This window comes from Blautia ammoniilytica, from assembly GCF_025566965.1.
Taxonomy (GTDB): Bacteria; Bacillota; Clostridia; order Lachnospirales; family Lachnospiraceae; genus Blautia_A; species Blautia_A ammoniilytica.
Window position 1 is genome coordinate 1 of record NZ_JAOQJL010000006.1, and the last position, 57,671, is coordinate 57,671.

Consider the following 57,671-nt stretch of genomic DNA (forward strand, 5'->3'; position numbering starts at 1 on the left):
GAATGATATCATCTAGCGGTACTTCGTACCGTTAAAAATGGAATAGCCGTTCCGCAGTAGCGGAACTGGCATTCCGTTTGAGCGTAATTTGCATGCCAAAACAGTAAATATACATACCAATATAAACTTTTTAAATGCTGTAAATAGGTTTTTAATTACTGTCTGATCTTTAGAATACGAAAAATACAATGTATAAGGAACCAGAAACAAAAACAGATCCATAAACATCTCCGGATATCCGCCCATAAGAAGTTGGGCAGCACAAAAACCAGCTGCCAGAGCAAATACGACCTGCTTTTTTTCAAGATAAGAACGTACAAACAGAAATACATATGGGATCCATGCAGCAGAAATAATAATCATAATATGCTGGGCATTTCCTATAAACACACCGCTGCAGCAATACAACAGCCCGACCAGGAATCCTGCCCACTGCTTTCCTGACGATTTCTGACCATTTTCACTTAATTCCTGCCCTGCAAGAAGAAACATTCCAAAACCGCCAATAGCGATATGGATTGCATATGAAAAAGCTACTGTTGTTGGCGTATAACCAAACCATGCCAAAATGAGGGTAATAAAATACCATACCGGTGTTCCCAATACAGCATAAGCCGGAGTCCCATAACGCATTAGGGGATTCCATAACGGCAACGTATGGTTAGCTATTGCCTCTGACATTAACACCTGAGAAGGATATTCTGCATCCCAAATATCATATTTCATCAGGTTTTCCCCTATCAGCAGAGACCAGTTCAGCAAAAAACTAACTGCCAGGAACAGTAAAAAGATTCCCGCATAGTTCCATGCCTTTCCTTTAAAAGCTATCCCCTTATTTTTTTCCATATCTCTTTTCCTCATTTCCCATTTATCCTACTATTCTTACTTTTTGAATGCCCAGAATTTATTCATAATAAAATTCAACGGTACACTGATCAGCAAATTGACGATTGGAGCGATCATCTTTGAAATTCCCAGGATCTGAACCCATAAAACAGACAAAACCGTATTCAGGAACAGTCCGGTAAATGCATATGAAATATATGTCTTTATCAGTGCCTTATACCAGGACACTGCCTCGCCATCCTCGCTGTTAAACACATATTTACGATTCCAGTAAAACGACCAAAGCACACTAAGCACAAATGCAATGACCTGTGCGATCAAATAGTCTGTCTTCACAAACCATCCGTTTTTTTGGAAAAGAAGCAGCGAAATCACATATATCACATAAGATACAAACGTATTGCTGAGTCCCACAATTCCAAATTTAATAAATTGCAGAAATCCCTGCCATTTTTCTTCACTTATATGAAGGTGGAGTATCTTAAACACAACAAACCCTGCTGCTTTCTCAATAAATTTCCATACACTGCCTGCGATTTTCTCCATAACCAAACTCTCTTTTTCCTTCACTCTCTTGTATCTAACTGAATGCTTCTACTGCACATTCCCTTACATCTTTATTTCTTCTGTATATCCATTAACCTCTGTCAGTCTTTTTTCATCGATCCAGATTTCATCTTCGATTCCACCTACCGATGCCGGGTGACTCCCACATACCTGGAAGCCAATCTTCAGATAGCTTTTATATGCAGCCTGATTCTCCTGATGAACAGATGCAATGATCTTCTTTAATCCCATTTTTCTAAATGCTACCATCATGGCCAATACAAAGCTTTTGCCACCGATGCCATGACCTCTGGCTTCCATATCTCCCACCTGTAGCCGTCCGATCTCAGCCTGTTCTTCCCGAAAATCATATAAAGACAGACTTCCCACCATACGGTGTAGATGTTCTGTCTCTTCAATAGCAAATGCAATGGTATCATTATCTTTTAAATAAGATTCATACCACTTTTCCTGCATTTCTGGCGTAATATGATCAATCTTTCTAAGGAAGCGGGTCTGTGTGGCGTCATTGCGCCACACCCGCAGATTCTCGATATCTTTCCGCTCCAAAGGACGGAGCATAATGTTTTCATAAGAAGCATGATACTGATGATTCACAGTCCTTCACCCTTTCCAAATTCATTCAAACATTTGATTACAAAATCCTGCTCTTCTTCTGTCATTCCATTATAAAGCGGAATAGACAGCACTTCTTTTGCATACTGTTCTGTAATAGGCAAAGCCCCTTCTTTCATTCCCAGATACTGATACGCCTCTGATAAATGCGGAGGAATCGGATAGTGGATAATTGTCCCGATCTCTCTTTCATTCAGATATTGGATCAATTCGTCTCTTCTCTCACAATGAATCACAAACTGATGCCATACAGTAGTTGCACCTTCACGAATCTTGGGAAGATGGATCAAAGGATTCGTAATTTCTTTCAGATACCTTTCACAAAGGCTGGTCTTTTCTTTCGTCAATTCTTCCAGGTGGCCAAGTCTTACCCTGAGAAGTCCGGCCTGAAGCTCATCTAATCTGGAATTGGCACCTACCACCTTGTTATGGTAACGCTTTTCACTTCCATAATTACGGAAGATCCTTACATCCTGCGCAATCTTATCATCATTTGTTACAATGGCTCCTGCATCTCCAAATGCTCCTAGATTCTTGGACGGATAAAAAGAAAAACAACCAATATCCCCAAAGGTTCCTGTCATTTTCCCGTCAAAGCAGGCGCCATGAGACTGTGCACAGTCTTCTACCAGCCGCAGATCATACTTCTTTGCAAGCTCCACAACTGGTTTCATATTGGATGCCTGTCCGTATAAATGAACAACCAGAATGGCTTTTGTCCTATCTGTAATCTTCTCTTCTATTTTGGACGCATCAATATTGTTGTATTCATCCGGCTCAACAAATATGGGGGTTGCACCGTTAATGGTGATGCCCATAACACTGGCAATATAGGTATTCCCCTGCACGATCACTTCATCCCCTTTTCCTATTCCCAGAACACGGAATGCGATCCACAAAGCATCCAGTCCACTTGCCAGACCTACACAATGTTTTGCCCCTTCATATTGAGCAAATTCATTTTCAAAAGATTTCACTTCATTTCCAAGTACATACCAGCCGGATCTTAACACCTGTAGAGCTTTATCCTCAAATTCCTGCTGATACATTTCAAATCCACGATCCATTCTATTGGGCATGATCTTCATTATTGTTCATTCCTCCCATCTTTATCCACAACCTTATTTTCTTCTTCCACAATATAAGTGGGTCTGTTCCTGGAAGCATCAAAAGTCCTCCACAAATATCCACCCAGAATCCCCAATGTGACCATAATAATTCCAAAGCTGAGAAGATTAAAAATAAACAGTGTAGTCCAACCACTAACCTGTATCAATCCCATCAGCTTACAGATCAATACGAGAATCCCCCAGACCACAGCACCTATAAAAGATACCGTTCCAATACCTGTAACTAGCGTAATCGGCAGAGTGGAGAAGCTGAATAAGGTATCTGCCACCAGACGCACCTTTTTCTTAAATGTCCATTTGCTTGTTCCAATCTCTCTTTCCAGACGTACATACGGAATTTCTTCTGTTTTAAACCCACTCCACAGGATCTGCCCGGTAAGAGCGCTGTTTCTCTCATCCAGAGCCAGAAGCACCTGTATCACCTTCCGATCCAGCAGATACACATCAAAGCCGCCTTTTGGCATGTTGGACAGAGCTGCCTTTCGTACCATCCAATAATATGTATTGGCAAAAAGCTTAGTTCCAAAGCTTTCATTCCTGTCTTTTCGTACAGCCAGGACTACGTTATTGCCCTTCTTCCAGCTTTCCACCATTTTCAGGATCAGTTCTGTAGGCTCCTGAAGATCTGCTGCCTTTACAACTGCACAATCTCCGGTACTTTTCTCAAGCCCGCACAAAATCGCCGCATGAGAGCCGAAATTACGAGAAAGGCTTACAATCTTTATATTTGGGTCCTGATCAGCCAGCTTCTGCATCACTCCATAGCTATTGTCTTTGGAACCGTCATTCACCATAACGATCTCATATTCATAATCAATGGCATCAATAAACTTTTCTTTTATATCCTTATAAAGAGGTATCAGATTATCCTCATTATAATAAACCGGTATTACTATCGAAACCTTCATGCTTTTTCTCCACCATTACCTTCTGTACGTTTCACGATTTTGACAAACTCATCATAATCACGGATATATTCATCCGGATCGTAATGCTCACTTGCAAGTACCAGAAGAACAGAATCTTCTGAAAAATCATACATATCTTTCCATACCATCTGTGGAAGATAAATTCCTGTATGCGGGCGGTTCAAGCTGAAAACAGCTTCATTCCCAAGTCCGTCCTTAACCTTCACTTTACTTTTCCCTGCAACATTAATCAGTACAAATTGACTTTTTAAATTAGCATGCTGTCCTCTGACTACATCTGTATCTGAACCATAGATATAAAAAATACGTTTAATATCGAAAGGTATATCTTTATGCCCTTCAACAATTACAAGATGTCCCCTCTCGTCTCCTTTTTGCGGAAACTCCAGCATTTTAACACCATTTTCACTCATATTGGATCCTCCTTTGTTTCATTTATCCATTATACTTCACTTTTGTGTATATCTTTTTTATCGTATATGCCTCGATAAATGTAATAATCTCCATCCTTCTGTGGGCTCTCTACAGGATCTAAATAAATGTATTGCTTCCAGCCCACTTTCATTGCACATGTATCACTGATCTGTGTACGTGAAAATGCAACATAATTCCCATTTTCCTTGTCTACAACCGTAAATAGTTCAGCTGAAGTCGCATACAATTGAAGAGGACCGGCATGATCAGCCCGAAGCACTGAAATATTTTTCCCCTGCAGCTGTGCATAATCAGTCCAGTAAGAATCATGAACTGCAAGGGTATTATACGCCTGATATATTTCTTTTGAGCAAATCTCTTTTCCATTGTATTCATTTATCGTATCTGTTCTGAAAAGGGCTTCAATATTTTCAAGTCTGGTAAAATCATAATCCATTTCTCTTGAAAAAATATCATTTTCAAGCTGGATTGCGCAGCCAAGACTAAGAATGCCTACCAGCATCACAACACTAATCACCTTTTTGAAACGAATAAACCGTGTAAGTCCCCAAACAATATAAGAAAACGCCAAGGTCATAACAAAATAAGAGAAATAAGAAACCGGAAGTGAAATAAATCCCTGCTCCCCTACATTTCCCTGATACATCTTAGATACTGAAATAGGTAAAAAAGGCAAAACGGCACAACCGAGCAACATTACAAGAATCAGCAAGCTTTTCCCTAATTCCTTTTTCTCTTTTTCAACTTCTTTTCTGAAGATTTTCCATAATGCATATCCAGCAATCATCAAGATTGCAATCACTCTTATAACACCTTCTGTAGACAACCAGTGTTTATAATAGTTAAACAGATATAAATATTTATCTGAAAGGAACAACCCCCCTGGTACAGCGCTGCGCAGCAGATTCTTGATGATCACGAGAGAAGCCTTCAGATTAAATCCTATCTGTGTACCATCATATTGAGAAGGAAAGATCTTTCCGGTGACTACATAACATGCCAGAAAAACACATCCCACAATAATCGGCACCAGACACGGCTTTATATTCTCTTTTATTTTTTTCCAGCTGTACATATGCCTTTCGGTAATTCCCAAAAGAAGAAATACCGGTGTGTATGTAATAAAAGCCTCATAACTACAGCACACGATCCAAAACAGGATCATAGCTATAATCATATATTTTTTCTTTTCTGTACGGAGATAATAAATATAAAGTAATAAAGATACATATAATAATGTAAGCGGTATCCCATATAAAGTCACATAGGCATTCGGAAGTGTGGGTTCGAAAGAAAGTGGCATAAACAATGCCAGTAATACTGTCACTATACCTGTCAGAGTCTTTTTATGAAAAATCTCTTCTGTCAGTTTTGCAAATAATCCAATATTGGATATAACTGTAAGAACCTGCAAGATTCGAAAGCAATATCTTGATTTTCCGATATACCCCAGAATCTGTGTCACAGGCACTACCAGGCAAGACATAGCCCGTCCTTTTCCCTGAAGAAGTTCTGTATATGAATGAGTCAAAAATTCCTTTACCCCTCGCATACTCCAATATCTTGCAAGAAGCTCATCATTATGCATTATTCCTAATGTAAGCAATGGGAAAAAAAGTAAAACGGTACCAACTACCATCAAAAAAATGAAGCACTGATTTCTTTTCTTTTCTTCCATATTATTCTCCTTTCATACTATAATAATATCTATCGTAACGAACCTTATTTTACCCATTTAATTTAGCAGAATAACCTTAAATATTGTTAATACTATATAAAATCAGTCATACATCTTATACGCTTTCTTATAAAATACTATTATAATCTTAAAATTCACTTTGGGCAAAACTCGCAAAATATAAAAAAACATATTAAGTTAAACTTAATCCACGCCAAATCCATTAAGATTTTCTCAAAGTTCAATTCTACTAATCTGCAATTTATTTTAAATATAGACAAACCTACAAATGGTATTGTTCCAACAATTTGTTCAAATTATTTTTCAGCGTCATTGCAACTCCTGCTATTTAAATATAATTTCATTCACAAGACTACTTTTTTCTCTTTGATCCGCCTCATTTTCATCAGGCATGTAAATACCATTAAATACTATTTTTATATTAAGTATTTCTCCAACTCTGTATCCATGGGAAGATGATATGTTTCCTTCATACAACCAATTTCTATCATCTTTTAATTCTTTTTCAAACACTTCCTCATCATTTATTTCTATTTTAATATCAGTAACCATATCAAATTCTTTAGGAACATAACCGGACATGTATATCTGATTCCAATTACCTTTTTTTACTTCAATACTTCCCTCTTTTGCTATCCAGCGATAAGTTTCCTCTCCTTGTGGTAGCCATCCTTCATCAAAAATCACATTTTTATTACCTGCATATGGGAATGTTATCTCTAATGATTTCCAATAACCAATATATGAAATCGCTATATAGCTCCATATTCCACATAAAAAAAATATGCACATCATCTTGAAAGTATATTGTATTGTTTTGTTACTATTTTCTTCGATTTCTACAACAGATTTTTCTGCTCTCTTAAATACTCTATTCCATAGTTTTTCCCATCCATTTTTCTTTCCAAGCAAGAAAGAAAAAAAATTATTTTTATTTACTATTTTCCATAATTCCATACTAAAAGCCACAGAAAAAACAGTAATAAAAAGCCAATATTTTTTTATTGAATCGGCTGGAGTTGTCAACTGGACTTCTTGCATTGTAATTATTCCCAATTTAGCCAATATCAAGAATAATATTTTAAACGCCATAAAGTGAAATACTAAAATTCCGAATGTACTTTTTCCAATTTCGATCAACGGTTTTTTCATTCTGTCATTAAGAAGTTTAACCAAACAACACGAAATCACTATTAACAATAAACTTCCCAATACTCCTGAACAATAATTTAAAACAATATTCCCAAATTTTTTGCTCGGATAATCCACTGTTGCGTCAAAATATTTTTGTGCAAAATATAAATATCCGCAAACAGCCACTCCTATTCCCACCAATTTGCCAGTTGAAATATCATCAATTTTTTTCCCTGATCTCATAATCTGACCAGTAGCAAAAAAGCCTTGTCCTATGAATGCCAAATTAATAGCATTAAACAGACTATTTTCTACACAAAAATATCCAAACACAAATAAAGAAAGAGAAAATACAGCATATAAAATTCCGTTTTTATTACCACAAATCATGTAAATAATTCGTTGACATATTTCAACTTGCATCAGAACCACTATAAACCATGTAGCCCCAAGCCACCAAACATAGTTCGTTCCTTCACAAACAAAGTTTTTTATTGTATCTATAAAACCTATATATCCACCATCATAAAAAACACTATAAACAGACGTTGCATTAAGTATTGCCATCAAGGCAGCTCCCATTATAGTCAAAAATAAAAGCGGGATATACAACGAGTATATTTTTTTGTATACATAATGAACCGCACTGTCTCTGTCAAAATTGGTCGTATAGCCTGAAATGAAGAAAAAAGCGGCCATATGGAATTGGTAAATATAATTATTAAATGCACCTGTTGCATGACCTACAACAACTAATATGATTCCCAGTGCTTTATATATATCTACCCATTCAATTCGCTTTTTCTCCATCCTAAAACTCTCTCCTTAAAAAAATCTCTCTTCCAACATCAAACACAATGCATGATAAACCGGTAAATGAAGTTCCTGAATCTTAAATGTCTCCATTTCATTCACAACAATAGCAACATCCACTTTATCTTTCAGTTTTCCGCCGTCTTTGCCTGTCAGTGCAATAGTCTTCATCCCTTTTGCACGTGCAACAATAGCTGCATAATTTACGTTTACTGAATTTCCGGATGTGGAAATTCCAAGAAAAACATCTCCCGGGTTTCCGTATCCCTGTACCTCCTGTGCCAGAATCAAAAGACCATCTACATCATTAAGAAATGCAGTGTTCAAGCCAATATTCATATTCAAGGACAAAGCAGGTAAAGTACCTTCAAGCTTCTCGGCCAATACACTTCCCATTTCCGGATCCAGCTGGATCATCTTGTTTTTTAAATCTTCTTCCAACGGCCGTCTTTTAATAAAGCTTTTCATAAGCTCGCCAACAATATGCTCCGCATCTGCTGCGCTTCCACCGTTTCCAGCCACTAGCAGTTTGTTCCCATTTAGATAGCACTCTTCCAGCACTTTATAAGCCTGGTAAATATCGTCCTTACTGGATTCCAACACTGGATATCTTTCAATTAAATTGTTGAAAATTTCTTCAATTTTGCTCATAATTATCTCAGTCCTTTACATACAATATTATTTACTGCATCATATAGATCATCTGCTATATATTGAAACAAATGGAATCCTTCCTTTTCCAATTGGCTTCCATATCCAGTTCTTACCAAAATCGTTTTCAAATGGAAATTGTTCCCAGCCTTAATGTCTCCTATATTGTCACCAATCATCCATGAATCCTCGATATCAACATCAAAGTCCTCACAGGCTTTTTCAAACAGTCCTGTTTCCGGTTTTCGACAATGACATTTCATTTTATATTTTCCTATGCCTGCATCCGGATGATGTGGACAATAATAAAATCCGTCTATATGTGCTTTATATTTACTCAGTTGTTCATTAACATATTGATGCAATTTTATTACATCATCTTCTGAATAATAGCCTCTCGCAACACCAGCCTGATTGGACACCACGATTACCTGATATCCGGCATTATTCAATCTTGCAATAGCTTCCGGAACTTTTGGAATAAATTCAAATTCTTCTGGACGATATAAGTAATTCTTCTCTACATTAATAGTTCCGTCCCTGTCCAGAAACACAGTTTTTCTGCCACTCATAATTTGAAATCAAACCGTCCTTCCGGAATCTGAACTTTAATATCCTGGTAATCCCACCGATTACTATCCATCGTCCATGCCTGAGCTCCGCGAAGTTCAAAATTCCAGTCTGCCAACTGACCTCCTGCTTTTTCCATTCTTTCAGCAACTTTATGCTTTACATTATACGGGCAATACATTAAAAGATAACCGCCACCACCAGCACCAAGCAGCTTTCCTCCAAGTGCACCAGCTTTGACCGCTTCCTCGTATAATTCATCGATTTTGGGATTGGTAATCTTATTGCTCATACGTTTCTTGCTATTCCAGCCATAGTCCAGTAATTTTCCAAAACTGTTAAGGTTTCCTTTTAATAATTCATCTTTCATAGCATAAGCTAACGCCTTTACCTCTGTCATGGCAGCCACTGCATCTGTCTCTTTTTTCTTATAATTATTCACCTGATCTGAAATAATATTGGCAGATACATGAATGTTCCCAGTATAGCAAAGCAGCAGATTATATTGAAGTTCATGTATAATATCTTTTTTGATTCGAAGTGGATTTACTACCACATCATTTTTCCCATGAAATTCAATAAAATTAAAACCACCAAAGGTAGCAGCATATTGATCCTGATAACCGCCTGAAATCCCAAGTACTTCTCGTTCCACATGGTATGCCAGATCTGCCATTTCATAAGCATCCATTGTAACGCCTTTCCACTTTGCCATTGCCATCAGCAAAGAGACCATGACCGTAGAGGAAGTTCCAAGACCAGAGCCTGGAGGCGCATCACACTGCAAGTAAACCTCGCACCCCTGATTAATATCCAGTGCATTTAAAGCAGCTTTTACTAAATCAAGTTTACCATCATATACATAATTTTCTTTCGCATTGTATTTAACAGTCATATCAAAATCCAGGGAATGAACTGTGATCTGATCATTTTCTTTGGGCAAGATTGAACAATATGCATATTTGTTAATCGTACTGCCTATTATGGCTCCACCATGTTCCACACAATATGGTTCCACATCTGTACCGCCACCGCCAAAACTAACTCTGAGTGGTGCTCTTCCTCTTATAATCATTGTTTACTCTCCGTTAAAATTCTATGTTTTTTTGTTCTACATCTTTAATAAACTTAAAATAATCGTCCGGCACACCAATGTCAATAAAATATCCTTCATTTACAACTGCACCAAGTTTTTTCTTTTCAGCCAACATTTGAGGAATAATTTCATTCTCCAGCGAACATTTTTTTCCTTCAGGAATTAAATCCAACACAGTTTTCCGCATTAAATAAATTCCTCCATTTATAACCCCGGAAATATGATCACTGACCTTTTCATTAAAACCAATAATCATATGGTTATCCAGTTTTACACTGCCGTATCTGGATACATCCGGAACCTTTCTCAAAACCAGTGCCATGTCCATATTTTCACTTTTATACAGATCAATTGCGTCACTGTAAGCAGCCTGATAAAATGTATCTGCATTCAAAACAAAAAACTCTGATTCTTTAATATACTGACCAGCATTTTTTATTGCGCCCGCAGTCCCTAACTGCTCTTTTTCGTAGGAATATTCAATATGCACGTCCAATTGCTCGCCGTTTCCAAAATACTCCTCCACCATTTCACCTTTGTAGCCAACAGCCAGAACAATATCGGTTATTCCATGTTTCTTTAACTCCAAAATCAAATATTCCATGAAAGGTTTCCCACATACGTCTGCCATAGGCTTGGGTCTGTCATTAACCACACTTTTCAGTCTCGTTCCAAGACCTCCTGCAAGAAGTACTGCCTGCATTTTTATGCTCCTTTATTCAAAATCCTCTTTTACTATGTTCCAAACTGCTTCAAGACTAAAATTCTGCTTTACAAGCTTCTGGTAGTCCTTAACGGTCTGTGCAAGGACAGTCTCATCCTGATATAACCGGATAACTGCATTTGCAAAATCTTCCGCATCATCAGCCACCTTAACAACTCTTTCAGGATCTGGAATACCCTCAATACCAACAGAAGTAGTTACCATAGGAGTACCATAGTATAAAGCTTCTACAACTTTGCCCTTTACCCCTGCTCCATATCGAAGCGGAACAACTACCAACCGACATGTATCATACAATCTGGCCAGTTCTTCTTCAGATACAAACCCTTTTACAATTATGCCATTTCCCTCTAGTTTTTCAATCTCTGGTGTTACAGAGGAGCCTACAATGTAAAATGGCATCTGAATCTTCTGGCGAATAAGCGGATATATTTCTTTTGCAAACCAAAGTACAGCATCTGCATTTGGTGGATGTCCAAACCCGCCTACAAATACAATTCCCTCTCTTTTCGCAAAGTCCATTGGAATGTTATTTCTAAATTGCTCATATACATATGCTGTGATGGCTTTCACAGGAATGGTTGCATCAATTTTATGAATTGCTTCTTCCTCAACATAAGAAGGATAATAACTGATATCAGCTTTGCGCATAATATACAATTCCTTTTCCAGCCATTCATCAGATTCATTCTTTTTCTCAATGTCACCAGTCAGTTCATATTCCCGCTGAAGTCTTAAAAAATGCAGATCATGTCCATAGTATATACACTTAATATCCGTATTTTCTCTGATGAAATCAATATATTTGATTGTAATATGTGGTCTGTTTAAATAAGCAAAATCAATGCACTTCTTGTTCTCCAAAAGCCATTCCTGCCAATGTTGTGCATACCACGGACCATAAAGTACTTCGATTCCCATTTGCTGAAGAATAGTTGTATAAGGTTCTTGCTGGTAGAAGTTGTCACCAATAAATTTTACCATATATCCTTTTTCAACAAACATTCTTAAGTACTGGATAGTTGTTTTAGATCCGGCATCTTTGTCAAACTGTGGCACATAATGGTCAACCACCAGAATGGTCTTTTTATTTTGACTTCTTTCTCTGGCTTTAAATACAAATTGACCACATTCATATTGTTTGTCCAGTTCATCTTTCCAGCGCTTCTTCATTTTAATGCTGTTTTCCACCTGATATTGTTTAATCCCCGTATTCAAATCCGTTCCATTTGATTTCCCCTCAAAATGAACTACCACGGATAATGGCTGATATACTACCCGATATCCGGCTTTTCTGACTCTAAATGCAAGATCCGAATCCTCACAATACGCAGGTGCAAAATACTCATCAAAGCCCCCTAATTCTTCCCACAGACTTCTTCTTATCAGGATTGAAGCACCAGAAATGTAATCCACATCTCTGACATAGTTATATTCTGGTTTCGTGGCATCATCGTTTCTGCCGTAATTCCACCCACTTCCATCACGCCAGATAATCCCACCGGCTTCCTGGAGCGTTCCGTCAGCATATACAAGTTTGGAGCCTGCCATTCCGATCGTTTGATCTTTTTCGCAAAGATCAACAAGCGGCTTTAACCAATTATCCTGTACCTGGGTATCATTATTTAAGAATAAAACATATTTCCCCTTGGCTTTTTGGGCAGCATTATTGCAATTGCGAAGGAACAACATATTACTTGGAGTTCTGGCAATTATAAGATTCTCAACAACAGAAGCTATCTTTGTTGTCAAGTCATTCGAGCAATCGTCTGCTAAAATAACCTCATAAGATACGTTTTCACTGTTTTCTAAAATTGATTTTATACAATAATATGTATAAGTAAACTGGTTGTATGCTGGGATGACAATAGATACTGTTGGATGATCATACTGTGGAAGTTTCAATACTTCACATTCGTGAATATCTGTGATTTCATCATATATTTTTTCATCTACATCAACTTTTATCTGTTTCAGTTCTCCCTGGTGATAATCGCGCATTAAGTGTTCATAAGCGCCCTTAATCCCTTCATTCTTTACATAACCATACGCAATTTTTAATTCTTGCATATTCACATGTGTCATCATGCGACCAAAAGCATAAAGATTTCTTCCGATGAATCTTGGGAATATCATAATACAATCATAAGTATGGCAGATGAAGCGCATGATTTTGTACATCTTTGAATGTACGATTGCATCTCGTTCTCTTTCAGCTGGAAGGAGCATCTCAATGTGTCCTTTTTTATTAAGAATCTCCTGCCTAAGTTCAATCTCCATCTCTTTAAATTGATTTAACTCATGCTCGCTTTTATTCAGTTCATCTTGCAAATCAGTTATTTCACTTAAAAGTTTCTGATTTTCCATTTTTAATATATGCTCTGTTGTTTCAAGTTCACGTTCCGTTTTTTCTTTTGCACTCTGTAAACATGCTATTTTATTTTTAACTGTCCATTCATCATTAAAGCGATTGCAATATCCTCCATCCCCATAAAAATCAGTCTGTCTATACAGAACTTTAGACCATATATGGCTTTCAAGAGCATTAAAAACCGAAGTTTCTTTTCCAATATTCAAATAATTCCAAATTTCCTGTAAACTAATATCTGTTTTTTCCTGGAGACGTGAATATGCAGAATTCACAGCATAATACAAAATAAAATTAAGCGGAACATTGTCAAAACACCATTCTTGATCATAAAAAATAAACTTACCATTTTCATAAAAGCTATTATAAAATGTCAGATCAACAAAACCTTTTTCAAGTATTGGTCCCATTTGATATTCTGAAACATCGATGTTCAATTCATCTACAATACTTTTGTCAAAAACCATGTCACTTGACTTCACAAGCTCAGTTCTAAATTCTTCCAAGAAAGAGAATAATCCAGAACGATCATTATTTCTCAATAATTTTCCAAAATAATCTTGTGCACTCACGCCGTGATATGCATCACATTTTAAGGTGTTCCCTTCACGTACATACCCTAAAATATCAATGCCCCTTTGCTTTAAGAATTCTGTATTATAGTAAATATTATCAATATGTTGTACTGCTTGTTCATGCATTGGTATTTTATAAATAGATCCATCATTGTACAAAACAGTACTGACTCTATATATTTTTTTCACTTCTCCTTTACTAGAAACATAAATCACTTTTCTTTCCTTTTTTTGCTGTAAACTACACTCTACCAAATATGAATTAGCAAAAAAATCCAGCACATTATTTTCCAGAATATCTTTGTATAAATATTTTTCATTCATAGTTAGCAAACTATTTTTTGAATAAGTAAACGAGACTTTTTGCAAGTTAAGATAATCTGGTTTGTACTCATCTGTTGCGATAATTTCAGGAAATTTATAATCGGGCAGAACATAATAAAATCGCTTATTCTTAAAACCTACATTATTCAACAATTGTTCTAATTCACTCTTGGAAAAAGTCCTTGGAGTATGTTTCTGCTCATATCCTTCCAATCCCACATATGGTTCTTGTAAATGATCCTCAGAGCCACCCACCCAATATTTTAATCCAGTTTTATTCTCAATTGCAAACAATAGAACCCCATCAGGTTTCAAAAAGCTTTTTGCCTTCTCAATGAAATCATTATATGGATTTGATGATTCTAAAAACACATCTGCATATTCAAGCACACCAATAAATACAACATAATCAAATTTTTGAGGACTTTCCCATTTTAAAATATCCTCAGTAACAATCTTAAGATTCTTTCTCTCTGAATAACGTGCTTTAATAACAGAAGCACGTGCTTCACTCATTTCTACAGAAACAACACTCTTAGCTTTCTCACACAATAAACCAGTCAATGCCCCCATACCTGCTCCGACTTCCAGGACATCTGCATCTTTCTTAAAGGGATACCAGTTCAAAATGTTCCATCGAACTGAGGAAAACGTATTATTCACAGTATATTCACTACACTTTCCAATGTAATCCTGAACTGTATCTTCCGGATATCGTTGAGCGATATCCAACATTTTATTTTCTGTAGTTTCACCATCGGAATATACAATTTTATCATTCTGATTTTTTACAATCATACTTTTTCTCCATTTTTATTAATCCAAGAATGTTTCATCGTTACCAAGCCATATTCTCTTTGCTCTTCTTTATTCACTTTAAATTGTATTAAACTGTATATATTATCAAATACTTCATCAACTTCACTACGAATTCTTACATCCAGAAAATATATTCCACCAAGCAAATTCAAAGAATCAATAGTGAACTCTACATCTCCATTTTTCCCAGATAAATAGTAACTTCCTGTTGAATCTTTACTTGTTGCTCCATAGCAATATAGCCAATCATTTCTTGTTATTCCAATAATGAAATTAAGTTTAATTCCAATCTGTTCCGCACTATATTTCATTTTAATAACAATTTTCTCTCCCGGGTTAAATTCCAGGCGTTCATTTCCTTTTGCATCCAGTAGCTTAACCTCTGTGAACTTTACTTTCCAGTTTCCTTCTCTTCTAGCATCTGGTCCACACTGGGTTGCTATATCATGGCAACTGGCCTTTCTTTTTTTCTCTTCACGTTTCTTTTCTTCTAATAATTGTTTCTGTTTTTCTTCTTCCTTTTGTTTTCTTTCCTGTAATATCTTCTGTTCTTTTTGTTGCTGTTCCGTCTCTTTCTTACGCTTCTCTTCTTCTAACTCTCGTTTCTTCTGTTCCTCAAGCTCCATCCTATATTCAAGTTCTGCACGTTCCAACCTGGATTCTTCCATCTTTTCCAAATATTCCTTGCAAACTTTTCTGGCTGGTCCATCATCACGAATACGTCCCTCATCAATCCAGATAGCACGGTCACATAGTCTTTCCACCTGTCCTAAAGCATGAGACACAATAACGATTGTTGTTCCTTGATCCTTCAAACTTTTCAGTTTATTAAAGCATTTTGTCTGAAAAGCATTATCCCCAACAGCCAGGATCTCATCAATCAGCAAAATATCTGCATCTACATTAATGGCAACAGAAAAAGCCAGACGCATATACATACCGGATGAATAAGTTCTGACTGGATTATCAATAAATTCCTCTAACTCAGAGAAACGAATTATATCATTCAATCTTTGATCCACTTCTTTTGCTTTAATTCCAAAAATAGAAGCATTAATATAAATATTCTCTCTTCCACTCATGTCTGGGTGAAATCCAGCCCCCAATTCAATAAGGCTGCATACACGTCCCTGAATATCTATAGTTCCTCCATTAGGACGCAGAATCTTAGTGAGCAGCTTTAAGGTCGTGCTTTTTCCACAACCGTTTTTACCTATCAGTCCAACAGATTCGCCTTTCTTCACATCAAAGCTGATCCCCCTCAGGACCTCACGCATCTCATATTTATTTCTATTAAGGTGTATCAGCCTTTCACGAAGCATATGCCCTTTATCTTTATATACTTTAAAATGTTTTTGTACATTTCGTACTTCAATGGCATTGTCTGATTTCATTACAATTCCTCCGCAAAATTTCCTTCAAGGTGAGTAAAAACAACTTCACCAATCAGCAAAATTATAATTCCAAAAGTATACATTCCGATCCATGTTAAGGCAGTCGGAAGCTGATGATAATATAATAAATTGTGATAAGAAGTTATTACCAAAGTCATAGGATTTAACAGTAAAATGTGTCCTACAAATGCAGGAATTGCGTCAATTGCATACATGATCGGCGTTGCCCAAATCCAGGCTTGCAAAAGTACACCTACAATATATTCCATGTCTCTAAGGTAAACCGTTACAGCTGAAAAAAACAACGTCAGTCCCAGTGCAAGCAAATACTCTGCCAACATTACGGCTGGCACTAATAACAGGTGCCATGAAATCCCCACATGCGAGAATACTAAAAAGCCAAACACAACCACAGATGCTAATAGCATATTTACAAATTTAGCTGTGACAGAAGCAATTGTTAAAACTTCCCGTGGAAAATAGATTTTCTTTGTCATATCAGAATTGCAGACAATACAGCCCGCTCCCTGTCCCAATGCTTCTGTAAAGAAGTTCCAAGGGATAATACCTGTCATTAGATAAATATAATAATTTTCAATGTTACTTGGAAAAATCAAAGTAAACACAATTGTATAAATCACAATTTGGAAAAATGGATTTAAAAACGTCCACAACATACCCAATACAGATTTCTGATATCTCCCACGTAACTCCCTCCTAACAAGACTATATATCATATCACGATAATCATAGATCGTTCTTATTCTTTCTATCATCGACTGTAATTCTCCTTAACACACAAATCATTTTCTATTATATTAATCAAATCATCTAAGCGAGATGCCATATGATATTTTTTCTTTATAAATCTCTTGCTATTTAAAGATAGTTCTTCTCCCAAATGTCGGTCACTTAACAGCCTTCTTATACTATCAGCATACTCATCTGGACTGGAGCATAATATATACTCTTTTTCATTCACAGCCTCAATTCCTTCAATCCCAATTTCATTTGTCAGTACAGGAATTCCAGCTGACATAGCCTCAAGAATCTTTACTTTTATTCCTGCACCAAGCTTTAGCGGTGCTACCAGACAGATGCAGCTGCTAAAATATTTTGCCATATCGCTTGTATATCCAAGAATTTTAACAGCTTTTGATTCTTTTTTCTTTAAAATTTCCGGTGGATTGCTGCCGGCAATCAAAAATCTTACATTTAACTCCTGAAGCTTCGGCATAACATTGTCCACAAACCAAATAGCACTTAAGTAGTTCTCCTCTCGGCTCATGGCACCAAAGAAAAGAATATCTCGCCCTTCAATCTTTCTTTGCACTTCGCTATAATCGTCAAAGTAAGGCATTGATGTAAATATTTGCTTCTCAGGCAAACCATTCTGAACTAGCAATGCTGTATCTTTCGGATTGTTTGTAACAATCAAATCTACCTGTTTTAACCAGTTTGTTTCCAGATTCCTAATTCTCTCATACCTGGTTTTCCAGAAAAACTTCTGGTATGGTGATTCTGCTTTTCTCCATTTTCTCATATATCCCAAAAAAGTAACATCTTCTTCAATTGATATACTTTTACAATCAGGAAATTGTTTTCGCAGCATTGTAAGAAAAGCCAGGGAAAAAGTCCATTGCAGGATAACAATATCTGGCTTCTCTCCACTTTTAATATACTCCATAACCATTTTTTCGATATGGCTTCTTTCATAATCCAGGCATATACCAGCATATTTATCAAATGGATTCACGTAAGACCATGCACTTCTTGCTCTTCTTTCAAACTGTTTTCCTTTTGATTTGTCCATCACAAAAACATGATTCTTTATTCCATACTGTTCTAAATCTAATAATCTTTCTTCTTTTTTTAAACACAATGAAAGTAGTGTAATATCAAATTTCCCGCTTTGATGAAAATATTTAACATAAAAATTATGAACCTTCCCACCCGCATGATCAGCTTTATCATATGGAGCATACGGCGATATCCATAATATTTTTTTCATTTTATCACCTGTTTCATGTTTTAAAAATACACACAATCTATTTTATTTTAACATGTCCACTATCAAAAAGCAATAAAAGCGCTAGTATTTACTCATCCTTACACATCATTTCTCCAACATGCCCAAATAAACCTCACAGGCGGCGGCAGTTTTCTCCAACATAAAACGGATTCTCTTCTTCTGTTTGTGATAGCTTTTTTTCGTTGCAGCACCACTTTCATGTTTTACTGTCATAGCTGGATCATATACGATTTTATAGGCTTTTCGCTTGCAGCGCAGTGCCAGTATATATTCCTCGTAAAAAAACTGGGTTTCCGGGTCAAAAGCCTTATCTTCCTTTTCCACAAATAAAGGAGTAAAAATCAAACAGGCGCCAAATGGAATAATGTCTGTCTGGATCTGACGACTGAGAGTGGTCTGTTTTTCTCTATTGGCTATTTTTGATTTTTCTGCTTTTTTAAGCATGTGGTGAACAACTGGATACAGGACTGGGTAAAATCGAAGTGCCAACTGATTCATCTTTACAGTATAAGCAGCCTCTTTTTTTGTGCGGAGCCTGGTATCCATAGGGTTCTGATGCTCACCAGTTCCCTGATGGATCACATCAGGTCCAAGAACATGGCATGGACGATTACTATAACTGCTTTCCAGTATGCTGATAAAATTCTTTTGTATAAACTCAATATCATTATTTAGCACAATGATATAGCCTGGGCCGAATTGTTCTTTTGCATACTGATAGCCCCGGTTATTGGCATATGAAAATCCTCCATTTTCCTTTATCTGTAAAACTTTAATCCGAGGATTTTCCTTATATTTCAGTAAAAGTTCATTTCTTTCTGCTTCTGAATCATGAATATCATTATCCACGATCACAATTCTTATCCGTTCCTGCTGTTCCATTGCCAGAATCGATTGTACACAGATATCTGTCACCCTTGAATCCTTATAATGTAAAATTACAAAACTTACAAAATCCATTTACGTCCCCTGTCTCATGCAAAAATGCTTTCTCATTTCCTGAAAAATCCGTTTTTAAAGCATATTGATTATAGCCTATCTGCAAATAAAATCAATGTGACTGTTCCATATAAATACCCTTATCACTACAAATCAACTTCCATTATCTATCTCTTATTGCTTATCAGCCATCCAAATAGCGGAAGAAGCCTGGTTTTTATCAAGATCATCAGTGCCTTTACTGCAGCTTTCTGGGTAAATGGGATATCCACTTCAGCGGTCAGTCTGGCTTTACTGTTCTTCCAATAATGTGGAAAATACGACTCCACTGTGGTATTTATATAATCACATAACTCTCTTGTTTTTTCTTTGCTTGCTCCCAGTGCCAGCTGGAATAAGCAGGTAGCAAGTATTCTCAATACAAATAATTCAAAAAATTCCGGACTGTTCGCCATTCCCACTTCCCACACCTTGGTAAGCGTAGCATCCAACCCCTTATAGGGTAAAGAATACTTTTCCAGACCTTTGAAATTATGTCTTGCAGAAGATTCATGCTGTACGTAGTAATACCCGCATTCCGGTATCGTATTAATTCTCGGACATACTGCACTGAAAAACAGAGAAATCGGCATATCCTCACCACGTTCCCCACTTTGGAAATGGACATCATATTTTTTCCACAATTCTCTCCGGTACAGATGAGAACATACAGCTGAAATTCTGAAAGTCCATTCTTCATTCTCCATGCGTTTATACACACCTGGAACGATCCTTTCCAATTCTTTTCCACCTTCGTCCACATAAGTCAGTCCACAGATTACCATGTCCAGCTTTTCTTTTTCTGCAAGATTATATATTTTTTCAATATAGTTGTTTTTCAGATAATCATCCCCGTCAACAAATGTAATGTATTTTCCTGTTGCTTTGTTCATTCCCCGGTTTCTTGCAACAGCAACTCCCTGGTTTTTCTGTTCTATTAAAAAAATCCGTGAGTCTTCTCTATTCAGCTTTTCCAGGATTTCTCCACTTTTGTCTGTACTGCCATCATTAATCACAATGACTTCAAAATTTTCAAAAGTTTGATTCAAGACGGATTGAATACATTTTTCTATGTATTGTTCATTGTTATAAACAGGAATGATAATGGACACTTCAGGCATGATTTTCTCCTTATATATGGCTGTGCTGCATATTTCCTTGCAAAATCAAATATGTAGGTGAATGCATTACGTATTTATATCATAGCATTTGTTATAATACTTGTGAATCTCAAATATGACCATTCTAACATAGAAAAAGAGTCTTGCAAAGAACCAAGACTCCATACATTATTCGTTACTTTTCATAACTCTTATATCCGATCTTATAGAACCGCATCAGAAGCTTCACCACCGATGCCGGCCAGAACTTCCCGAACATCTCCAGTTCTTCCCTGGTCTTCTCCTGATTCTTCAGACAAGCCTTTGTAGTGGCGCCATCGTGTATCCTGTAGTAGAACAATTCTTTAGGAATATAGGTAAATCTTCCCTTTTTCCTGGCAATCTGGACAAACACATCCCAGTCCAGTGCGTAATGATAGCCAGACTGGAAAATGCTTTTCCCAAGTATAGCCTTATGATAGCACACAGACGGACAGCAGATCCCGTTTCCCAGTGACTGCACTCCCAGCTTGACCCAGCGCTTGTCTGCCAGAAAGGGAAGCCTGAGCGGCAGCTTCATGATCTGCTTGATCAAAAGACTTACATCCCACCGAACCTGCTGGTGTTGGTTGATGATGCGGTAATCCGTCATGGCGATCAGTGTATCCGGATGCTTTCCCAGATACTGATCCATATATTTCAGATAATCCCGATGATAAATATCATCCTGATGGGTAATCGTCACGTATTCTGTCTCAGCCTGGTCATAGGCATAATTCCAGTCATCCTGCAGGCTGCTGGTGCCTTCTCTCACGTAATATGGCAGGTGATATTTCTCTGCCAGATCACGGATGTAGTCGCTGGGTGTGGATGTGCATACGATCACCCTGGACTTTGCCGACTGCTGTACTACAGACCGGATGCTTTTCTCAAGATATGGGGATTCCCCATATGCACATACTGCAAATGTATGACTGATCATAAGCCTCTAACCTGCCTTTTGTCTTGATTTCTCCACCTATTTGCATTTTGTCTTCACAAAAGCAACAATGTCATCATTTTTATCCATCACATTACTATCTGCTTCTAATTCTTCAATAGATTTCCAAGCATATTTCTTACCGTCCAGTTCAAAAATATCGCCTTTCATGCATTCTGGTACATCATTCAATGCAAGACTGTACAGTATATGTTTATATTGCTTATACACTTGATCACTTTCAGAATATTTACAATGGGGAGCACTGGTAATGTATGATGTTGTAACTTGCATTTTAACCAAATCACTTGCATGCTTATCTATATTTTCCTTGTTTGGATCTTCTGTTCGGTAATATGGAAATAACCAACATTTCCATCTCTCATCATAAACCTGCAAATACTTACCCGTCGGATTTGTAATAGCCAATAGAGAAAATTCATGATATTTTTCTGACAAATGTTCTGTAACCAACTGCGTTATTTTCAATAGGTCACTTTCAGACAAATCACCGATTTTCTTTTCCATTCGCCATTCATCCATTTGAATGATCCTGTCAATTCTTGCCCATGATTCTCTTGTCAATCCAGCTTCTTGCCAATCATCAATTCTAATACTGTACGGATTTTTCTTAGCTTTACTCGTAACCATCATGGCAAGAACAGCAATGGTATTTTTATCAATGACAATCGCTGGCCTGCGCTTTGATACTTTTATCTCCTGAAATGGGAACTGAGTCCACCATACTTCACCTAAATTATATTTTCCCATCTTTTTTCTCTCCTTGTTTATAAATCTCATCCCACTGATCTTCTTGCATCCACTCATCATCTAACGCTATATCATCTGCCTTCTCAGCACTTGCATATAATCTGTCTCTATTTAATTCAATAAAACGCTTGAAATCATTTATCTCTTTTACCATTTTCATGAATGCTCCTTTCCTATCAATGTGACAATTGATAAATTTCCATTTCCTTATCAAAACAAGGCATATAAAATAGTTCTTGGCAGGCCATCTCACAGCGATTCGATTCCATATAATTATTTCTGCTTTTCTTTCTCAGGATTGCTTTCCTGATTCTCCCTCTATCTCTCCCTCACGTTCTTCCAGCTCACGGGTGATCTCCTCATCGTCATTCAGGCGGCGGTTGGCTGCCTTGGAGCGAAGCGCCACTTCGGCGGACAGGATAGAAATCTTCTCCTCCAGCTGGGACACGATAAGTGATAAAGTAAAGATCTTTTCTACCAGAAGGAAGATGATGATCACAAATACCAGGTTGGAGGGTGACATAAAGCCAAGATGCTTGCTCAATTCAAAGCAGATTTCCGGAAAAATGGCAAGGATAAGCAATACCGCTGCAAAAAAGATCCAGAAAATGGCATCTTCCATTTTGACCTTAAACTTCCGGATCTGCCGCAGGATCCAGATCACTGTAATCAATGCTGCTACTACCAGCAGCGCCCTTAATGTAATGGTCATGGTCTACTCTCCTTTCACCTTTTCCGTACCCACTGGAACAGCAGGATAGAGAAAAGCATTTTCATCATATACCACACGGAATTTTTGAAATTCAGGTAGCTGACTCCTGCAATACGTTCAGACATGTGTACCTGCACCTCACGGATATCAACTCCACAGTTCAACAGGTATGCCAGGGTATCCGGCTCCGGGCTGTAATGCATGTTATAACCGAAATGCTTGATCATCTTCTTGTTGAACAGGCGCATGCCGGAGGTCACATCCCCGATATACTTGCCGCCTGTTGTCAGCCAGATGGCTGTTGTAATGATCTGGCTGCCGATCATACGTGAGTTGATGGGCTTACGCTCTGTCTTGAATCTGGAGCCGATCACGATATCACAGCCGGTCTGCTCCATCTCATCGATCATATCTGCAATATATGCGGGATCATGCTGTCCGTCTCCGTCCAGCTGTAGTACATAATCATAGCCGTAATAATTGGCATAGCGCATGCCGCTTTTCACAGCTCCGGAAAGCCCGGTATTAACCGGAAGATCCATGAAATTATAGCCTCTTCGGGCACAGATCTTACGTGTATCGTCGGTGGAGCCGTCATTGATCACCACATAATCATACTGGGGATAATTCCGGATCAGATTGTCCACCACTGTTTCTATACATCCTGCCTCATTGTAGGCAGGAATGATAATGAGTATTTTCATAATTCTCCTTGCTGCTTAGCCGTCTTCGTATGTCTGTATTTTTCTTCGATCTTAAGAAGCTCCCTGGCTCTCGCCTCAAAGGAATACTGCTCCCGGATCAGCGGCCACTGCTTTGCCACCTTCTCTTTGATCTCATCATAATGTGTCTCCAGCTGCATGATGCAATCATCAAACTCTTCTTTATTATTATAGTAAAGAACTGCGTCTGGAAAGATCTCCTTCAGTTCTTCACAATAATCTGAGATCACAGGCAGTCCGCAGGCCAGCGCATCAAAAATACGGTTATTTACAAACTGGTAATCCAGCATATCCTTCCAATGGTCATTCAAGGTAGCCTTTGCACTGCGGTACAGATCCGGGATCTGACTGTTCTCAATGGATGTATCCTGAACCATGCCCTTATTCTGTCCCAGCATAGCCTTCCAGCCGCTGCCCCAGATCTTAAGAGGAAGCTGATTCTGGGCAGACCAGATCACGCATCGTCTGGCAACGCCTCTGGAATTGCCTATAAAAATATAGTCTCCCTTAGCCTGTACTGCGCTCTGGTCATCTCCGGACTCCTCCGCCGGATAAAACAGCTCTGTATCTGTACACTGAAGAAGCGGCAGTACCGGCACTTTTACCTTTTCCTGCAAACATTTGGCATAGTAATTAGAGCTTACACATACTACGTCATATAATTCATATTCCTCCGGAGTGATCATCTCCGGATGGCTGATATTCCACATAATGTACAAACATCTGGCATTCCGCCTGTCAGGTCTGTAGAAATGACAGCCTCGAAGCACCAGTACCACATCTGCGTCTTCCTCGCAGCCCCAGTCCTCCCTGGTGTCTACCACTGTATACACGCCAAGTCTGTCCAGATAACGCTTCAGAGTCACTGCATATGCGTAATCTCCCCAGCGTACCTTTACCGGTCCTTCCGGCGCCGGGCACTTGATCACCCACAACGGCCTGCCTGCAGCTTCTGTGTGAAGCTGGGCATTACGCACCGGCCAGTCATCCCTGCGTCTGAACTCTTGCTCAATAAAAGCCTTCAGCTCTTCGATCGCTTTTGTCTGGGCAAGAGATGCTTTCTGAAGATCTCCGATCACCTTGCTCTGACGTTTATTTTCTTTTTCCATATCGCCAAGCTTCTTATCCAGGTAAGTCCTCGGCACCGGAACAATCCTTCTCAGCTTGTTCTTAATGGAAGCCCAAATCCCCATAATGTTACTCCTTTAACACTTTATAGGTCACATTATACCCAATCCGGCTCTTTAGTGCAATGCTTTTCACCTTTCAGGCCTGTGCCACCATATCCGCAGCAAAAAGTGCGGCTCCAAGTGCACCGCAAAGCTGTGCCTGTTCGCTGATTACAAGCTTTGTGCCCAGCCGTTCTTCCAGGGTTTTGACAAGGCCCTGATTCCTGGAAACACCGCCAGTCATCATATACTTTTCTTCTCCGCCTACCCGCTTTACAAGGGCTGCTGTCTTGGCAGCCACTGCCTTATTAAGGCCATGGACTATATCATCTGTTTCTTTATTCTGGGCGATCAGGGAAACCACCTCTGATTCGGCGAAAACCGTACACATACTGGAAATAGTAATGTCTTCTTTATATTGGATGCCGCAATTTCCAAGCTGATCCAGGCTCATCTCCATAGTTCTGGCCATCATCTCAAGAAAACGGCCGGTTCCGGCAGCGCATTTATCATTCATAACAAAATTCACTACATTCCCCTGCTCGTCCAGTCGGATCACCTTGCTGTCCTGTCCTCCGATATCCACCACAGTGCGCACAGAAGGATCCAGGTAATGGGCTCCTCTTGCATGGCAGGTGATCTCTGTAATACTTTTATCTCCATCCTGGATGGCTGTCCGCCCATATCCGGTAGTAACCAGGGCATCAATATCTTCTCTTGTAAGCCCTGCATCCTTCAGGGCCTCCTCCAGAGCACGTTCTGCACCAATGGCAGCCCCTGCGCCGGTAGGCAGGATGATCCCGGCTACGATTTGTCTGTTTTTATCCAGGATCACCACATCTGTACTGGTGGATCCACTGTCAATGCCTGCAAAATAACCTTTTCCCATTTTCCGTTCCTGTCCTTTCCGTTCATCCTGCACCAGGCTTTCTGCAAATGCCTCCAGTCTGGTAAGAAGCTGTCCGCTGCTCTGTATAGTATAATCCGACTCGATCTTCAACAAAGGCACTGCTGCATGCTGCTTAAGTTCTGCATATTCAAAGCTGTAAAAATCACAGAATTTTACTGTATGGTATATGATTCCTTTCAGACCCGGATCCTGGTACAGCTGTTTCCGGCCTGTATGATCCATCATACGCATACATGGCATCTGACCCAGAAGTTCTCCTGCATACCAGTCCATCAGCTTATCAAAATCCTTCTCTTTGGGAGGCTTTGCCTCTCCTACAGAACGATTATTTACACAGGAATCGTTCTCTACCGGATATGGCATGGATTTCTGTACCATTTCATATAGTTCCTTGCCCATTCTGGCACCCATAACGCTTAAATGGGCTCCTTTTTCTTTCACCGGCGGTACAAATGCCTTTGCAAATGCTTCCCTGCAAAACATCTGCAGATAATCCTGTCCTTTATATTCTGCATATGCCTTTGCCAGGCCTTTCAGCTGAAGGGCAGTCCTCTCCCGGCTGCAGCAGCCTTCCCCATGCAGCATGTCTACCATATAAAGGAAATCCAGCTTTCCCATGTCTTCCAGCACATCATAAACACTGCGGATGGTATCGCAGCAGTTCACAAGAACCAGCTCCTTCACCTGTCCTTCCATAACAGCTTCCAGCACAGCTTTCCCAAAGCCGCAGATATTAGGATGGACCATCTGCTCTGCAAGTTCAAAATTCCCCGGCATTCCATTCAGATTTTCGCAGCTGGCTCCCATTGCAGCCAGCAGTTCTATTGGTGTATATTTACACACATAATATATTTTGTTATTATTCATCATGTCCTCACCTATTATGCCTGAAGCATTTCCAGAAAAGCACCAAGTCTGGTTGCTGTCTGGCCTTCCCCTCCATGGCTTCTGTCACAACCGTCACCATCCAGGATCAATAACGGGATTCCCTGCTCCTCAAACTTCTTTTTTGCGATCCTGGACGCTCCCAGCGTGTGCTTGCAGCCCCAGTGTCCAAACCACACAGCGCCATCTGCCCCTGCTTTTTTCGCATTTTTAATCCCATTTTCGATCCTGCGGGAAGCACTTCCGTTCAATGCATGGTAAACCATCCGTGCAGCCATTGCTTCATAAGGCTTCTGGGGATCAAAATCGTATTCATCAAGATCAAAGGTATGTGCCAGCTCGCAGCCTACGATCTGGGCTTTTTCCTGAAACATCAGCTCTTTTTTTACTGCATCAGACCAAAAAGGAATGGTATGCATCCAGTAGATCTTCTTTCCTTTTGCAGGGCTTGCCTGTAAAACATCCTTTAGCAGCCGGGCGGTATATCCCTCTTCCTCTTTTGTTCCAAGAAGAATGTTGTTGGTCATGCCTTCATACAGGGGCGTCACCAAATCCGTAGGAATACACCTGTCTTTTCTAAGAGACTGAAACCTGGAAATATTCTCCAGAGTGCGTCTGCTTATGCAAAGCCGCTCCTTCAGGCTGTCTTCATCAACGGGATGGCCTGTACACTTTTCCAGGAAAGCGGCCAGTTCCTCCAATTGTTCTGCCACATACTTTACATTGTCATGGCTCTGCCCAAAGGGCACATCAATGGCAAAGACCGGAACCTGATACAGATCTGCCAGATAACGGAAGGTAAGAAGGTTTGCATCACATACCAGATTGGTATAAACGATACACTTCGGCCTGGGAAGGATCCCCCGGTCTGCTGCCCCGATAAAGGTTTTATGGTAGCTGCAAAGTGTCTCGGAAATCCCTTGATCCTCTGCCTGCTGAAGGCAGGCACGCTCTGCTGCAGAGGCTGTAAGGTAGCAGGAAAAAGCTTCCACATTGTATGGGCTAAGTCCCACCTCATGAAGCAGCTCACAGGGTGTGAAAATGCTGACCACAGAACATTTTTCCGGTCTTTTTAAGGGTGCCAGCATGGTGTTCATCATCAGGTGGGCCAGATATCTGTGCGCAGGGATCAGCCTTTTATCCGGTGCAAAACGAAATTTCAGATTCTGGGCAGACCAGCCGGTTTTCAAAAGCCATCTGGCCTTTGCAGGATCCTCATTTCCAAATTTCTCTATATATTTTCCGTATGTCTCAATAATCTGCATCTTAATCTAGTCTCCAATAATCAATCTTGTCGCCAAAAAGAGGACTATTTTGGCAAATAGTCCTCCTTCGGCATTTATTCTTCTATTAATTTATAAACTCTCACAATCTCGCCAACGCTCCAGGCCTGTGCGTAACAGCCTCTGGATGCCACCGGCTTATCCCCGTCATAAATCTCTGCCAGATGAAACAGGCAGCCTTCTGTAAGCCATCCTTCCAAAAGAGTCAGATCCTGCCGGATCTCCTCTTTTGCCGTCTCCTGGTCTTCTGCACAGGCAAGCACAGCCCTGTAATACGCTCCTAATGGGAAGGTCCACACCGTTCCCTGATGGTAGGCTCTGTCCCGCTCCGGCTGACTGCCGCCATATACCGGATGAAATGCCGGATCTGCCGGATCCAGGGTACGAAGACCAACCGGCGTATACAGTCTTTCCCGTACAGCCGCAAGCAGTCGTCTGCCTTGCTCTTTGGAAAGCATAGTATAAGGCATGGATAAGGCAAATACCTGATTGCAGCGGAACTGTTCTTCCTCTGCTGTGCCATTTACCACATCCTTCAGCCAGCCCTTGTCTTCCATCCAAAAGTTCTCCAGAAAGCTTTTCTTTACTGTGCTGGCCAGCTTCTGATAATCCCTGGCCTCCTGACCTACAAGCGGTGACAACTCCTCCAGGATCTTCAGTGCATTATACCAGTATGCATTGATCTCCACCGCCTTACCATGGCGCGGCGTAGGAAGCTCATCATTAATTCGCACATCCATCCAGGTCAGCTGCTCTTTGCCCGCACCGGCCATAACCAGGCAATCCCAGTCCATATGGATATGATAATCTGTGCCTCTGCAATACCAGTATACGATATCTGCCATCACAGGATAGGCTTCTTTAAGAAATTCCTCATCATTGGTGGCTTTATAATATTCATACACACCATTGATAAATAAAAGCGGTGCATCTACCGTATTATAAAAGGGATCTTTATCACCTTCAGGAAACAGGTTGGGCATCAGCCCCTTCCTGCAATACATCATAAAGGTTTTCAGGATGCTTTTGCACTCCTCATACAATCCAAGTGCCAGTGTGCACCCGGGCAGTGCGATCATGGTATCTCTTCCCCAGTCCTCAAAATATGGGAAACCTGCCAGGATCGTCTTGCCGTCTGTGGACTCTCTGTGTGCCAGGTACTGAAAAGCACTTGCTGCAAGCGTCTGTCCTGCAGTGCTTTTCAGGCCACTGTGCCGAATCAGTGCCTGTCTGTCCTCCTTAGCATGCCGGATCCATCCGGAAATAGTATTTGCGTCGCATTCATCCACTCTCCGGTCCAGACTGTAGATCAGATAAAACTCCCTGGAATAATCGTCCATCTTAAAACAGATCTCATGATTCTGCAAGGCTGTCCCTACCGAATCACGACCATCTCTGGCATCCTGATCATAGTACAGATCCTGAGAAAATGCAATTTCTTTTTTTACAAGGGTACCATTATGCTTCTGATGAAGCACCAGGCCATTCCCTGCAATATAATTCTCTTCTACTGTAAATACCTGGTCTTTTGCAGGATTTTTACCTTTTGGAACAAAGGCCAGAAGCGGAGACACATGAAGGATCACTTCTTTTGCTATTTTCTGGGAAAGCTGATACCTGAGGGCAATGGTATTCTCCCCCTGAAGCATAAACAGCTCCTTTTTTACAGATACGTCTCCCACCTGGTAATGCCAGGTAGGAAGCATCTCCATCTCAAAGGCTTCCAGATAACGAAAGCCCTCCTGATTCTTTGTCCGGTTTACATATTCCTGGGAGAAAAGCCCGGTATTTTTCCCCTGGATCTCCAGATATTCCTCTACATTGGAGATCAGACGTGCCCGCTTATTAGGCGCCTTCTCTGCTGCCATAAACAGTGCATGGTCATTCCTTGCTGTATCTCCGATCACAGTCAGGGAAGAATAACCACCCAGTCCATTAGTCAAAAGAAAACATCGTTCCTGGCCTCTTCTGAAATCCTGCCAGTGAAACCTGCACAGACTTACTTTCATAGCTTACCTCATCAGATCAGCCTTTAACAGCTCCTGAAAGTCCATCCGAATAATACCTTTGCATGAATACAAACAGGATCGCGATCGGAATGGAGATGCATACTGCACCTGCTGCAAAGCTAGTGTACCATTTATCAATATACTCTTTCTCAAGCATCTTCCACAAACCAACGGATACTGTGTAGTATTTGGCATTTGCACGGCAGATTACCTTTGCAAAGATGAAATCCAGCCATGGATTCAGGAAAGAAGTAAGAACCGTATATACAATAATCGGTTTACTTAATGGTATGGTTACTTTTGTAAATACCTGGAATCTGGTAGCGCCATCAAGGTATGCCGCCTCATCCAGTGCCTTGGGAATGGTATCAAAGAATCCCTTGGCGATCAGAAATTCTATACCTGCGCCACCACTGTATACCAGGATCAGTGCCACACGGATCATGGCGCCGTCTGTCAGGTTCAGAACTTTCAGAATATAATATACGGCAACCATGGACATGAATGCAGGGAACAATTTCAGGATCATTGCCACATTCATATATGGTTTACGCATTTTGAAACGAAGTCTTGAAGTACAGTATGCCATGGAAAGTACAAAGAAAGTGGAAATCAGGCATACGAAGCAGGCAATAATAAATGTGTTTTTAAACATCTGTGGGAAATCAAGGTTCTGTGTATCCGTAAACAGCCTCGCATAGTTGTGAAGGGTATATCCTTTCGGGAAAAATGTGGTAACATAGGATCCCTTCTGAGAGCTGAAGCTAAGCAGTACGATCCACAGGATCGGGATAACCCAGATCACCGCCAGGACAGCCAGCAATACATGTACGATCGTATCGGAAATAGTCCCTTTTCTCCGCATAGATCCTGTCTTTTTTTCGTTCATTATTGGAATCCCTCCTCATTCTTGTAAGAACCGCTGTTTCTGTATGTAACAAGTGATACGATAACCAGAATCACGAATGTAAGGATACCTACAACTGCGCCTACATTGAAATACTGCTGATCAACGGTCAACTTGTACAGCCATGTTACCAGAAGATCGGTCTTACCTGCTGTATAGCCTACCGGAACCGGTTCGCCCTTGGTCAGAAGGAAGATCACGTTAAAGTTGTTGATGTTTCCGGTAAAGGTTGTAATAAGGTATGGGGTTGTAACAAACAGCATGTATGGAAGGGTGATCTTAAAGAAGATGGTAACGGAATTGGCTCCATCCACTTTTGCAGCCTCATACAGGTCATTTGGAATATTCTGAAGGATACCAGTTACCTGCATCATGGTAAATGGAATACCGATCCACAGGTTGACAATAATAACCGTCACTCTTGCCCATGTAGGATCAGACAGAAACGGCAGTGGGCTGTTGATGATCCCTGCATTCTGCAGCATAACATTGATCAGGCCACTCTCTCTTAACATACTTCTCATAAGAAGTAAGGATACGAACTGGGGAACTGCTGCGGAAAGCATGAAGCAGAATCTCCAGAAGCCTTTGATCCTTGTAGTTCTTCTGTTGATAATGATTGCCAGCAGCATTCCAAGGATATAGTTCAAGAATGTTGCGAACACTGCCCATACCAGAGTCCATCCAAGCACTGACCAGAAGGTCTTGCCAATGGTGTTCCCCATGCCAAGCACGGTAGCAAAATTCTTCAGCCCTACCCAGTTAAACAGGGTCAGATGGTCTCCTACCTTACTGTAGCTGGTAAAAGCCATACAAATCATAAATACAAGAGGCAGGATAGTAAATACAAGAATGCCGGTAATCGGCGGTGTAAGAAGTGTCCAGTGCAGCTTCTGATCAAACAGTTTTTTGAAATCCTCACGGAAGCTGTTCACATGTTTGCCTTCTTTTGTGCGGCACTCTGCCTCATAGGCGCTCTTCATATTTGCCCGCCAGGTCACGATGAACAGACCGGTCAAAAACACGGTAGCAACGCCATAAAGGAGAAACAGGAGCGTCATGTCTCCTGCTGTGTATTCGTAGATACCTTTTGCTTCATTCCACACCTCTTCCTGTGCATTTCCGCCCAGTGTAATGAAGTGTTCCAGATTTGTGATACCGCTTGTCACCATGAACCAGATATATGCTGCTTCCATGGCAAGGAACAGCAGTCCCTTAATCACCTGTTTATGAGCAATGTTCCCGAATCCCATAATGATCATGGAAAGCTTTGTGGCTGCATTTCCTTTGGTAATGGCCTTACTCACCTTGTAAGGTTCATCAAATTGTTTTGCTTTCTTTTTCCAGATTGCCATACTTTTCCCTCTTCTTTTTTCATCACTAAGGGCATTGCCTCAATATCTATGTGGCAATGCCCTCAGGTCATTTCAGTTTAAAAGTTTAATTATTCAACTGCGGAGGAGTTCATGCTTGTGTTGAAATTCTCTGTCATTTCAGCAGCATTGTCATGAGTAACTTCTCCGTTTACAAGGGATTTACCAAAGTTCTCTGCCGGTGTCCAGTAGTTATTCATAGCTGTTACGAATGGCTGAATAATAGATGTTGTATTGAATGTATCATTCTGTGCTGTTACAAGAGCGTCGCTGCTGATTGCTTCGTCTGCAAGGAGCTCTGTGTTGCAAGGAATCACACTTCTCATCTCATAGTGAGCTTTCTGTGCATCTGCGCTTCCAAGGTAGCTTGCAAGAGCTACAGCAACCTGTGGGTATTCGCAGTTCGGGTTTACACCGATTGCTTTGGATCCTGCAAAGGATTTCAGCTGTTTCTCTTCTCCGTTGATAGTAACGGTTGGAAGAGCTGCTACGCCAAAGTTGTCGCCAAGTGCTTCTTTTACTGCTGCTGCATCCCAGGATCCTGAGAAGACTGCATTGATAGAACCATCACGAAGACCGGAAAGGCCAGATCCATCAGCATCGTTTGTGAAATTTGGATTAGCAACAAGGTCTACCAAATAATCTGTAACCTGTGTTCCTTTATCGCCGGAGAAGTCAACACCAGCTGCTTCATCTGTTCCGTCCTCACCAAACAGTGTACATCCGTTTGCTACATAGAAGGAAGCAATGTACCAGGAATCTGTAAGTTTGAAGGAAACCTTTCCTTTTTCAAGCATTGTATCAAGGCTCTTCACATCATCATCGCTGAATACGGATTTGTCATAGTACATAAACCATGTATTTGTTGTGAAAGGAACACCATATACTGCACCGTCAATGGATACAGAATCAACGATCTCCTGTGAGTTTGTCTCTTTAATAGCTGCCTCTGTGTCACCACCAAGTCTAGAAATTGCGTTAGAAGAAACCAGATCCGGCAGATTGTCGTTTGCAAACATATAAACATCTGCAGCACCTTCAACGTCCTGTGTTACGGTGGCTTTTGCTTCGCCTTCCGGGCAAACGCCATACTCAAAGGTCAGATCCCAGTTCGGATGAGCTTCGTTGAACTGATCGCACATTGTCTGAAGCCACTGTCCGTTCTCCTCTGCCTGATCCTCTGAAGGTCCCCATACAGTAAGGGTGGCTGTGATCGCTTCCTCATCGGAATTTGCCTCTTCTGCAGCTACCATATTCAGGCTTCCTGTTGTCATCATTCCTACTGTCATAGCAGCAGTCAGCATAACTGATACAATTTTTTTCTTCATACTCAAATATCCTCCTTATTATCTTACATATCCATGTCTGGATTGCTTCCTTTGATGGTGTTATTATAACAAGAAGAAACTTTGTGTGAATATATGAAAAATCCAAGAATCATATAAATATTCGAGGTTTTTAGAATTGGATTTTATGCAATTAGCCATGTTTACACCAGTTATCTCCAATGTTAAAATACAAAATAGCACATTTATTGAATGGATTATCGAGAGGATTTTTCTTATGGAAATGGAAAGCGATATACTTGAAGTATGTGTGGATTCCACAGAATCTGCCCTGGCAGCCCAGGAGGGTGGTGCATCCAGGCTGGAGCTTTGTGGTAATCTTGTGATTGGCGGAACCTCACCCAGTCCCTGTCTTTTTCAGGAAGTACAGGCGGCTGTGGAGCTTCCTGTCCACATACTGATCCGTCCCAGATATGGGGACTTCTGTTATACAGAGCATGAATTTCATATCATGCTAAAAGAGATCGAGATGTTCCAAGACCTTGGCGCCCAGGGGGTTGTGATCGGTGTGCTATGTCCGGACGGTACTCTGGATCTGACACGCATGAAGCAGCTGATCCAGGCCGCCGGAGATATGTGTGTTACCCTGCACCGGGCCTTTGATCTTTGTGCAGATCCTTTTGCTGCTATGGAACAGGCAAAAGAGCTTGGCATACATACTATCCTGACCTCTGGCCAACAGAATAATTGCTGCCAGGGCAAAGAACTGCTTCGCCAGCTGGTGAGCCATGAAGAGGGCCGTATCAGCATTATGGCAGGCGGCGGGATCAATCCTCAGACTTTAAAAGAGCTTTTACCTTACATCGGTGCCCATGCCTGGCATATGTCCGGTAAGGCCCTTTTTCAAAGTCCTATGACTTACCGTAAAAAAGAGATTTCCATGGGTGCCGCATCCCTGGATGAATTTCAGATCCTGCGTACCAGTGCATCTCAGATTCGTCAGGCCAAAAAAATCCTGACTCATCATAAGGAGGCTTATCATGTTTCTTGAAAACAACCGTTCCAGAATCGAAAAACAATTTGAAACTTTTTGCCAGAAGCTTCCTGGCATTGCAGCTCACATAAGCAAAAGAATGGATGCACTGAATCCGGATGTGATTCTTGCGCTGAAATACCTTTATGTATGTATGCCCTATAGCGATGCAGGCAATTATTCTTTTGATACCTTTCTGGATTTTGCCTGGCAGGGGATTTATCTTTGGAAAAACTCTCCATATAGGTCCCAGCTTTCCGAAGAGCTGTATCTGAATTATGTTCTTTTTCACAGGGTCAACGAGGAAGAGATCAAGCCTTGCCGTACCCTTTTCTGGGAAAAGATCAATAAACGGATCCAGGGTCTTTCTATGAAAGAGGCTATCCTTGAGATCAACCATTGGTGCTGTCAGGAAGCCATGTACCAGTCCACTGACTGCCGCACCAGCTCTGCACTGGATGTTTACCGTCATGGTTTTGGCAGATGTGGGGAAGAGTCTGTATTTGCAGTAAATGTACTGCGAAGTGCAGGGATTCCTGCCAGACAAGTGTATGTGCCCAGATGGTCCCACTGCGATGACAACCACGCCTGGGTGGAGGTATGGTGTGACGGTGACTGGCATTATCTTGGTGCCTGTGAACCGGAGACAGACCTGGATCGGGGCTGGTTTACCAATGCAGCTTCAAGAGCCATGATGATCCGTTCCCGCTGGTTTGACAAAATTCCGCCAGAGAATGAGGATGTGATCGGTATGGATGATGTGAATCTGATGCTGAACCAGCTTCCCAGATATGCCCACACCAAACGGATCACCATCCATATAACAGATCTGGACGGATGTTCTGTCCCGGATGCGGAGGTTCGTGCTGAGATCCTTAATTATTCCCAGTTTACCCCTGTTGCCAGGCTTCGTACAGATGCCAATGGCTGTGTTTCTTTTGTTACAGGCTTTGGCAGTCTGCATATCTGTGCCGTTTATGGAGAGACCTATGGTGAATGCCTGATCAACACCAGAGAGGACGACCATTTTGAGTGCATGCTGGGAGAGGGCTTTCTTGAAGACGAATGGGAAGACTTTAATATGACCGCCCCGGATGACACGGTAGGAAACCTGGAACCATTTCCCGCAGATCTGGAAAAAGCAAATAATGACCGGGTTGCTGCCGAATCTGCCAAATGCAGACATAAAGCAGCCAAGTTCCAGCCTTTATGGCGCAACTGTCTTTTTGGCCACGAGCTGAAGGTAATGGAAGAACTGATGTCTGTCCTTTCCGAAAAAGACCAGAAGGATGTTTATCCTGAGATTCTGGACGAGCACTACCGAGAGGCCTCTGTATACGGCGAAATGTTCCCCAGAGATTTCTTTCTTCATTATATATGGAATCCCAGGATTGATGATGAGATCCTGACCAAATGGCGTAGAAGCATTTTGGGCTATTTTTCACAGGAGCAACAGGATCAGTTCCGCAGCAAACCTTTCCTGATCTGGCAGTGGATTGAAGATAACATTCAGGAAAATGACCAGCAGGAAAGAAGAACTGTTTATACAACCCCGGCTGCTGCCCTGCGCCTGAAAATTGCAGGAAGCCGATCCCGTGCCATTCTTTTTGTAGCAATTGCCCGTACTCTTGGAATTCCTGCAAGACTGAATCCTGAGGATGGTGCCATGGAGTACTGGGAAAACAAAGGTTTTGTTCAGATACATGAAAGCCGCAGGAAGGATGCCCGTCTTGTTATTACCGGTGAAGAGCAGTATAACTGGACCTATTCCAGGAACTGGGCCCTTGCAAAGGCTGACAAAAACGGCTATCTTTTTTTCCAGCTGGAGGATATTCCCTGGCAGAAGACAGGTATCACACTGGATGTGGAACCTGGCTATTATCGGGTGATCACTTCCAACCGGCTGCCTTCCGGTACTATTTTCGCCAGCCGCTATGATTTTCATGTAGCGAAAGGTGAAACTCACAGGATTAGCCTTCGTCACAGAAATATCCATCCGGATCAGATGATGAACCCTCATCCGATTCCAGATTTTAATTTAAGGGATCAGGCTGGCAATACGGATACCATTTCCCGGATCACCGATGGTACGCGAAGGATCCTGTTCTGGTTAGATCCTGGCAAAGAGCCAACCCAGCATATTTTAAATGAACTTATGGAAATGGAAGATGATTTTTCAGCTATCCAGAACCAGCTGATATTTATTCTTGAGAATGAAGAAGCTGCCAGGGAATCTGTATTTCGTCAATGTTTGCAGGTCTTCCCTAAGGCTGGTGTTTATTTTGCTTCTTTCGGAAAAGAAAAGGAAATGACTGCCAGAAAGATGTATACAGATTCTGACAGACTGCCTCTGATGGTGATCACAGACGGGGCACTCACCGGATGTTTTGCATCCGCAGGATATTCTGTAGGCATGGCAGATATGCTGTTGAAGATTTTCAGGTTGTAGTTTAAACAAACAAGCAGACCGCCCCATGAACGTATGGCATCGTTCAATGGGGCGGTCTGCTTCATAGATTTTACAGGAATTCGTCATTCATTCTCAATGATATTTTTCACACAAAGCGACTGTGCTATAAATGCTGCACCTGTCACACTATTATTTCTGGTTTCAACCTTAACTACATGCAAACTCGAATAAAGATTCGAATGGATCAAATTATTCAATTTTTCCTTAGCTAACTCTAGCAATTCTGGAAAATCCATAATCAAAGCACCACCTACAAGAATATAATTCGTATTATACATATATACAATATTCCTGATAAGAATAGCCAGATCCATTGCCGTTTTGTTAATAAATTTCAAAGCCCATTCCTCTTGTACTCTATACGCTTCAAAAATCTGATTTACATTGTCAATCTGTAATCCCATTTCCTGACATTCTTCAATTAAACTATTAGTTGTTAAAGTGGTCTGCACACAGCCTCTTTGTCCACAATCACATTTTCTGCCTCCCTGTTGAATAATAACATGACCAACTTCACCAAATGCATTATTACTGCCCCTTACTATCTCTCCCTGAAACATAACTGCTGCCCCAACGCCCATTCCAACAGATAAGTATGTAATATTTTCTTTTAAGTATTTCCTCTCTTGATGAACAACACTCATAATAGCAGCTTTCATATCATTTTCCATATAAACAGGTTTTCCAAGTGCTTTCTGCGCCATTTCCCCAAATTTTACATGATTCCACCCAAATTGAGGTGCAAAATAAATATCACCGTCTTCATAGTTAATATTACCAATACAGGAAATGCCTATTGCCAAGATATCTTCTGCTTCCAAAGGAACTTTTTCACATAATGTTTGATACATATGGCATATTAAAGAAATGATTTCTGCTGGCTCATAATGTTTTTTTTGTAAAGTAAAAATATCAGATGCGATTATTTTACCCAGAAAATCCACCATACAAATCCCCAGATTATCAGAATCAATTGAGACCCCTACCGTAATAACGCTCTCAGCTACTAATGATAGCTTTACTCCCTTTCTTCCGACTTTATCTGTATTAATTAAATCCTTTTTTTTCACTAACCCTTTTGTAATCAAATTCTCAACAATTCGAGAGATACTTGTAGGACTCATTTTTGTTGCTTTAACAATATCTGCCTGTGAAATGTCCTTTTCATTATTGTTTCTGATGATTTCAAGAATCATTTTTTCATTGTTACTTTTAAGATTTTGTTGATTTTGAATTTTCATACGTTTTCCTCATCCATCATTTCATGCCTATTGTTTCAATATCTTTATTATAACGAATATTTCACTCTTTAGCATTACAAAACGGGAAAACATGCCATATCATTTTTACATGCTTTCCCATTTTTTTTATTTATCCGTGTTACACCACTCCATACAAGTCATTGCTACTGTTTTACAACACTTCACAACATCCTCAACTTTACATCTTTCATTTGTGCTGTGCGCCAAAGCAGGATTTCCTGGTCCATAATTGACTACAGGGATTTCAGGTACCCTCATAAGCCATCCAGTATCTGTATGGAATCCTGATCCTATCAATCTGCTATCCTTCTGCGTTTTTTTCGCATTTTCTTCAAAAACTTTTACAAACGGATGGTCTTGTGGAACTTCCGAACAGTCGGCTTCACATACCCACTCAACCACAGGCGGGTTTTCTTTGAGCCATGGATCTGCCTCACTGGCTCTGGCAATAAAATCTTCAAATTCTTTCTTTACATTAGGACCAAGTCCAAATTTATCAGTCTCCTGCGGTAAAATCTGAATGTTAAAAGATAATTCACATGAAGCTGGATAACTGGACCTGTGATGTCCGCCTTTAATAATGGCCACTTTAACCTGGCAAGGAAGTTTTTCCAATGGATGGTTCTTATCCGGTCGTTTTGCCCATTCTTCATTGAGGTTATCAATCTGATCCATAATATATCTTGCTTTTTTAATAGCATCGACGGGGCCTCCCTGCGTCCAGTGTGGCTGCCACTCCTCCAAATGTCCAGTTCTTCCTACGATTTTTATATCTCCCCATGTAATGTTTCGACAAAGAAGACTCACATCCAAATCTGTTGGTTCGCCCATGATCCCTGCATCGATTTTGACTCCTTTCTTCTTTAACCAGTCTGCAACTGCCAGAACTCCCGTTCCGCCTGATTCTTCACACACAACGCTGGAAAACCAAATATCTCCTTTAGGACGATTCCCGGTTTTTATAATCGCTTCAATGGCAATCAGCTGACTAATAAGACCGCCCAGTTCATCCACACAGCCACGACCATATAATACACCGTCATCAATCTCTGCCGCAAATGGATGATGCTTCCATAATTCAATATCATCAGCTGCAACAACATCACAATGACCAATCAGTAAAATTGATTTTGCATTTTCCGGATCGGTGCCAGGCAGCTTAGCAACAATATTAGGCCTGTCCTTAAAATTGATTTTATCAGTATAACCAGTGATAAAACCAGGCATATCTCTGTATTCTTCAAGTTCATTCAAATCCACATCAAAGGTATATAATTCAAGACCAAGTGTTTTTATTTTTTCTATAAGTATCTTCTCACACTCAGCTTCATTATATCCATGTTCCATTGCATAAAGCGGATTAACCGGCTTTGCCTGTATACATTTTTGTAAAAGTGAAATCAATTCATCTTTATTGTTTTCGATATATGCATTTACTTCTTGTATGTTCATATTTTTATACCTTTCCTTTCTGCGAAATACATCAATGTACCTTGAAACATCTACTCTGATTTCTGTTTTCAGTCCCAGTATTTTGCTTAATCATCTTCACGCACGGTGCTGACTGCCACTGCAATAATGATTACAATACCTCTTACAATCGTCTGCTGATATACACTTAAGCCATACATGACAAGTGCATTATCCAGCATTCCCATCATTAATGCCCCAACAATTGCACCATATACAGAAACCTTTCCACCCATCATAGATGTTCCGCCAAGCACTGATGCTGCAATTACAGATGTACCAGAATCTTCACCCAGTGTGTAGCGACCGCCGCCAAATCTTCCAGCCCAGAGAATTCCAGCCAATGCACATAAAACACTCATCAATATCATTACATTCATCTGCACTTTTGCAATATTAATCCCAGAATATTTTGCAGATGTAGTGTTTCCACCAACTGCTAAAACCTTTCTGCCAAATGGCATTTTGTACATAAGCAATACACCAATAATAAAAACACCTAACATCCAGATTAAGACAGAAGGAACAACTCCAATATTTCCTCCACCAAAAATATTAATAAAAGTTTTATTAGTTATAGGTACTGATTGTAAATTTGTAATTGTTCTGGCCATTCCGGTAAACACGGTTTGAGTTCCAAGCGTTGCTATGAATGGCGGCATTTTAAGATATGCAATTAAAAATCCATTTAATACACCTGCTAACACACCAAATAGCAATCCTGCTATAACACCAGCAATCAATCCATATTGCTGAAGAAATAAACCACATACCAAAGATGTACATGCTACCAATGGTCCTGTAGACAAATCTATCAATGCAGCACCTAATACAAATGTCATACCAACTGCCATAATTGCCACCAGACAGGTTTGTCTTAAAATGTTCATTATGTTACTTATAGATGCAAATCCAGCACCTACATTTCGTAATGTAATTGAAAAGATAACAAATAAAGCTATAAAGGCAATGTAAATGATTGATTTTTGAATGTCAAACTTTTTTTTCATGCTAATGCACCTCTTCCCTATTGTATTTCCGTTGCCAATTTATCCTGTGTAATAGAAACATAATCTTCATTCATCAATTCTTTCGTTACTTTTCTATTCTTTAACACATAGATTCGATTGCAATTTTGATTTACCTCTTCAATCTCTGATGATGCTAAAAGCACTGCACCGCCATCCACTTTAAACTGATCAATAATTTTCATAATTTCTGCTTTTGCGCCAACATCAACACCATATGTAGGATCATCCATGATCAGAATTTTAGGATCAGTCGCCAACGCTTTTGAAATTACCACTTTTTGTTGATTACCTCCAGATAAGCTCTTCACAAGATCATCTCTGCCATTCGATTTAATATTCACTCTCTTTATGTAGTCATCTACAAGTTCATTTCCTGCTTTATCATTGACAAATATTTTCTTTGCAAGCTTTTTCAGAATAGGGATTTCAATGTTGAATTTGATAGAATGTTCTACGCTCAACCCTTGAAATCTTCTACTTTCCGGTATAAGATAAATACCATTCTCAACTGCATCTACCGGATTTTTTATTGTAACTTTTTTTCCTTGTACATATATCTCTCCAGATTTTAACTTATCCAGTCCGAATATAGCTCTAAACAATTCTGTTCTGCCACATCCCTTCAAACCGGCAAATCCTACTGCTTCTTTTGGATATATTTTTATTGACAAAGGTGTTTTAATAAAGTTTGTAGTGATATCTTTCAATTCAAGAACTGGTTGTGCTTTCTCTACATTGGTAATCGTTCTGTCAAATGTTAAATCGGTTTGTTCTTGCCCCAGCATCGCCTCGATCATTTTCTTCATTGACACATTACTTGTTTTGTCGTGAAGTGTCATAATCCCATCTCGTATAACTGCTATACTGTCACAATTATCTATAATTTCCTGAAGATGATGTGTTATCAAGATAATTGATATCCCATTTTCCTTCAGCTTCTTTACCATTTTATATAATTTTGCTGCTTGTTTGTCATCCAATGATGCTGTCGGTTCATCCATAAGCAAAATTTGTTTGTTTTTTAATACCGCTTTACATATTTCAACCATCTGCTTATCCGCTGACCCTAAATTTTTAATCTTCTGATGTATATCAATACTGATATCGTATTTTTTCATAAAAGAAAGGACCCTATCTTGTTCCTCTTTTTCTTTTATAATATTATGGCTTTTTATCTCATTATTAAGATATATATTTTCTAAAACCGTCATTTCAGGAATCAAACTTAATTCCTGAAATATCATTCCTACCAAATCATAAGTTTCTCTATGCGATTCTTCCTTAACATTCTTTTGAAAGATTTCCACGTTTCCAGAATCTGCATGATACAAACCCTGAATAATTTTTAACAGAGTACTTTTTCCCGCACCGTTTTTTCCAACAAGCCCACAAACTTCTCCCTTATCCAGCGCAAAATTTACATTTTTTAAAACTGGCACCCCATTAAATCCTATGCAAATATCTGACATATTTAGTGCTTTTTGACTCATATTATCACCTCTAAATTGTCTCCCAGTCCACGACCCAGCAAGCTCTCATAATTGTTAGAAGAGTATATAAATACTCTTCTAACAACACCTATCTGTTATTTTGCATCTGCTAAAGCTTCTGCAAGTGTATCTGGCACATCTGTTCCAAATGACCACTGCCACATTTCATTCATATTATCTACTGTAACCTGTTTTCCAGGTCCGGATAATTCTGCCGGTACTTCCTGTCCAAGATAGTCTTTTGCAAGTCCTACTACTGCAGCTGCTGCATAATAATAAGCTGAATCACATACAATTCCTGCTATATTCCCACCATTAATCATATCAATACAGCATACTGTATCCAGATCAATCGTCACAATTTTAAAATCATCTTTTCCAAGACTTTTAACGATATCTAAAACTTCCAGTGCCGGAGTAGAAAATGTTACAAACATACCATCCGCATCCGGATATTTAGCTAAAAGACCACTTGCTACTGAACCAGCATCACTGGCAGATTCAATCCCGCCTTCTTCCAATAACTCTATATCTGGATATTTTTCTTTAATAGTGTCAACAAAAGCTCCATCTCTTGTATTAGAAACTGCATTAACGCTTGAAATTGTTATTGCCAGAATCTTTCCTTTTCCACCAATTGCTTCTGCAAGATAATCAGCCGCCAAAGCACCTTCTTCTGCAAATTCATCGGTAACCATTGTTACGTACTGCTCGCCTGCTTCATATCCATCTGGTTTAGATCCTGTAAATGCTAATTTAATTCCTGCATCAACCACTGCGTCAAATCGTGATGCCGCCGTATCAGCATCCTGAGGCTGGCAGACAATTCCATCAACACCCATAGAAATAAAGTTTTCCATATTAGACTGCTGTGTTGCTGGATCCAATTCACAGGAAGCTTCTCCGGCTACTTTTATTCCAAGTGCTTTACATGCATCCTCAAATCCACGCATTTGTCCATAACCAAATTCGGATTCTGTTGGAGTTTCAATAGCAAAGCTTAAATCCATTTCTTTGATTTTATCAATTTCTTCGTTTGAAAGCCCCCACTGTTCTCCTGCCCATTCAAAATAATATCCGTCGCTATTCTCTTTTTCCTCAGCCATAACATTAATAGATCCAATTGTGGTTACTGCACAAAGTGCTGCCATTCCCATTGCAAATAATCTTTTTTTGTTATTCATTGTAATTCCCTCCAAATGTTCTAATTTAAATTTTAGTGCATGTTACGCGTTACTAAGATTATATCCTCCCTTCCCTCGTGTATTTATTTGATATATAATGCATTATCTTTATTTAGCATATATGGGCGATAGTACCCACATATTGTTGACATAGGTAGAATTTCCTCTTTCAGCGGAATATTAAGCACTTCCTGCATATACATTCTCCGTTTCATAAAGCGGTCCCATAGTTCTGGATACTGTTTTCTTATATCATCTCGTAGGTTTTCATCCGCCACAGCAATCCCATCTTCTGCATTTGTTCCCCCAAATCCTGATACACTAATAATAATATCCATTTGAAGCATCATTCCACTCTGAATATATGCCTCGGAATTCGGATAAAATGGAGAAGACAACCATTCTTCATCAGCTGTATAATGTCCCGGATTTAATGTCCATTTATATTTATTTTGAGGCAAAACTTTATCAATCAAAGTATAAAAATCAGCTCCTTTCACACCAATGCCAATATTGGAATACCATGTTGCAAGAGCTTTATAATATGGAAAAGCAACTCGTTCCAAATAGTCCTTCTCATCAACTTTCAACTGACTTTTTTCAGATACTGCGTATCCACATCTGTGTGATAATCCACCTTTTAACCCCATTGTAAAAGTTATTCTGTCGCCCAACTGAACTTTTTTATTTCTTGGTTCAACTGTTGCGTTGGTAAATCGTTCTCCAGTTGCACATATCGTTTGCACCGACAAAGGCTGCCCATGTGCTGCAAGCAACTCTGCCAATTCCATTTCCGTTTTCCCAACTTCAATAGCATTCATTACCTCATAAACACAATGTGATGCCGTTGCCGCTGCATATTCATAATGAGCTATTTCATTTGCGTTCATTCTAGTTCTGCACCCATAAACCGGATCAATAAATAACCCAGTAGCATTTTCTATTGTTGCATTTGTGCTGACTTTTTTTATTCCATCAACTACAAAATACGGAACGTCAAACAAGTGTTTATTATCTTCCAATTTCCCAGTAAATAACTTCCAACCCACTATTCCAATTTTTCTGCACTCATCAATTTTTACTTTTTTAAGCAATTCCAGCCATGTACTTTCTGTCTCCATTGGCTGATTAGGCAGCGAAAAATGTGGAGTATGAATTGCCTCAACCTCAATTCTTGAATATAAGGCCATTTTCAAACTTTCATTACCAAGCATTAAATATGCTTTACCACTATCATGGATAACTAATAAGCTTTCTTCAAAGCGGGGTTCAAATCCAGTCAAATAACCATAATTTGCACCATGTTCCCGATCTGCATAAATTACAATAGAATCAAAATTATGTTGTTTCATCAACATAAGAATTCTATTCTTTCGTTCTCCCATAGTATCATCTGTAAGATATACTGGTTCTGTTGCAATCGTATTCGGTGGTCGTAACACTTTCTCATATCCAACTTTAATTTCCTTCATAAAAATTCTCCATTTCACTAAATTACAAGTTTTGCTGCGCCGTATATTCCCGAATCATTTCCTAACGATGCTCTCAAAATTGGAGTCTTTTTCTGGGACAACGTAATAAATGAATCATAGTATTCTTTTATGATCTTAATAAGGTAATCCCCAGCATTTGATACACCACCACCAACAATCAAAACTTCCGGATCAATAATATAGGTTACAGCCGCCAGTGCCTTTGCAAGGTACTTCATACAATGCCGGACACATTGATCCGCTATTATATCTCCTTCTTTTCCAGCATCTAAAATATCTTTGCAAGTAATCTGCTCCTTGTCGCGCAACGCAGAATCCTGTTGACTTCTGGCAAGAACTTCCTTTGTATATCTTACAATTCCTGTTGCGGATGCGATCTGATCTACACATCCTTTTCCACCACAGGTACATGTACGAGTCTCTTCTGAATTCAATTGAATATGTCCAATCTCTCCACTCAGACCTGACGCACCATAAACAATGTCTCCGTCAACAATCACCGCTCCTCCAACACCCGTTCCTAACGTTACCAAACCAAGACTTGTATAACCTTCTCCACTGCCTTTCCACTGTTCGCCTAATGCAGCCACATTTGCATCATTTGCAGCCCTTATTCGCACACCTGGGAAATATGCCTGCATTATTTGAACTGGATTAAAATTATGTAAATCTAGGTTCACACAAACTTCAACAAAACCATCTGCCAAAACAGGCCCAGGAAGTCCCATCCCAATTCCGCATAAATCATCTATGCTCACATTTTTTTTTATTTCGTTATAAATATCATCCCACATTTTTTTTCCTTCATCGGAAAAATCTGTAGAAATTGACCATTTTTTTTCCAGCCTTCCATCATTCAAAAAAATACCAAACTTAATATTTGTCCCACCTATATCAATTCCAACATATCTTTGCAAAAACCCGCCCCCTTTGTTTCTCCTGTGATGTTATTTATTAGTTTAAAAAAATTTCTCCTGTGATGTTATTTATTATAATTTCATTTTCTGCTTTTGTCAATATTGGTGTTTTTTACTATTATCCGCGTAATAATTTGTGCATTTTTAACATATTTGCATATTCATTTAATAACAGAACTATCAATCCACTTTCCAAAGCCCAATATAACAAAGTTCATCACAACATCTGTCCGAACTGATAGCAGAGAAACACACATGCTATTTCTGCAAAAAAATCAAGATTCCTCTCCGATATTCTGCTGTGAGACATATGTCATATAGCGCATGTACTTCTACTGCGATTGTAACAATCAGTGCTGGCAATTCCAAACTCGTTCTGTTAAAATAATCATACAGAAGGAGGAAAAGTCTACATCCTTACAAATGACAAAAAACAAAAGAACGAGTGAATACATTTTCAGAACACCAATGAGGACTATACTGAACGAATAAAAGAGGTTGATCTCCGCAGATTCCATGCATATGATGCAGTTTATTCCAACCAGACCGGTAAGAAAGTTATTACATATGTCATTTATTCCGGTAGGATTACTGACGTAAAATCCGAATTAGACTGCGGATTATACACTTATCGGATACAGCCAATTTATCTAAAAGATAAAAATGCAGATGACATATTCCAAAAACTAATACAAAAACAGAGCAATAACGAAAAATTCACCGAAAATGATTACGTTGCTCTTTCTCTTTCTCCATTGATGTCTGGGAATATGAGCCGTAAAGAAATGTTCAAAACAGCAATAAATCTAACAAAACCGAGTAATGAACTTATAGCAGAAAAAACAAGAGCTATACTATATGCTCTGGCAGATAAGTTTTTGGATAAGTCAGATTTAGATGAGATCAGGGAGGTAATGCGAATGACCAGACTGGGACAGATGCTAATGGACGATGGCATGGAAATTAAAGAACTGGAAAACATCAAAAAGTTAATGAAAAACACGAACTGGACTATCGAACAAACAATGGATATGCTTGAAATTCCGGAAGAAAAAAGAGATAAGTACCGTAAAACAATAGTGCAGAACAATTAACAACATTTGACCGCCCCATTGACATTTTATACAGTTCAATGGGGCGGTCTGATGTTTACATATGTGTTTTCGTATCTTTATCCTTTTAGGCGCTCACTCTTTATGCGTCCGATCTGGAATAGGAATTCCGCATCTGGCTGCTCAGCTCAAACAATACTTTATCCAAGGTATCTGCTGTCTCCCGCTTTAACATATCTGCGATCTGCTGATTTCCCTCTTTCTTAAGTTCCATCTGTCTCTTCGTATCTGTTTCTTTTGCAAGCAGACGGTCATATTTGCAGATCAATTCATGACCTTTGGCCATTACCTTTTCCTGATAACGCTCAATATGGAATACTGATTTTTTGTAGGAAGCATCTGCCATAGCTGCGATCAGACGGCTGGACCAGTAGAAATTATCTGTAGAAACCTGACCTGTGGTATTGGAAAGGTATTCCGGTGTTTCCTCAATATCTGCGTAAAATGGCACAAGTACATTAAATGCATTGGAAGCAAAAGCCACCCATTCCAATGTATTATGGGATTTCTCCATGCCTGGGCGCATCTGGATCACAGACAGAAAATCGTTCCGATTAATGCCAATAGAACGGTACGCTCCCTTCATAGAAGGATCTCCATAAGCACCGTATGGGTCATATGGTGTTCCCTGAAAATGAGAGGAAAGTACATATTTCACATCCTCTACTGTCACCTTTTTCTCAGGAACCAGACACCAGGGAATGTCATCCGATGCAGGTGTATAGTCCGCATCTGCTCCATCCCATTTATATGTATGGGGATTCAGATAACGCTCCATGATCCAGGCTCTTGGTGTATTGTATACATGGTCAGCGTCATCATGGCTGCCAAAAGCATCTCTTGGGTTCAGCACTCCGTCCCAGGACAGATCAAGATGGTTCTCATTTATAAATTCCCTCATATCAGAAGAACACATATATTCCTTCTCAGTGGAAAGAGCGTCCTCAAGATCAAACTGATCCAGGCCCAGCTGATTCGGCATAACTACATACACATCATCCGGCACGCGGCGCGCGATCCAGTGATGACCACCAATGGTCTCCAGCCACCAGATCTCGTCCTGATCCTGGAATGCGATTCCGTTCATCTCATAGGTGCCATACTTCTCCAAAAGGCTTCCCAGACGTTTCACCCCTTCTCTGGCGCTGCGAATATAGGGAAGTACAATATAAACCAGGTCTTCTTCTCCCAGCCCTCCCGGGATTTCAGGTGTATCCTCACCTGCCGGCTGATAGGTCACCAACGGGTCAGCGCCAAGAACGCGAGGATTGGAGGTGATCGTTTCTGTAGCTGTCATACCTACGCCAGCTTCATTCACGCCGCTTGCAGCCCAGATCCCCACTCCTTTTACTGCGTTTGGCATAGCTGTGTATCTCATGGGATCAGATGGCAGCTCTACTTCCACATGAGAAAGCTCTGATCTGTATTTCACAGGCTGATCCTCTGGATGGATCACCACAAATTTCTTTGGTGTAAAATGTCCGGAGCCTGAATCGTCATTCCTGGCGATCATAGTGGATCCGTCATAAGATGCTTTTTTCCCAACTAATATAGTTGTACAACCCATTATAATTTCTCCTTTTTCTTAAAATTGAAAGTGTATCCACATTTTTGCACAAAGATAAAGAGAATATCCACATTCTTCTGCAAATTTCTGAATATCTGCCTGCATGAGGCATTCTCCTTATCCTGCCAGGTGCAGTACCTGGATCAGTAAAATCCAGCCAAGTCCATAATAAGTAACAACAGCCACAAGGTCGTTCACCGTAGTGATAAGCGGTCCTGAAGCAACTGCAGGGTCAATATTGATCTTCTTAAAGAACAGCGGAATGCATGTACCTACTGCACTGGAGATCAACATTGCCAACAGCAATGCCACGCCGATACATCCGGAAACCGCATAGGAAAACAGCAGGGTTTTCCCTTTAAAGAGGTAAATATAAAGCCCGATCACAGCAAAGGACAATATACCAAGAAGACCGCCGTTACATAAACCGATCTTCATCTCTTTAAATACCAGTTCCACCTTCTGCTTGCCAGTCAGGGACTCATCCATCAGTACGCGGATGGTAACAGCCAGTGACTGGGTACCAACATTACCGGCCATGTCCAGGATCAGTGACTGAAAGGCCATAATAATAGGCAGCTGGGTAACTACATGCTCAAATACTCCAACCACAGAAGATACTACCATGCCCAGGCCCAGAAGAACGATCAGCCAGGGCATACGTTTCTTCATACTTTCCTTAAGCGGCTCCTTCAGGTCCTCCTCTGCAGTCAAGCCGGCGAACATGGCGTAATCTTCACCCATCTCATCATCTACCAGATCAATGATATTGGCAGATGTGATCACACCCAGAAGCCGGTTGTCATTATCCAGTACAGGAACGGAATCCTCGGAATAATCCTTCAGTTTTTCGATACAATCATCAATATCCTCTTCAGCATACACATATGGATAAGAAGTGACCACCAGATCCTCAAGTGCCCGATCCTGCCTGGCAATGATCAGATCCTTCAGGTCAATGGCTCCGTAAAACTTCTGCTGCTCTGTTACCACAAACAATGTAGAAATATTGTCATTCTTGGCCGCCTGCTCTACCAGGCTGCTCATTGCCTGTTTCACAGTCAGATTCTCACGGATAATGATACAGTTGGTGGTCATCTTGCTTCCAATCTCATCATCATCAAAAGAAGCGATCACTTCAATATCATGACGTACTTCATCATCCATCAAATCCAGAAGAAGACGTTTTTTCGCCTTATCGATCTTGTGCAGCACTTCCACAAGGGCATCTGTCTCCATCCTTGAAAGGATCGCAGCCCCTTTCTTCACGTCTATTTCTTTCAGGTATTCTGCTGCATTATCTGAATCTGTATACTCAAAAATATCTGACAGCATATCCATATCCAGGATACGATACAGCTTGCATCTTTCCTGTACGGTCAACTCCGGCATAACATCTGCCAGGTCATTCGCATGATAATCTTCCAGCCTGCTGCACATAACAGCAGGGGATGTATTGCTTCTGATAATTTTCAGGATCTCTCCGGTATAATCCTGCGTTCTTTTTTCCATCCTCTTTCCTCCATTTCCGGCAAAGGGGTAGGGCATCCCCTTCCTTAGCCATTTTCTGCTGTAAATGGACACCAAAATAAAGCAGATCTGTCTTCCGCTTCTAAAATGTGATGTTTAAGAATACCACTGGCATTCTTGCTGCGAAATGTGTGTCATCTCACATCGGATATAATTTATCTTCAGGGATTCATAGGATAAGAAAAAAAGAATTGATAGAATTAAAACAGAACAGAAGAACAGTGCTGCTTCAAGGGTATCAAATTTTCCCATCCTATGCTACTACTTCGCCCATGAGAATCACAACTGTCCACTCTGTTCACCTGCCTTTTTTCTGAAATAAGAATGTCTGACATTATATGTAAAAAATCCACATCATTAATATCATTCCATTACACAAGACATTCTATACGCTTTTTTCAAAAAAATCAATGGCAAAAATCTGTTTTTATATAGATTTTCTTGTTTTATTACATTATACTTTTACTATTGAAACTAATTACACAATAGATACAATTTTTCGGAGGTTTTTATGATAAATAGTACAGATTTTGAGCCTGTGATCCGCAAATGTACCCCAGAAGATCTGGATAAGATCATGAAGCTGCAGAAGCATATCTGCCAGACTATGGAAGATACCCGTCTTTTTGTTTCCACCAGCCGGGAAGAAAACAGGGATTATCTTATCTATCCCAATACCATCCTGGGAGTATTTGACGGAGAAAAGCTGATCGCCTATGGTTCCCTTGTTTTTCCAAATGATTCACCGGAGAATATTGGCTGGGATCTTGACTGGTCAAGAGAAAAAATATTTCACTGTCTTACACTGGACACCATCGTGGTAGATCCTGATTACAGGGGCCACGGTCTGCAACGGACCCTGATCCGCAGCTGCGTTGCCTATGCACTGGAATTAATGCCGGATGCCTCTGTTCTGACTACTGTATCTCCGTTTAATAAATACAGCCTTCACAATGTACAGGCAGAGGGCTTCCAGATCCTGAAGCGTAAGGAAAAATATGGCGGTTATGACCGCTACATTCTTGGATATACCAAGGCTCCGGACAAAGAATTCCCTGCCTTTGAGCCAGGTCCGGATGCAGTGATCCTGCCCATGGAAAATATTTTACAGAATCCGGAGCTTCCCACAGGCTGTGAGTCTGTAGCGCTGACCATGGTTCTGAATTACTATGGACAGAAGCTTTCCAAAACCACCATTGCAGATGAGTATCTGATCCGCGATCCGGAGAATTTTGTAACTGCCTATAAAGGAGATCCTTACCAGATTTCCGGTGATGGTATTTATGCACCAGGACTTACCCAAACAGCTGCCAGATATCTGCAGGCAAATCACTGTCCTCAAACAGCAACAGACCTGACCGGCACTGAATTTACAAAGCTTTATCAGTACCTGGACAAGTCTGCACCTGTGATCGTATATAATTCTGTTTACCTGAAAACACCGATAAATGTAGCTTCCTATACCCTCTCCGGAAAAACCTGGCATTTTTACCATAATGAACACTGCGTGGTTCTTTGCGGATATGATCCTGAAGGGCACATGGTCCTGATCAACGATTCCCTGTCCGGCCTTGTGTGGCGCAGTGAAGAAGCGTTTGCCAGGATCTACGACCAGCTTGGCAAAATGGCCGTGCTGATCCGTTAGGGAAAGTCAGCTGGGGGATTGACTCCCAGCTGATAGAACCATTTCCTTGGTGTTTTCTACCTCATAGGAAGCAAAGCCTTTTTCCTCAGATTCGATCTCACCGGTCTGATTGTCATATGGATCAATGGGCATAAACTCTTTTTTAACAGCAAAATCCTGCTGAAAAGCATTATTTGCCACCATCCGGTAGGTCTCCAGATTTCCGAAATAGAATCTGCGCCGCTGTTCATCCCCAGAGGCGTAAGCGGAACCTCCAAAGGATGGGTCTGCATAAAGCCATCCATAAGGCTCTACGTAGAACATTGCCCAGTCATGTGGCCCTACATATGCCGGATTTGCATAAAGGCCGGACTGCCACTTGGCAGGTATGCCGCAGATCCTGCAAAGCGTGATAAATAAAAGTGCCTGTACGCCGCAGTCACCCCTAAGGTTTCTTGCACAATACTGGGGAATATCCGTGATCAGTGAATACTCTTTCATGTAAGAATATTGTACCTTTGTGGTAATGTAATCATAGATCCTTCTGGCAATTTCCAGAGGATCTTTTTCTTCCCCTGCGATCTCCCGGGCAAGGGAAGTAAGATAAGGGCTGAACCGGATATGAGGATATTGTTCCTTCAGATATTCCTCCATTCCTTCTGGCACACTGCTTTTCTTTGCCTCATCAGACCACAGATCCACATATTTTGCAGTTACTGTATACTTATACTCCACAAAGAATGTACGGTTTTCCTGAAGCTGATCCTGGAAACAGATAGATCTGTACAGGGAATCCGGCTTATCAATGCTTACATTTCCCTGTGTATGATCCAGAATCTGAACATCTGAAATCTGATATGCTTCTGCCGGAATCGGAAGATGCACCTTTACCTTCATTCCAGGCTTAAACTGTTCATCCTTTAAACGGATCGTAGCACGGATGCGGAAGCTTTCCTTTGCCTCCCCCTGTTCACGGATCTGCTGAACCTTCTGAAGCAGCAGCTTTTTATCCTCCGAGATCTTTTCATAAATCCCTGCACGTTCCCGGATATCATCATCTTTGTCCATAATATTCCGCATAAGATTGTGGATATAATGCTTTTCTCCATTGATATAGATCCATTCTGCCAGGTTTTTCGATTCCATTTTCCTGATATCCTCTTCAGAAAAATCCGGAAGCTTTTCCTTAAAAAGGCGGATCACATCTGCCTTTGTATACGGAAATTGCTTTGGCAGTTCTTCCAGAATAAATTTTTCATAGCGAAGCCTTGTTTTTAATTCTTCCCCAATTGGCTGCTCCAGCCAGCGATCTGCTGCTTCCTTTGCTTTTTCCAGATCTCCGAAATCCTTATATTTCAAAACATCCTCCGGCAGCTCCAGTGCCAAGGATTTCAATTCTTCTCCTGAAAACCTTCTCATATAAATACACTCCCACATCCTGTTATTTTCTGTGCCAGGTCTTCCCTGTAATCTTCATCCTCTTCCCGCAGACTGTTGATGGTTACATAAGGTGTTTTCACATAGCCTGTGGAATGGATGTACTTTCCATTGCCAAGGTAAAGGGCCACATGTCCCGGAAAAAAGATCAGATCTCCTGTTTTCAGATCCTCCTTTTTCACCGGAGACACCGGAAATTCTTCACGAATTGACGCATCCCTGTAGATCAGAAGCCCACTGTTCAGGTAACTCATAAAAGTAAGTCCGGAACAGTCGATTCCCTGAGAAGATTTCCCGCCCCAGCGATACTGGGTGCCCATGTATTCCAGTGCGCTTTCCTTTATCCTCTCACGGAAGGTCTCTTCTTCTACTGCAAGTCTTTGTCTCATTGCGTGAAAATAGCCTTTTCCTTCTGTATTTTTCTCTGACAGATAGCCATCATCCTCTTTTCTTTCCCGAAGATTCACGGTATGGATGAAACCTTCCCGTCCTGCCCCACTTCGTACCTTACTCCAGCCTGGAACAACTTCTTTTTCCAGAAGCTCTACGATACAGCTTTTCAATAAAAGCTCCAGAGGCAGTCCCTGCACCTTTGGTGCATCCAGAAGATCTGCTTCTGAGATCCCCAGCCTGAAAAACCGATCTTTATCCTGCCGTTTTTCCAGTTCGTCTTCTGTGATGGGTTTTATTTCTTCTTCTTTTACATAACCGGAATATCCATAATGGGTTTCTATCTTCAGATACTGCTTTCCAGGAAGCTTTTCTAATACCTTCACAGCCCATCCGGAGAAAATCTCATCTTCGATTCCGCTTAAGTTTTCTCCATTTTCATTTTCAGCCTCTGCCCTAAGATAAGCATGCTCTGCAGTCACAATTGCAAGATACTCTTTCATGTTTCAGATCCTTTCTATTTCAGATCTTTTCTGTTTTAGATATTTTCTGTTTTAGATATTTTCTGTTTTAGATATTTTTTTAGATTTTTTCTGTTTCAGATCCTTTCAAACTTTACCGGAACTTTGGTGATCCCGATCCCATAATCTTCACTTAATAAGATCTTTGGTCCCTGATATACCGGTCCTCCTTCATAAGGATCCACTTTACATAATGACGGGCCATCCAGGTCTGCCATAGTTACACAGGAACGTGCAGCAGCCAGATGTACTCCTGCGCTGACGGAAACCTTGCTTTCCAGCATGCATCCGATCATACATTTAATGCCGAATCGGTCGGCTGCGTCACAGATCTTCACTGCCTCATGGATACCGCCTGTTTTCATCAGCTTGATGTTTACCAGGTCTGCCCCATGCTCTTCCATCACACGCACACCGTCCTCATAGGAAAATACGCTTTCATCTGCAAGAATCGGGGTCTGTACATGAGCGGTTACATACTGCATCCCTTTAAAATCATGATAGGATACCGGCTGCTCCACCAATTCGATCCCCAGACCTGCGTCCTCCATAGCTGTAATGGTAGAAACTGCTTCTTCCCTGGTCCAGCCCTGGTTGGCATCCACGCGGATCACCACGTCTTTCCCCACTGCCTTGCGGATCTCACGGATACGCTCCACATCCTTCTCACCGCCTTTTCCTACTTTGACCTTCAGGATACGGAAGCCTTCCCCAACTGCTTTTACGCTGTCCCTTACCATTTCATCTGTATCATTTACGCTGATGGTAATATCTGTTTCCAGTTCTGTTTTTACCGCAGAAGGGTCTTTTTCCCCAAGAAGCCTGAAAAGCGGCTTTTTCTGGAGCTTTGCATAAAGATCATAAAGTGCAATGTCCACAGCTGCCTTTGCAGTAGTATTTTTTGCAAGACACTTTTCCATTTTTGCCATAATAGACGGAAGGTCGTCCAGACCCATCCCTGTAATGGAAGGGGCAATATAATAACGGATAGCTGCCTCTATGGACTCTTTCGTGTCTCCGGTGATCACGGCTGTAGGCGGTGCTTCCCCGTAGCCTTCTGTCCCATCCTCTGCTGTTACCTTTACGATCAGATCATTCACACTGTTTACTGTACGGAGGGCTGTCTTAAATGGGGTAACAAGTGGAATTTCAATGTACCCGATTGCGATTTCTTTCAGTTTCATAATCTTATTTACTCCTTAAAAAAGGCTGCCGCCTCTGGTTTTCCCGAAATCATGCCGGATTCCCTAAGACGACAGCCCTTATTTTCTGTCAGCAGTATACCAGCCGCCTTTGGCTTTTTACCTGCATCATTTTATTAAAGTGCTTTGAGGTAAGTAAATACAAAGTTACCACAACTGTATACAAGGCCTTCATAATTTGTGTCATCAAACAGATAAGAACTCATAGAATGAAGGATTACGCTTACAGGCAGATCTCTTGCCAGGATCTCATCACATTCCTTGTAGCCTTCCCACTGCTCTTCCTCTGTGGCAGCACTGGTAGCCTTTAAGAAAGCTGCGTCATACTCATCTCCCTGATAGAAGGAGTTAGAATTTGCAGTTGCATACATGGAGTCATACATATTTGACAGATCCTTGTAATCCATAAACCATCCATAATAAGCCAGGTCGTAGTCACCAGCGTTTCTTGCTGCGGAAAAGTTCTCAACCTTCTCTACTGTAATGGAATCAATACCCAGAACCTCTTTCCAGTCATTAACGATTGCTTCTGCGATCTCTTTACGGCTGTCGTTGTTTACAATGTAGGTAAGAGCCGGGAAGCCTTTCCCATCCTCATATCCTGCCTCTGCAAGAAGCTGTTTTGCTGTCTCACAGTTCTCATCATATGCTTCCACATCTTCCCATGGATCACAGTAATCTACGAAATCTGTGCCGTCAGCGTTCTCATAACCTCTGCAGGCAAGTGTTACACCAACCTCATCATTCAGACCACGGATATTCATGATCCTCTCTCTGTCGATGGTCAGAGACAAAGCTTTACGAACATTTACATCCTTCAGAACTTCATTTCCTTTGTCGCCCAGGTTAAACATTACACAGTAGTTGTTATTTCCTTCTGTGTAAACCAGTCCGTTGCCTTCCATACGAGGCTTCTCCTCATCCGGACACATATCGGAATATACATAATCACCACTCTCAAAGGAAGCAAGTGCAGAGCTTTCCTCTGTGATCAGTTCCCAGTTGATGGTGCCAACCTGGATCTGGTCTGCATCATAATAGTCATCACGAAGCTTCATAACAACTTCTGACTCATGTGCCCAGCTTTCCATTTCATAAGGTCCGTTATAAACTGCTTTATCCGGATCTGTTGCATAAGCATCTCCGTACTCTTCTACATAATCCTGTCTTGCCGGATAAGTAGACGGGAATGCAAGAACAGAAGGAAGATATGAGCACGCATGTTTCAGATGAAGTACCAGAGTTTTGTCATCGGTCGCTTCATAGCTGTCCACAATATCAGAAATCATGGTACAGTAGTCGCCGCCCTGTGCTGCCAGATTGTCAAATCCAAAAACAAAATCATTTGCTGTTACAGCCTGTCCGTCAGACCAGGTGATGTCATCTCTCAATGTAAAGGTCCATGTGAGATTATCATCGCTCTGCTCTACAGAAGCTGCCTGTCCAAGAACAATCTCTCCATTAGCATCCAGCTTGTAAAGACCTTCATAAAGATGTCTCAATGCTGAAATTCCATTCAGGAATCCACTGGTGGCTGTATTCAGCTGCATGGAATCTTCTCCACCGCCGGTAACGGAAATCTCGATCTTATCCCCATCTGCCCATACATTCATGGGGACAGTGGTTGCTGCAAGACCTGCAATCGTAAGCGCTGAAACTAATTTTGTGAGCTTTTTCATAATTATTCCTCCTTTTGATAGGTTTTTCATATCAGCGTCAGGCTAAAGGCCTCTCCCTGACATCTTTATATATACTCCGCAAGCGGAAACATATATCAATTTTTTCAAAATGATCTGATATTAGGACTCCTAAGACAGAAGCTCTGATGTTATATTATTTCTTCATCTTCGGATCCAGTGCATCCCTTAATCCGTCACCAAACAGGTTAAAGGAAAGGATGATCAAACTGATCAGAAGCGCAGGGAAAATAACACGGTATGGATATGTGGTGATACCATTTAATGCTTCAGAAGTAAGGGAACCAAGGCTGGCCATCGGTGCGGAAACACCAATTCCCAGGTAGCTTAAGAATGCCTCAGTAAAAATCGCCGATGGGATCTGAAGCATAACAGTAGCGATCAGCTGGCCAATACAGTTGGGAAGAAGATGCTCTTTGATCATGGTTGCTTTTCC

The 57,671-nt window shown here is 40.5% G+C and carries 48 protein-coding genes (1 of these 48 running past the window's edge); 4 read left to right on the plus strand and 44 right to left on the minus strand.

The window, feature by feature from the left end; translation table 11 throughout:
• Window positions 1–12: 12 nt before the first annotated feature.
• The 30 genes from OCV61_RS04070 to OCV61_RS04215 all read right to left on the minus strand — a co-directional run bounded on the left by OCV61_RS04070 (window position 13) and on the right by OCV61_RS04215 (window position 33,847).
• Window positions 13–846 (minus strand): hypothetical protein, encoded by an 834-nt coding sequence (locus OCV61_RS04070; protein WP_158420782.1) that lies wholly within the window; start codon window positions 844–846, stop codon window positions 13–15.
• A 36-nt stretch (window positions 847–882) separates the two neighbouring features.
• Window positions 883–1,392 (minus strand): GtrA family protein, encoded by a 510-nt coding sequence (locus tag OCV61_RS04075; protein WP_158420783.1) that lies wholly within the window; start codon window positions 1,390–1,392, stop codon window positions 883–885.
• Window positions 1,393–1,455: 63 nt separating this feature from the next.
• Window positions 1,456–2,010 (minus strand): GNAT family N-acetyltransferase, encoded by a 555-nt coding sequence (locus tag OCV61_RS04080; RefSeq protein ID WP_158420784.1) that lies wholly within the window; start codon window positions 2,008–2,010, stop codon window positions 1,456–1,458.
• Window positions 2,007–3,116 (minus strand): DegT/DnrJ/EryC1/StrS family aminotransferase, encoded by a 1,110-nt coding sequence (locus OCV61_RS04085; protein WP_158420785.1) that lies wholly within the window; start codon window positions 3,114–3,116, stop codon window positions 2,007–2,009. Before OCV61_RS04085 ends, OCV61_RS04080 begins: the two co-directional genes overlap by 4 nt.
• Entirely contained in the window at window positions 3,116–4,066 is a 951-nt protein-coding gene (locus tag OCV61_RS04090; RefSeq protein ID WP_158420786.1) for a glycosyltransferase family 2 protein, read from the minus strand. Before OCV61_RS04090 ends, OCV61_RS04085 begins: the two co-directional genes overlap by 1 nt.
• The gene (locus tag OCV61_RS04095) at window positions 4,063–4,500 is read right to left on the minus strand and encodes a sugar 3,4-ketoisomerase (protein ID WP_158420787.1); all 438 of its coding nucleotides are present in this window, start codon (window positions 4,498–4,500) and stop codon (window positions 4,063–4,065) included. The genes OCV61_RS04090 and OCV61_RS04095 overlap by 4 nt, the downstream gene beginning before the upstream one ends.
• Window positions 4,501–4,529: 29 nt before the next feature.
• Complete coding sequence (locus OCV61_RS04100) at window positions 4,530–6,200, minus strand: hypothetical protein (protein WP_158420788.1); 1,671 nt, start codon at window positions 6,198–6,200, stop codon at window positions 4,530–4,532.
• Window positions 6,201–6,545: 345 nt separating this feature from the next.
• On the minus strand, window positions 6,546–8,165 hold the full coding sequence (locus tag OCV61_RS04105; protein WP_158420789.1) for an acyltransferase family protein: 1,620 nt from the start codon (window positions 8,163–8,165) through the stop codon (window positions 6,546–6,548).
• A 15-nt stretch (window positions 8,166–8,180) separates the two neighbouring features.
• A complete protein-coding gene (locus OCV61_RS04110) occupies window positions 8,181–8,819 on the minus strand; it encodes a D-sedoheptulose-7-phosphate isomerase (protein WP_158420790.1) in 639 nt (212 codons plus the stop codon).
• A gap of 2 nt (window positions 8,820–8,821) precedes the next feature.
• Window positions 8,822–9,391 carry a D-glycero-beta-D-manno-heptose 1,7-bisphosphate 7-phosphatase gene (gmhB, locus tag OCV61_RS04115; RefSeq protein WP_158420791.1) on the minus strand — a complete coding sequence of 190 codons (570 nt, stop codon included), beginning with the start codon at window positions 9,389–9,391 and terminating at the stop codon, window positions 8,822–8,824.
• Entirely contained in the window at window positions 9,388–10,464 is a 1,077-nt protein-coding gene (locus OCV61_RS04120) for a GHMP family kinase ATP-binding protein (protein ID WP_158420792.1), read from the minus strand. The genes gmhB and OCV61_RS04120 overlap by 4 nt, the downstream gene beginning before the upstream one ends.
• A 13-nt stretch (window positions 10,465–10,477) precedes the next feature.
• Window positions 10,478–11,188 (minus strand): nucleotidyltransferase family protein, encoded by a 711-nt coding sequence (locus OCV61_RS04125; protein ID WP_158420793.1) that lies wholly within the window; start codon window positions 11,186–11,188, stop codon window positions 10,478–10,480.
• A 12-nt stretch (window positions 11,189–11,200) separates the two neighbouring features.
• The gene (locus tag OCV61_RS04130) at window positions 11,201–15,274 is read right to left on the minus strand and encodes a glycosyltransferase (protein WP_158420794.1); all 4,074 of its coding nucleotides are present in this window, start codon (window positions 15,272–15,274) and stop codon (window positions 11,201–11,203) included.
• Window positions 15,271–16,689 carry an ABC transporter ATP-binding protein gene (locus OCV61_RS04135; protein ID WP_158420795.1) on the minus strand — a complete coding sequence of 473 codons (1,419 nt, stop codon included), beginning with the start codon at window positions 16,687–16,689 and terminating at the stop codon, window positions 15,271–15,273. Before OCV61_RS04135 ends, OCV61_RS04130 begins: the two co-directional genes overlap by 4 nt.
• Entirely contained in the window at window positions 16,689–17,465 is a 777-nt protein-coding gene (locus OCV61_RS04140) for an ABC transporter permease (RefSeq protein WP_158420796.1), read from the minus strand. Before OCV61_RS04140 ends, OCV61_RS04135 begins: the two co-directional genes overlap by 1 nt.
• Window positions 17,462–18,700, minus strand: a complete 1,239-nt coding sequence (locus tag OCV61_RS04145; RefSeq protein ID WP_158420797.1) for a glycosyltransferase — start codon at window positions 18,698–18,700, stop codon at window positions 17,462–17,464. The genes OCV61_RS04140 and OCV61_RS04145 overlap by 4 nt, the downstream gene beginning before the upstream one ends.
• A gap of 105 nt (window positions 18,701–18,805) precedes the next feature.
• Window positions 18,806–19,681, minus strand: coding sequence for a glycosyltransferase family 2 protein (locus tag OCV61_RS04150; RefSeq protein ID WP_158420798.1), 876 nt, complete (start codon window positions 19,679–19,681; stop codon window positions 18,806–18,808).
• A gap of 146 nt (window positions 19,682–19,827) precedes the next feature.
• A complete protein-coding gene (locus OCV61_RS04155) occupies window positions 19,828–20,820 on the minus strand; it encodes a glycosyltransferase family 2 protein (protein ID WP_158420799.1) in 993 nt (330 codons plus the stop codon).
• Between the two features lie 175 nt (window positions 20,821–20,995).
• A complete protein-coding gene (locus OCV61_RS04160) occupies window positions 20,996–21,781 on the minus strand; it encodes a glycosyltransferase family 2 protein (RefSeq protein WP_158420800.1) in 786 nt (261 codons plus the stop codon).
• A gap of 36 nt (window positions 21,782–21,817) precedes the next feature.
• Window positions 21,818–22,549, minus strand: coding sequence for a type II toxin-antitoxin system PemK/MazF family toxin (locus OCV61_RS04165; RefSeq protein WP_173727102.1), 732 nt, complete (start codon window positions 22,547–22,549; stop codon window positions 21,818–21,820).
• Window positions 22,536–22,709, minus strand: a complete 174-nt coding sequence (locus tag OCV61_RS04170) for a hypothetical protein (protein WP_173727103.1) — start codon at window positions 22,707–22,709, stop codon at window positions 22,536–22,538. The genes OCV61_RS04165 and OCV61_RS04170 overlap by 14 nt, the downstream gene beginning before the upstream one ends.
• A gap of 132 nt (window positions 22,710–22,841) precedes the next feature.
• Complete coding sequence (locus tag OCV61_RS04175) at window positions 22,842–23,261, minus strand: DUF2304 domain-containing protein (protein WP_158420802.1); 420 nt, start codon at window positions 23,259–23,261, stop codon at window positions 22,842–22,844.
• A gap of 14 nt (window positions 23,262–23,275) precedes the next feature.
• Window positions 23,276–23,968: a glycosyltransferase family 2 protein gene (locus tag OCV61_RS04180; protein WP_288219173.1), complete on the minus strand. Its 693-nt coding sequence runs from the start codon at window positions 23,966–23,968 to the stop codon at window positions 23,276–23,278.
• Window positions 23,962–25,176: a glycosyltransferase family protein gene (locus OCV61_RS04185; RefSeq protein WP_158420804.1), complete on the minus strand. Its 1,215-nt coding sequence runs from the start codon at window positions 25,174–25,176 to the stop codon at window positions 23,962–23,964. Before OCV61_RS04185 ends, OCV61_RS04180 begins: the two co-directional genes overlap by 7 nt.
• A gap of 73 nt (window positions 25,177–25,249) precedes the next feature.
• Window positions 25,250–26,932: an acyl-CoA dehydratase activase gene (locus OCV61_RS04190; RefSeq protein WP_262582677.1), complete on the minus strand. Its 1,683-nt coding sequence runs from the start codon at window positions 26,930–26,932 to the stop codon at window positions 25,250–25,252.
• Window positions 26,933–26,943: 11 nt separating this feature from the next.
• Entirely contained in the window at window positions 26,944–28,212 is a 1,269-nt protein-coding gene (locus tag OCV61_RS04195; protein WP_158420805.1) for a 2-hydroxyacyl-CoA dehydratase subunit D, read from the minus strand.
• A gap of 74 nt (window positions 28,213–28,286) precedes the next feature.
• Window positions 28,287–30,239: an amylo-alpha-1,6-glucosidase gene (locus OCV61_RS04200; RefSeq protein ID WP_158420806.1), complete on the minus strand. Its 1,953-nt coding sequence runs from the start codon at window positions 30,237–30,239 to the stop codon at window positions 28,287–28,289.
• A gap of 16 nt (window positions 30,240–30,255) precedes the next feature.
• Window positions 30,256–31,128, minus strand: a complete 873-nt coding sequence (locus tag OCV61_RS04205) for a sugar ABC transporter permease (protein WP_158420807.1) — start codon at window positions 31,126–31,128, stop codon at window positions 30,256–30,258.
• A complete protein-coding gene (locus tag OCV61_RS04210) occupies window positions 31,128–32,501 on the minus strand; it encodes a carbohydrate ABC transporter permease (protein ID WP_158420808.1) in 1,374 nt (457 codons plus the stop codon). The genes OCV61_RS04205 and OCV61_RS04210 overlap by 1 nt, the downstream gene beginning before the upstream one ends.
• Window positions 32,502–32,590: 89 nt before the next feature.
• The gene (locus OCV61_RS04215; protein WP_158420809.1) at window positions 32,591–33,847 is read right to left on the minus strand and encodes an extracellular solute-binding protein; all 1,257 of its coding nucleotides are present in this window, start codon (window positions 33,845–33,847) and stop codon (window positions 32,591–32,593) included.
• Window positions 33,848–34,082: 235 nt separating this feature from the next.
• Here OCV61_RS04215 and OCV61_RS04220 point away from each other — a divergent pair, with 235 nt between their 5' ends.
• Together OCV61_RS04220 and OCV61_RS04225 are read left to right on the plus strand one after the other, a co-directional pair.
• A complete protein-coding gene (locus tag OCV61_RS04220; RefSeq protein ID WP_317258453.1) occupies window positions 34,083–34,856 on the plus strand; it encodes a copper homeostasis protein CutC in 774 nt (257 codons plus the stop codon).
• Entirely contained in the window at window positions 34,846–37,287 is a 2,442-nt protein-coding gene (locus OCV61_RS04225; RefSeq protein ID WP_158420810.1) for a transglutaminase family protein, read from the plus strand. The genes OCV61_RS04220 and OCV61_RS04225 overlap by 11 nt, the downstream gene beginning before the upstream one ends.
• An 83-nt stretch (window positions 37,288–37,370) precedes the next feature.
• Here the strand turns inward: OCV61_RS04225 and OCV61_RS04230 are convergent, their stop codons facing one another.
• From OCV61_RS04230 to OCV61_RS04260, 7 genes are all read right to left on the minus strand, one after another.
• Entirely contained in the window at window positions 37,371–38,549 is a 1,179-nt protein-coding gene (locus OCV61_RS04230) for an ROK family transcriptional regulator (RefSeq protein ID WP_158420811.1), read from the minus strand.
• A 126-nt stretch (window positions 38,550–38,675) separates the two neighbouring features.
• Entirely contained in the window at window positions 38,676–40,022 is a 1,347-nt protein-coding gene (locus tag OCV61_RS04235) for a M20 family metallopeptidase (protein ID WP_158420812.1), read from the minus strand.
• Window positions 40,023–40,108: 86 nt separating this feature from the next.
• A complete protein-coding gene (locus tag OCV61_RS04240; RefSeq protein WP_158420813.1) occupies window positions 40,109–41,050 on the minus strand; it encodes an ABC transporter permease in 942 nt (313 codons plus the stop codon).
• Window positions 41,051–41,067: 17 nt separating this feature from the next.
• A complete protein-coding gene (locus OCV61_RS04245) occupies window positions 41,068–42,561 on the minus strand; it encodes a sugar ABC transporter ATP-binding protein (RefSeq protein ID WP_158420814.1) in 1,494 nt (497 codons plus the stop codon).
• A gap of 95 nt (window positions 42,562–42,656) precedes the next feature.
• Window positions 42,657–43,745: a substrate-binding domain-containing protein gene (locus OCV61_RS04250; RefSeq protein ID WP_158420815.1), complete on the minus strand. Its 1,089-nt coding sequence runs from the start codon at window positions 43,743–43,745 to the stop codon at window positions 42,657–42,659.
• A gap of 83 nt (window positions 43,746–43,828) precedes the next feature.
• Window positions 43,829–45,217: a M24 family metallopeptidase gene (locus tag OCV61_RS04255; protein ID WP_158420816.1), complete on the minus strand. Its 1,389-nt coding sequence runs from the start codon at window positions 45,215–45,217 to the stop codon at window positions 43,829–43,831.
• A gap of 17 nt (window positions 45,218–45,234) precedes the next feature.
• On the minus strand, window positions 45,235–46,155 hold the full coding sequence (locus OCV61_RS04260) for an ROK family protein (protein WP_158420817.1): 921 nt from the start codon (window positions 46,153–46,155) through the stop codon (window positions 45,235–45,237).
• A gap of 785 nt (window positions 46,156–46,940) precedes the next feature.
• Between OCV61_RS04260 and OCV61_RS04265 the strand changes: the two genes are divergently transcribed.
• Complete coding sequence (locus tag OCV61_RS04265) at window positions 46,941–47,249, plus strand: hypothetical protein (protein WP_262582678.1); 309 nt, start codon at window positions 46,941–46,943, stop codon at window positions 47,247–47,249.
• A 100-nt stretch (window positions 47,250–47,349) separates the two neighbouring features.
• Here OCV61_RS04265 and OCV61_RS04270 read toward each other — a convergent pair whose 3' ends face one another.
• Entirely contained in the window at window positions 47,350–48,834 is a 1,485-nt protein-coding gene (locus tag OCV61_RS04270; RefSeq protein WP_158420818.1) for a C69 family dipeptidase, read from the minus strand.
• Window positions 48,835–48,951: 117 nt separating this feature from the next.
• Window positions 48,952–50,346: a magnesium transporter gene (gene mgtE / locus OCV61_RS04275; RefSeq protein WP_158420819.1), complete on the minus strand. Its 1,395-nt coding sequence runs from the start codon at window positions 50,344–50,346 to the stop codon at window positions 48,952–48,954.
• A gap of 529 nt (window positions 50,347–50,875) precedes the next feature.
• On the opposite strand from mgtE, the gene OCV61_RS04280 reads away from it, so the two are divergent.
• A complete protein-coding gene (locus tag OCV61_RS04280; RefSeq protein ID WP_158420820.1) occupies window positions 50,876–52,009 on the plus strand; it encodes a GNAT family N-acetyltransferase in 1,134 nt (377 codons plus the stop codon).
• A 6-nt stretch (window positions 52,010–52,015) separates the two neighbouring features.
• On the opposite strand, the gene OCV61_RS04285 is transcribed toward OCV61_RS04280, so the two are convergent.
• From OCV61_RS04285 to OCV61_RS04305, 5 genes are all read right to left on the minus strand, one after another.
• Window positions 52,016–53,407: a transglutaminase-like domain-containing protein gene (locus OCV61_RS04285; protein WP_262582679.1), complete on the minus strand. Its 1,392-nt coding sequence runs from the start codon at window positions 53,405–53,407 to the stop codon at window positions 52,016–52,018.
• Window positions 53,404–54,318 (minus strand): C40 family peptidase, encoded by a 915-nt coding sequence (locus OCV61_RS04290; RefSeq protein ID WP_158420822.1) that lies wholly within the window; start codon window positions 54,316–54,318, stop codon window positions 53,404–53,406. Before OCV61_RS04290 ends, OCV61_RS04285 begins: the two co-directional genes overlap by 4 nt.
• A gap of 95 nt (window positions 54,319–54,413) precedes the next feature.
• Entirely contained in the window at window positions 54,414–55,520 is a 1,107-nt protein-coding gene (locus tag OCV61_RS04295) for a dipeptide epimerase (RefSeq protein ID WP_158420823.1), read from the minus strand.
• A gap of 134 nt (window positions 55,521–55,654) precedes the next feature.
• Window positions 55,655–57,217: a peptide ABC transporter substrate-binding protein gene (locus tag OCV61_RS04300; protein WP_262582680.1), complete on the minus strand. Its 1,563-nt coding sequence runs from the start codon at window positions 57,215–57,217 to the stop codon at window positions 55,655–55,657.
• Window positions 57,218–57,371: 154 nt separating this feature from the next.
• Window positions 57,372–57,671, minus strand: the end of a protein-coding gene (locus OCV61_RS04305) for an ABC transporter permease (protein ID WP_158420825.1). The gene runs 699 nt beyond the window's last position; 300 of the gene's 999 nt are visible here — the last part of the coding sequence; its start codon lies beyond the right edge, outside the window; it ends in the stop codon at window positions 57,372–57,374.

Excerpts from the sequence above, each read along its gene's own strand:
- OCV61_RS04085 (WP_158420785.1), bottom strand. The coding sequence starts at position 3,116 with ATGAAGATCATGCCCAATAGAATGGATCGTGGATTTGAAATGTATCAG.
- OCV61_RS04225 (WP_158420810.1), top strand. The coding sequence starts at position 34,846 with ATGTTTCTTGAAAACAACCGTTCCAGAATCGAAAAACAATTTGAAACT.
- OCV61_RS04175 (WP_158420802.1), bottom strand. The coding sequence starts at position 23,261 with ATGACCATTACATTAAGGGCGCTGCTGGTAGTAGCAGCATTGATTACA.
- OCV61_RS04165 (WP_173727102.1), bottom strand. The coding sequence starts at position 22,549 with ATGGGAAAATATAATTTAGGTGAAGTATGGTGGACTCAGTTCCCATTT.
- OCV61_RS04105 (WP_158420789.1), bottom strand. The coding sequence starts at position 8,165 with ATGGAGAAAAAGCGAATTGAATGGGTAGATATATATAAAGCACTGGGA.
- OCV61_RS04110 (WP_158420790.1), bottom strand. The coding sequence starts at position 8,819 with ATGAGCAAAATTGAAGAAATTTTCAACAATTTAATTGAAAGATATCCA.
- mgtE (WP_158420819.1), bottom strand. The coding sequence starts at position 50,346 with ATGGAAAAAAGAACGCAGGATTATACCGGAGAGATCCTGAAAATTATC.
- OCV61_RS04160 (WP_158420800.1), bottom strand. The coding sequence starts at position 21,781 with ATGATCAGTCATACATTTGCAGTATGTGCATATGGGGAATCCCCATAT.
- OCV61_RS04300 (WP_262582680.1), bottom strand. The coding sequence starts at position 57,217 with ATGAAAAAGCTCACAAAATTAGTTTCAGCGCTTACGATTGCAGGTCTT.
- OCV61_RS04230 (WP_158420811.1), bottom strand. The coding sequence starts at position 38,549 with ATGAAAATTCAAAATCAACAAAATCTTAAAAGTAACAATGAAAAAATG.
- OCV61_RS04125 (WP_158420793.1), bottom strand. The coding sequence starts at position 11,188 with ATGCAGGCAGTACTTCTTGCAGGAGGTCTTGGAACGAGACTGAAAAGT.
- OCV61_RS04290 (WP_158420822.1), bottom strand. The coding sequence starts at position 54,318 with ATGAAAGAGTATCTTGCAATTGTGACTGCAGAGCATGCTTATCTTAGG.
- OCV61_RS04135 (WP_158420795.1), bottom strand. The coding sequence starts at position 16,689 with ATGAAATCAGACAATGCCATTGAAGTACGAAATGTACAAAAACATTTT.
- OCV61_RS04070 (WP_158420782.1), bottom strand. The coding sequence starts at position 846 with ATGGAAAAAAATAAGGGGATAGCTTTTAAAGGAAAGGCATGGAACTAT.
- OCV61_RS04295 (WP_158420823.1), bottom strand. The coding sequence starts at position 55,520 with ATGAAACTGAAAGAAATCGCAATCGGGTACATTGAAATTCCACTTGTT.
- OCV61_RS04150 (WP_158420798.1), bottom strand. The coding sequence starts at position 19,681 with ATGGATTTTGTAAGTTTTGTAATTTTACATTATAAGGATTCAAGGGTG.
- OCV61_RS04100 (WP_158420788.1), bottom strand. The coding sequence starts at position 6,200 with ATGGAAGAAAAGAAAAGAAATCAGTGCTTCATTTTTTTGATGGTAGTT.
- OCV61_RS04170 (WP_173727103.1), bottom strand. The coding sequence starts at position 22,709 with ATGAAAATGGTAAAAGAGATAAATGATTTCAAGCGTTTTATTGAATTA.
- OCV61_RS04090 (WP_158420786.1), bottom strand. The coding sequence starts at position 4,066 with ATGAAGGTTTCGATAGTAATACCGGTTTATTATAATGAGGATAATCTG.
- OCV61_RS04280 (WP_158420820.1), top strand. The coding sequence starts at position 50,876 with ATGATAAATAGTACAGATTTTGAGCCTGTGATCCGCAAATGTACCCCA.
- OCV61_RS04140 (WP_158420796.1), bottom strand. The coding sequence starts at position 17,465 with ATGATAGAAAGAATAAGAACGATCTATGATTATCGTGATATGATATAT.
- OCV61_RS04270 (WP_158420818.1), bottom strand. The coding sequence starts at position 48,834 with ATGGGTTGTACAACTATATTAGTTGGGAAAAAAGCATCTTATGACGGA.
- OCV61_RS04250 (WP_158420815.1), bottom strand. The coding sequence starts at position 43,745 with ATGAATAACAAAAAAAGATTATTTGCAATGGGAATGGCAGCACTTTGT.
- OCV61_RS04285 (WP_262582679.1), bottom strand. The coding sequence starts at position 53,407 with ATGAGAAGGTTTTCAGGAGAAGAATTGAAATCCTTGGCACTGGAGCTG.
- OCV61_RS04235 (WP_158420812.1), bottom strand. The coding sequence starts at position 40,022 with ATGAACATACAAGAAGTAAATGCATATATCGAAAACAATAAAGATGAA.
- OCV61_RS04210 (WP_158420808.1), bottom strand. The coding sequence starts at position 32,501 with ATGGCAATCTGGAAAAAGAAAGCAAAACAATTTGATGAACCTTACAAG.
- OCV61_RS04220 (WP_317258453.1), top strand. The coding sequence starts at position 34,083 with ATGGAAATGGAAAGCGATATACTTGAAGTATGTGTGGATTCCACAGAA.
- OCV61_RS04145 (WP_158420797.1), bottom strand. The coding sequence starts at position 18,700 with ATGAAAAAAATATTATGGATATCGCCGTATGCTCCATATGATAAAGCT.
- OCV61_RS04215 (WP_158420809.1), bottom strand. The coding sequence starts at position 33,847 with ATGAAGAAAAAAATTGTATCAGTTATGCTGACTGCTGCTATGACAGTA.
- OCV61_RS04195 (WP_158420805.1), bottom strand. The coding sequence starts at position 28,212 with ATGCAGATTATTGAGACATACGGAAAATATATAGAGAAATTTGGAAAT.
- OCV61_RS04240 (WP_158420813.1), bottom strand. The coding sequence starts at position 41,050 with ATGAAAAAAAAGTTTGACATTCAAAAATCAATCATTTACATTGCCTTT.
- OCV61_RS04075 (WP_158420783.1), bottom strand. The coding sequence starts at position 1,392 with ATGGAGAAAATCGCAGGCAGTGTATGGAAATTTATTGAGAAAGCAGCA.
- OCV61_RS04120 (WP_158420792.1), bottom strand. The coding sequence starts at position 10,464 with ATGATTATAAGAGGAAGAGCACCACTCAGAGTTAGTTTTGGCGGTGGC.
- OCV61_RS04185 (WP_158420804.1), bottom strand. The coding sequence starts at position 25,176 with ATGGGGATTTGGGCTTCCATTAAGAACAAGCTGAGAAGGATTGTTCCG.
- OCV61_RS04130 (WP_158420794.1), bottom strand. The coding sequence starts at position 15,274 with ATGATTGTAAAAAATCAGAATGATAAAATTGTATATTCCGATGGTGAA.
- OCV61_RS04155 (WP_158420799.1), bottom strand. The coding sequence starts at position 20,820 with ATGCCTGAAGTGTCCATTATCATTCCTGTTTATAACAATGAACAATAC.
- OCV61_RS04205 (WP_158420807.1), bottom strand. The coding sequence starts at position 31,128 with ATGAACGAAAAAAAGACAGGATCTATGCGGAGAAAAGGGACTATTTCC.
- OCV61_RS04190 (WP_262582677.1), bottom strand. The coding sequence starts at position 26,932 with ATGATGAATAATAACAAAATATATTATGTGTGTAAATATACACCAATA.
- OCV61_RS04095 (WP_158420787.1), bottom strand. The coding sequence starts at position 4,500 with ATGAGTGAAAATGGTGTTAAAATGCTGGAGTTTCCGCAAAAAGGAGAC.
- OCV61_RS04200 (WP_158420806.1), bottom strand. The coding sequence starts at position 30,239 with ATGAAAGTAAGTCTGTGCAGGTTTCACTGGCAGGATTTCAGAAGAGGC.
- OCV61_RS04245 (WP_158420814.1), bottom strand. The coding sequence starts at position 42,561 with ATGAGTCAAAAAGCACTAAATATGTCAGATATTTGCATAGGATTTAAT.
- OCV61_RS04255 (WP_158420816.1), bottom strand. The coding sequence starts at position 45,217 with ATGAAGGAAATTAAAGTTGGATATGAGAAAGTGTTACGACCACCGAAT.
- OCV61_RS04265 (WP_262582678.1), top strand. The coding sequence starts at position 46,941 with ATGTTCAAAACAGCAATAAATCTAACAAAACCGAGTAATGAACTTATA.
- gmhB (WP_158420791.1), bottom strand. The coding sequence starts at position 9,391 with ATGAGTGGCAGAAAAACTGTGTTTCTGGACAGGGACGGAACTATTAAT.